Below are 57,671 nucleotides of genomic sequence, written 5' to 3'. Positions count from 1 at the left end.
CGGCGTCGCGCCGAGCGCCACCAGCGCTTCCGCCGCCGCCCAGTCGATTGCCGCGATGCGTCTGGGACGGCTGCTGGCCGCCGCCCGGAAGGGGGCGGCGACGGCAGCAAGCGCGAACGGTGTTGCGGCGAGAAGGCGACGACGGGTGAGCATATCGGTTCGCGTCCTAGAAGCCGATCTTCAACCGGCCGATGACGCTGCGCCGGTCGCCTTCGTAGCAGGAGTAGGCGGGGTTGCAGGTCGTGTAGTACTTCTTGTCGAAGACGTTGGTGGCGTTGAGGGAGAGGGTCGCGTTTTCGGTCACCTTGTAGCTTGCGCCAAGGTCGAAGACCGTACGTCCACCGACTTCAAGCGTGTTGGTGTTGTTGCCGAAGCTCGATCCGACGAAACGCGCACCGCCGCCGAGGGAAAGCCCCTCCAGCGTCCCGCCCGTGACCGTGTAGTTGAGCCAGGCGGATGCCTGATGCTCGGGCACAAGCGCCGGCCGGTTGCCGATATTGCCGCTGTTGTCCTTGGTGATTTCCGCATCGGTCCAGGTGTAGGAACCGGTGAAATCCCAGCCGCTGCCGAGGCTGAACTTGCCTTCGAGCTCAAGACCGCGCGACTGCACTTCGCCGGTCGCAACGCTGAACCCGGTGTTGCCGGGCCGTGTGTCCGGGGTCAGGACGTTGGATTTCACGATGTCGAAATAGGCGAGCGTGAATAGGCCGTCGAACGAGGTCGGCTCGTATTTGACGCCCGCTTCCCATTGCCGGCCTTCAGAGGGATCAAAGGTGTCGCCGTCAGCCGACACGCCCGAGTTCGGCACGAAGGATTGCGAGAAGCTGACATAGGGAGCCACGCCCCAATCGGTCAGATAGGTGAGGCCGGCCCGCCCCGAGAAATGCCCGACGTCGATTTCCGTCTTGGTCCCGCGCAGCCGGTTGGTGTTGTCGAGATCCAGCCAGTCGTAGCGCCCTCCGAGGGTGGCGATCAGGCTGTCGGTCAAGCTGATCTGGTCCTGCGCGTAGATGCCGATCTGCTGGTAGCGCTCCTTGTAGCTTTGAAGCGGCGTCCCAGGCGGGGTGACGGGCAGGCCATAAACCGGATTGAACGGGTTCAAGGACGGCGCAGGCCCGGTATAGTGCCGCACGTCGGATCGCGACCAGGCGTAGTCGAGACCGAGCAGCAGGTCATGGGCGATCGAACCCGTGTCGAATTCCGCCTGCGCCTGGTTGTCGATCGCCAGACCATCGAAGCTCTCGTCGAAACGGCGCGCCACCCGGCCGAGGCCGGCCGGGCCCGAGCCGGAGATCAGGAGGTTGTCGAGCAGGAAGTTGACGTGGCCGTAGCGCACGTTCTGCCGCACCGTCCAGGTCTCGTTCAGCCGGTGCTCGAATTCGTAGCCGATCGTCTTCTGGATCTGCTCGCTTCTGTTGAAGCTCGGATCGCCGATGAGCACGCCCGTCGGGGTAAAGCTGATCGCGCTGCCGCCGCTCTTGTCCTGGAGCAGATCGCCGCTGATCGTCAGCGACGTCTCGGCATCGGGCGCGAAGGTCAGCGAAGGCGCCAGCAACAGGCGATCGTCGCCGATATCGGCGCCGTTGCCATAGGTAAATTGCGTGTCGCTGTTGCGGGCCACGCCGATCACCCGGTAGAGCAGCGCCGGATCCTCGCCAATCGGCCCCGACAGGTCGAAGGCGCCCTGCATGCGGCTGAAGCTGCCGTATTCGACCTCAACCTCGTTGCGGCGGTCCGTGGTCGGCTTCTTCGAGACGCGGTTGACGATGCCGCCTGCGTCGCTCTGCCCATAGAGCGAAGAGGAAGGGCCGCGCAGGACCTCGACGGTTTCAAGCTGGTAGGGGTCCGTGCGGAAGAAGGTGTAGCCGCTCGAAAGCTGGCGCAGGCCGTCCCTGTAGGAACTGGTCGACTGGGCGTTGAAGCCGCGCATCATGATCCAGTCGTAACCCTTCGGATCCGGTCCGTAGGTCTCGATCGTCACGCCCGGAACGTAGCGGAGAATTTCAGTGACGGATTGTGCGTTCTGAGCTTCGATCTGCTTGCGGCCGACCACGGAGATCGACTGTGGGATCTCGATCAACGGCGCGTCGGTCTTGGTTCCCGTGCTGCTATCGGCAACGACATAGCTGTTTTCGCTGGCCTCGCCGGTTGCAACGATTGCCTGCAGCTTGGTTGCGCCATTGGCGTCGACTTCCGCGCTTGCGGGGGCTGCCGGATCGGAGATCGTTACCGATTTCGGGCCAGTGAAACGATAGGTGAGCCCGGTGCCGGCGAGAATCCGGGCGAGTGCCGCGTCCGCGGACAGGGCGCCATTTGCGCCACTCGACGTTCTGCCCTTGGTGATCGCTGCGCTGTAGAGAACCTGGACACCGCTGGTCGCGCCGAAGCGCGAAAGTGCAGTATCCAGGGACCCGCTGGCGATGGCGTAGGACTGGTTCGGTTGCTGCGCTGCTGCCGGCGTGCCGGCCACCACGCCTGCCAGCGCCAGGAATGCCGTCGTCGCCAGCATCCTCTTGATTGCAGCCTTCGCCGTGCGCTGCGGCCGATTTCCGTTCATCATGTCCCCGAACCCTGTCTCAGATCGGCATGCCAATCGCGTGCCTTCGATGACAAGAACGACTCCGCGTCGCGGGACCGAAATGATTTTCCGGATTTTTTTGAGCGCGGCTGCAGCGCTGAGGTTCAGTAGAGGAGCACGACCCCGCCGCCGACCCGGCTGGCGGAGAGCTGCAGTGACGCTTCCAGATGGGCGATGATCTCATCCGGCCGATCAAGGTGAAAGACGCCGGAGACCCGGCGTGCGCCGAGACGGTTGCTGGCAATGACGACACGCCCCTTGCGGTGGCGATTGATGTCGAGCACGACGTCGTCGAGCGACCGGTCGCGGAAGACGAGAAGCCCGCGCCTCCAGGCCGCCATCTCGTCGGGGCTGCCGGGGGAGATGGCGCCGAGGCCTTGCCCCGAGTAAAGAATGCTGTCGCCGGCCGAGAGCCGGGCCTCGCTGACACACTCCACCTGAACAGTGCCTTCAAGACATTCCACTTCGACGTCGCCGGCACCGTGGCGAACCGCGAAGGTGGTTCCGCGCCCAACCGTCCGCCCCTGCGCCGCCTCGACTGCGAAGGGGCGGGACGGGTCGTGTGCGACCGCAAAAAGGGCCGCGCCTTCGTGCAGGGTCACCGACCGGGCATTGGCTGAAAACGTGACGGAAAGGCTCGATCCTCCGTCTAGATCGACCGTGGACCCATCGTCGAGCGTGACCTGCCGCTGCTGCCCCCTTGCGGTGGCATAGTCGGCGAAGGCAGCGTTGAGCGATGGAAGCAGGCCAAGATAGGAGGCGAACGAGGCCCCTGCGGCCAGCGAAGCACCAGCGGCCGCGCCACCGAGAAAGCGGCGACGGGAAAGCATGGGGCGCGATCGGGCCGCGCCGGCCTTAAGCGCCGGGCCGGTGATCTTCCAAAGGCGCACGGCCTCGCGATAGGCGTCCTCATGGGCCGGCCCCTCGGCTCGCCATTCCGCCAGGCGCGCGGCATCGTCCTCGGTCGCGGTGCCGGACGTGATGCGAACGACCCACGCGATTGCCTCGCGCTTCAGTCTTTCCGCTTCTTGCGAATCCTCAATATACATGGATCAGGGTTCCGGTGACGCCGACGTATAGGACAATAAACGATTGGTGACGTCCGAGGCCGAAATTCACCGTCTATTTTTGTCGGTAGCCGGGCCGATTTCGCTCAACCTGCGGGAGCAGTATTCGATTGCCGCGCGAATTTCCAGTTCCACCGTGCGCGTGGAAACACCATGTGCTTCGGCGATTTCGCGATGCGGCTTTTCCTCGACGCGGGCAGCAATCAGAATTACCCGGCGGCGTTCCGGCAGTTCCGCAAGGATCTCGGTCAGGCGCAGAAGCTCGCTTCGGGCGTTGAGCGCCTGCTCGGGCCCCGGCTTCTCGTCGGGCAGCGCCAGCAGATCCTCGATTTCCAGCGAGGTCAGTCGCCGCCGTGTGGATGCGCGGCTGTGGTCGATGGCGAGATTGCGCACGATGCGGCGCAGATAGGGAACGGGTGCTTTCAACGCGGCGGCGCCGTTGCGCGAAAAGCGGATCCAGGCTTCCTGGGCCAGGTCTTCGCCGTCCTCCGCCGAACCGGCGCGCGACGACAGATAGCGTGAAAGGCCCGCACGCTCGCGCATGAAGATCAAAGCCAGCTTGTCGTCACGGCTTTTCATCGGATTGAAGTCGCCCCTGCCATCCCCGCACCGGTGCCGGCGCGGGGAATGGGATAGCCGGCCACAGACCGGAGTGCAATAGTGGAGTTTAAATCTCATGTTATAGACGTGTGCGGCGACAGGGATTGCGGCCCGCGGCTATCTGACGTAAATATTGCCCGTCGCGAAAAGCGACCGCTTCCCTTGATCCGCTCAGTGGCGGAGTAAACAGGTGGACGAATTGGCGTCCAGGCGGTCGAGTACATGCCATCCCCGCCTATTTCGGCGCGGATCGGCCAGCGTCTCCCAGAACCAGATATCTGACATTTCGTCAGCCCCTGCTCGCGAGCCATTGGCGCCTGGCGGTGCCGCACGCTCGCGTCTACCGGAGCGTGCCATGACCACACCCCTTACCATGAAGAAACCACTTATCGTCATTTTTGCTGCCATTGTCCTCGATGCCGTCGGCATCGGGCTGATCTTCCCCATTCTGCCGTCGCTGCTGAAGGAGGTCACGCAGACCGACGACGTCGCGCCTCTCATCGGCACCATGACAGCCCTCTATGCAGTGATGCAGTTCGTGTTTGCACCGGTGCTCGGTGCACTCAGCGACCGCATCGGCCGCCGGCCTGTCTTGCTACTTTCCCTTGGGGGAGCCGCCGTCAACTACCTGTTTCTGGCTTTCGCCTCCAACCTCTGGATGCTTTTCGCAGGTCGCGCGATCGCCGGCCTGACGAGCGCCAACCTGGCGGTGGCCACGGCCTATATCACCGACATCTCGCCGGAAGACAAACGCGCCCGCCGCTTCGGCCTGTTCAATGCCATGTTCGGAATCGGCTTTATCGTCGGCCCGGTGCTGGGCGGCATCCTCGGCGACCATGGCTTGCGGCTGCCCTTCATTGCAGCCGCCGTTCTCAACGCCTGCAATCTGGTGCTGGCGCTCTTCGTCCTGCCGGAATCGCGAATTCCCAGCCGGGAGAGGATCGATCTGGCCGCGCTCAATCCGCTGCGTCCGCTCGGCTGGGCTTTCTCCACAAAAGGCCTGATGCCGATCGTCGTTCTGTTCATCGCCTTGAGCGCGACAGGCGAGGCCTACAGCACCTGCTGGGCCCTGTGGGGCAGCGATGCCTTTCACTGGAACGGGTTGTGGATCGGCCTTTCGCTTGGCGCCTTCGGGGTCTGCCAGGCCCTCGCCCAGGCTTTCCTCCCCGGCCCGGCGGTGAAACGGCTCGGCGAACGCGCGACGATCCTGACAGGCGTTGCCGGCGCATGCGTCGGCTTGCTCGTCATGGCATTTGCGACGGAAGGCTGGATGATCTTCGCCGTCATGCCGATCTTCGTGCTCGGCGGCATCGGCGCGCCGGCCCTGCAGTCCCTTGCGACCCGCCAGGTCGATGAGACCCAGCAAGGCCAGTTTCAGGGCGTGCTGGCGTCGGCGGTGAGCCTGGCGTCGATCGCCAGCCCGCTCGCTTTCTCAAGCTTCTATTTCGTCTTCCGGCAGGAATGGCCAGGCGCCATCTGGCTGTCGGTCGTCGCCCTCTATCTGGTGGCCGTACCGCTCGTTCTGTCGCTACGATTTGGGCGACCCGCCGAGGGCTAGGCCGGCATCAGGCCGCTGGTCGCGCGCTACCGGCGGCCGCCTGCAGCCAGCCCGAAAGGTCCTGCTTCAGAAGCGCGCCGAGTCTTTCGGTTTCCGGCGCGTAGAATTCGACCAGCCGGTTGCGCAGGTCCGTCGGCAGCGGCACATAGTCGAGTTCGCGGGCGACCATCGAGCGCAGGCCCTTCACGATGGGATTGCTGCGGAACGGTGCCGCGATCGGCTTTAGCGGCTGAAGAAGTCGGCGCAGCTTCGGCGGCACGACAGGCACAGTTTTGTCCTTGACCTTGTTGACGACCGGGTGCAGCGGCGCGGACAGCCGCAGAAAGTCTCTCACCGCGTCGAGATGCGCCTGCGGGTTCTGGCGCATATGCTCGTAAAGCAGAACCTGCAGGTTTTCGGCCGGAAACAGATCGAGATAGGCTTCCAGCTGGCGGCAATAGAGACCGCCGACCAGGAAACGCCCGCCCTTTGCCTGGCGTGGATCGAGATACCGGGTGATGTCGGTGCCGACTTCCCCACGGCGATAGAGCATGCAGTAGTCGGAATAGGCGCGGTCGACGGGATTGCGCAGTTGCGCAATCAGCCGCGCCCGCGGCAGCGCCTTCTTGATGCGGGCCGCCGCTTCCGGTTCGTCGAGGTAGGAATTGGATTTCTCGCCGACGATGGTCTGCTCAGGCTTGGCCTCGAATTGCTCCAGATACCAGGCGTCGCCCTTGTCGAAGTTTCGGCTGAAGAAGTGCAGCTCGGGGTCCGGCATGTAGACGGAAGGGTTCTGCTGCAGCGACTGCTGTAGCCAGGTGGTCGCGCTCTTGGCAGCGCCGATGATCAGGAAATCGATATCCGAGAGCTGCATGTCGTTCTCTTTCTTTCCGCTGTCGGTGGGCTCAGTGGGCGGCGTGCGCCGAGATGTCGGAGGGCCGTTTTCCGAGAATTCGCTGATAAATGCTGACGATGCCGTCGACATGGGGCTTGATGCCATAGGCAGCGAGCGTCGAGGTGCGCGCCGTTTCGCTGATGCGTTGCCACTCGCCTCTGTCTTTCAGCAGGCGCTCCATCGGGGCGACGAAAGCCTCTGGGTTTTCCGGCTCGACGAGAAAACCGGTGACGTCGTTTTCGATCGCCTCCGGGTTCCCGCCGTGGTTGGTGGCGACGACCGGGGTGCCATACATCATGGCCTCGATGAGCGTTCTGCCGAACGGCTCGCTCATGGCAGGCACGAGGAGGATGTCGACGGCGCACATGTAGGGCGCGACCGGATGACGAAATCCCATGAGGTGGATCTTGTCGGCGATCCCGAGCGCGCGCGCGCGTTCCGCGGTCTCAAGGTCGAGCCGCGGCCCTGCCTGTTCGGGCGTGCCGAAAAGCAGGCCGGCAATCGGGAAATCCGGATTGCTGCGGTGAAAGGCGTGAACAGCTTCGACGAAGCGGAGAGGGCGCTTGCGCTCGTTGAGAAGCCCGAAATAGCCGACGAACCGCGTTTGCTCCGGCAGGCCGAGCTCGCGCACCAGCGCCAGCCTGCTTTCCTCCCGGTCGGGGATCTGGTCCGGATGCCGGAAGGGGCTGTGCAGCACCGAGATACGCCCTGCGAGCGGCAGCAACGGCTTGGCCGGCTGCGCAAATCGCGAGACCGTCACCACGTGCTTGGCAAGAAGCGGTGCAAGCATGTTGACGGCCCGGGCGCGGGGGTCGCCGCGGTGGTGCCACAGGAGTTTCGCGCCGGCCAGGTAGGTTGGAAGCGCCCAGGTCGTATGGATCGCGCCGTCGTTGGTGTGCACGATGTCGATGTTGTGTCGTCTGAGGAGCTTGATGATCTTCACCATCGAGACCGGATAGCGCAGTGCCGAGAAGGATTGCTGCGCGAGCGGCCGATCCCGTTGCGGCGAGAGGATGTCGATGTCCTCGATCGTGACGTAGTCGATCTTGTTCTCGTCCAGATATCTGGAGAGCGCCTTGCGCGGATGATGCACGAAGACGATGGGATTGATCCGTTCCCTGTCGAACGACGATATGAGGTTGAGCGCGGAAATATGGCTCCCCCCGATGTCATCACCCGAAAATGGAAATCCGACGGTAATTGCTTTTTGAGACACGAAACGAGGTCCCGAAAGTAAACTAAATATGGCGAAACTATAGCACCGTCTTATTGCTACTTCGAGAGGCCAAAAGCGAGAGTTATATACCCATTTCGGGTGATGCAAATAAATCGAATTGACGAACTATAACAAAAGTGGAAAGCTTCGCCCCGAATTGCGCGAAAAATATTCTTTTGATTGACGATATAGGGCGGGATGAATTGCCCGGCACAAGCGTTTTCAAGCTTCTGGAGCGGGGCCTCGCCAAAAGGCTTTGGGAGTAAATTATATGCCGATTGAGATTTTCATGCCGCGCACATCACCACGTGCGCCGCGGCCGGCCGGTCATTCCGGTTCTCGGCCTATCCATCAACAGACACGGCGCGCAAAGGCTTTTCAGCATGGCGCGTGCACGCTTGCCCTGCTTTCCGCCTTCTGTGGTGTCGCGGCTTCGGCCGCCGAGCCGCAGATGGTTGCGTTTCCCGGTGCCGAAGGGCACGGGAAGATGGCGCAGGGCGGTCGCGGCGGCCGCATCATCCAGGTAACGAGCCTTGAGGATTCCGGTCCCGGTACGCTGCGCGAATGCATCGAGGCGACCGGGGCCCGAAATTGCGTGTTTCGCGTTTCCGGGATCATCCGGCTCAAATCCTCGCTCGTGATCGGCGAGGATAACAACTCGGTCTCGATCCTCGGACAGACGGCGCCGGGCGGCGGCATTTTGTTGACCATCGACCAGACGAATGACGAGCTGAGGCATACCCCGTTGGTTGCCAAGCAGACGCACGACGTGATCGTCCGGCATCTGCGTATTCGGCCGCGGCTGCCGAACTCCGTCAAGAACGTTCATGCGGCGGTGATCGAAAACAGCCAGCGCGTCTATTTCGACCATACGTCGATGTCCTGGGCGACCGACGAGAACGTCAGCACCTATTCCAACACGACGGACATCACCATCGCGAACTCGATCTTTGCCGAGGGGCTGAACAAGCACAGCAAGTGCACCCTGCTCGGCGCCGACCCCAGAGTTCCGCAGAACATTACCTTCTGGCGAAACGCCTGCATTTCCAACAACGACCGGAACCCCGACAACAACCACTACGGAAAATCTTGCATCGAGATCATCAACAACGTGTTCTTCAATGCACGGTCCGAATGGGGCGAGGTGTTCTCGCAGTATCCGGGCGGCACGCCGATTTCCTATGTCGGCAACTACTTCAAGGCAGGTCCGAGCACGGTGGAGAAGACCTATGCCATCAAATGGCAGAATGTCGAAAGCGCCGCCCAGCCGCAGATCTACGAGAGCGGCAACGAGTTGTGGGCGCCGCCCTCCAAGTCGCTTCAGCTGCTTTCGCCCGGAACGGACCAATTCGTGGTGAACCGTCCGCCTTGCCCCTTGGCGGTTGATACGCTCCTTGCCGCCGGTGAGGCATATGAAGAGGTTCGCGGCCAGTCCGGCGCGTTTCCCCGTGATGATCTGGACGTCGCCTGGATCAAGGATATGGGCGCGAAAGGCGAGAGGGGAGCCGGGCGCATGGTGGTTGCGCCGGGCGAGATCCCGGCGATCGAGGAGGCGCACGCCTATGCGGACGAGGACGGTGATGGCATGGCCGACAGCGTGGAGGAAAAGTTTGGCGGCGTCGTCGGTGTGAACGACGCCTGGGAGCCTGCCTCGACCGGTGGGGGCACGCGCTTCGATCAATTCATGGAATGGCTGTCGCAGGAGCGGATTGCCGGTCGCTACCCGAACTAACGGGTGGCCTACGGTCTCTTTTCTGCGGCGGCCCGCAATTGTCGGAAGTGCCCGAGAATGTCCGTCGCAACCATGAGGTCAAATCGTTCCCTTGGTTCGGCGGCAAGCAACTATTGCTCTTCCGGATGCGGTATAATATAGTTTTCTAAATTTGAATGTTATTTCTGTGTCAGTATTTTACCTGCGTGGCATTGCCTCTTGCCGCGCGGAGTCTGTGCGAGCGTGCCTTTAGTTCTTTGACGTCAGGTATTTCTATCAAATTTATATGTTAGGGCTCTCATGCTGACCATCGATCGCAAAGTCGAAGCGCCTCCAGGGCGAGGCCAAATGCCTGCGGTTCAGTATCGGGAGGCGCGCCTTGCGCCGCGCGGATATGGCATCCGCGATCTGTTCGAGCTTTTCCGTCGGTATCGCGTGGTCTTCTTCTCGCTGCTGGGATTTGCGTTGCTCGCGACGTTGCTGACGGCCGCCTTGCTGCCGCGCTCCTATACGGCAGCTTCGGCCATCGTCTTTGACCGCAACGACGTTCGCCCCTATGAGGCGCAGGTCGAGTTGCGCAAGCTCGAACGCGACCGGTCGGTGATGGAAACCGAGCTGGACGTGATCCGCTCGCGCGTCTTCGTCGGCGTCGTCGTCGATGCTCTCAACCTGGTCAACGACCCCGATTTCAACACCTACCTGCCGGAGACCCGCAGCGAGCACGAGACGTTCCTGCAGTCGTTCTTCGCCAACATCTCCGAGTTCATTTTCGGCGCGCCGGAAGAGAGCACCCAGAAGGAGCGGCTGATCTCCGAAAACGTGCAGCGCAACCGCGCGATTTCGACGCTGCTGAACTCCTATGTCGTCACCCGTACCGGGGAAAGCCTCGCGCTGACGATACGCGTGGTGCAATCGAACCCCTTGAAGGCGGCCACCATCGCTGACGCGCTCGCCGAGCAATATCTCTCCTGGACGGCGAAAAAGACCGAAGAGGCCACGAACAACACGGTTGCGTATCTGCGCGGCGAGATGGCCAACAGCGCCACGAGAATTGCCGGCATGGAGCGCGATATCGCTGCCTTTGCCCGTGACAGCGACCTGACCTTCGATCCGCAGGACGACGTCCTGAGAGCCCGTATGCTGCAGCTCAACGAGCAATATGTCACCTTGCGCGTCGAAGAGGCGGGCGCGGTTGCGAAATACAACGAGGCCAAGCAGCTGGTGTCTGCCGACGGCAAGGAGCTGGCCGGCAGTGCGCTGACTTCGACGCAGCTTGACCAGTTGCGTGGTGAAGAGGCGCGGCTCGAGCGCACGCGCGCGCAACTCGGCGCCAAGTTCGGCAAGAACCATCCGCTCGTCCTCGACGCCACGAACGAGCTTGAGTCCGTACGCTCCATGATCGGCAACGAGGCCCAGCGCCTCGTGCAGGAGCTGGCCAACAACGCCAAGGTCGCAACTGTGCGCGCCGAAAAATTCCAGGCGGAACTGAGCGCGCTGCAGGACAAGGTCCAGGGCCGCAACCTCGCCGAAATCCGTCGGCGTGAACTTGCCCGTGACCTTCAGTCGGAACAGGCTGTCTACGATCAGATCGTGCTCAGGCTCGGTGCGCTCAATCCTGAAAGAGGCGAGTACAAGCCGACCGCCCGGATCGCGTCCTATGCGGAAGTGCCGACGAAGCCGACATTCCCGAACAATACGCTGGTGATCGTCGCCGGCAGCATCGGGGCCGTCCTGCTCGCAGTCGTCGGGGTCATCATTTCGGACTCGCTGGAAAGCAGGCTTTACCTGCCGCGCGACGCCGAGCAACTGCTCAACCGTCCGAACCTTGCAAGCGTCCCCGACATGCGCAAGCGCTTGCGGAATTCGTCGGCCTTTTATCACTACATGCTGAACAATCCGGAGTCGCCGGCGGCCACCGCCATGCGCACTTTGTGCATGGCCTGGCTCACGATCGACCATGAGGCGGGCGGCAAGGTGGTGATGTTGTGTTCGCCGGCACTTGGCGACGGCAAGACCACGGTCGCGCTCGGCATGGCGACAATGGCAAAGGTCGACGGGCTGCGCCCGATCGTCATCGACCTCGACATGTCGGCGCAGAGCGCGCCGAACATTGCCGGTGCCAACACCAAGGATACCGCGATCACGGCGCCGCTCGAAGGCAAGGTCGATATCAAGAGCCGGATCGCAACGTCGCCTGCCTATCCCCACCTTGAGTTCATTTCGGTGCGTCCGGGCCTGATGAACCTCGACGTGCTCTGCGCCGAACTGCGCGACAGCTACGATCTCATCATCGTCGACGCACCCGCCGTCGAGGAAAACGAGGGCGTGATCTGGCTCGCATCGCACGTCGATTCAGTCATTCTGGTCTGCCGCTCGGGCGGCACGACGGATCGCCAGCTCGCCAATGTTCAGCAACGGCTGTCGCTGAACCACGCGGTTATTCTCGGCAGCGTCATGAACTACTGCGACCGTTCGGAGTAGGCGCGCCGCGGTCAAAGCCGGTCGGGAATGGGCGCTCGCAACTGGCGGGCGCCGGTCGACAAAGTTGGCGCAGCCGGGCCGCTGATCCCCATCGTCAAATAGAGAAAGCGTTGATGCTCGACAGCCGCGTCAGTTGCGCGCCGTTCGAGCACGCGATCGGCCTGGCTTCATGCCGTAGCCGCATTCGATCTGCACTGACGGCGGCGCTACCGCCTGCGTCGGGGTGAGGCATCCACCTTGGCAAGGCTCATATTCCCTCGGCTCGGCACAATTCGTCTGCAGTCTGCTCGATACATACTCGCGTCGATAGACGGCCGGGCCGAAGCCGCGGCCGGCAACTGAAAGGCCGTGCCGAAGATCAGCGCTTGCTGTCCAGCTTGCGGCGATAGGCGATCGCCATCTGCACAAACCAGATGCCGGACATCACGATATGCGCAACGTTCGCGCCCACGGCGCCGACGCGCGGGATGAGGACGACTGCCGTGAAGAGGAAGAGGGCGCCCCCAAGAAGCGCGCTTTGCAGCAGGATCTTCTCGTGCCCCATGGCGAGCAGGGCCGAATAGAGCGTCCTGCCGCAAAGAAAGATGATGACGGCGACGAACTGCACCATGACGAGAGAGGCGGCTGCCTCGAAGCCCGGACCGGCCGTCACGCGCAGCACCCATTCGATGGTCAGGTGGGCGCCGATGAGGGCGCAGACGCCGAAGGCGAACAGCAGCCATCCGGTTTGGCTGACGGTCTTTCTGAACTCGTCGATCCCTTCGGTCGCCCAGACGCGCGAAAGATCCGGATAGAGCACGGCCTGGACCTGTTCTCCCGCCTGCTGTGCGATCTTCGCCACCCGCTTGGCGATATGGTAGAGGCCGGCCGATCCCGGGTCGGCGAGATAACCGACGAGAAGTGTATCGAATTCGAAGGCGCAGGCCTGGATGATCAGCGCCATGTTGGTCCACAGCGAGAAGCTCCAGAAACCGGGGAAGCGGGTTCGGATATCGCCGAGCGGCACCCACATGACGCCGGTCAGTCCCTGTTTGCGCAACTCGCGGAAAGCCCAGGCGGTCCTGTTCAGGCTGCTGCAGATCTGCGACGCCATCCACAGAAGCATGAACTCGAACAGCCCCCAGCCGAGATAGACGCCGGCAAGGCACAGGAGCGCCCTGAGGATGCTGGCGGCGACCTGGCCATAGGCGACAATCTTGAAGCGGCCATAAAGCCGCATCACCGCTGTCGGCATGCCGGTCACCTGGAAGGGCAGGACCGCGCAGTAGATCAGCACGAAGCGGCTCATCTCTTCGGAAATGCCGAAAAGCGGCCCGGCGAAAAGTACGATGAGGACAGCCAGCCCCCATCCCGCAAGCGCGGTGGCGAGATCGATCAGCAGCCCGAATTTGAACAATGCCTTCAGGTCGTCGGTCTCGCCGACCTGAAGGGCCTTCGCCCCGTACTTGATGAGCGGCTGCCAGGAGCGGAAGCTGACGAAGCGCTCGATGCCGCGCGTATAGGCAAAGGATAGGGCCAGGAGGCCATAGTCGGCAGGCCCGAGCGCACGCGCCGTCAGGGCAAAGCCGGCGAGGCCAATGAAGGCGCTGGCGAAGTTGCCGGTCAGCAGGTGTGCTATGTTCTTGAGCCGTCCGTGGAGGTCTGCCTCGGCTTGCCAGGCTAAACGATACTTTCTTGTCTTTTTTAGTAGTGATTCCAATAATATCACAAAATTACATCCTGCTTCGAGGTTGCAATTACGTCTGTTTCATGGAAGAATGCTAATATGTGTTCTAGTGTTCTCGCAGGGCGAGAAAAATTTGTTTCCCTGTTTCTGGGAAAATTTAATTACTTATCCATATGCAATTAAAAATTGTGCCGTGGAATCTATTTTTGAAGCATATCATAGTGACCTAAAGAAATTACAGAGGTCTCGTAAAATAAATTCATCCATTGTTGGAGTTTAATTTCCGCTTCTCTTGGTGCGGTTGAACCATCGTGAAGTTCGGATCTATTCATTAGAGGGAAGCATGAAGTTTCCGGCTCAAACAATCTTTCGCATCGTCAGCCATATCGCTTTCGTCGCGGCGGCGACGTTGTCGCTGACGGGTCCCCTCCACGCTGCCGGCGCATCGACCGCCAGTACGCCGAGCGCCACCGCATCGGGCGCTGCGACAACGACCGCCATGCCGACGATCCAGGCGGCGCCGGCCGCCTACCGGGTTTCGGTCGGGGACGTGCTGTCCTTCGACATTTTGGATGACGCCGAGCTGCCGACCTCCCTGACGATCGGCACCGATGGAGCGGCCGCCTTTCCGTTGATCGGCGCGTTCAAGATCGAGGGGCGAACCATTCCCGAGGCGGTCGACGCCTTGCGCAACGAATACCTTTCCCGCCAGTTGTTGACCGATCCGAAGCTGTCGCTTTCCATCGTAACGGTTCGCCCAGTGCTGATCCTTGGCGAGGTGCGGACGCCCGGCTCCTTCGCCTATTATCCGGGGCTGACGGTCGAGCAGGCGGTCGGCCTGGCCGGTGGACCGCAGACGGCGATGAGCAATCCGGCTGACCGCATCATCGCCCAGGCGAAGCTGCGCGGCACGATCGAGGAAACGGATGTAGAGATCGTGCGCGAGGCGGTCTACACCGCCCGGCTTTACGCACAATTGCGCGGTTCCGAGAAGGTCGACCTCAAGGATATTCCGGAAAGCGTCAAGATGTATGTCGATGAAGCTTCCGTCGGTCCCGTGGTCGCGATCGAGGAGAAGATCCTGAAGACGGACCTGCTGTCGACAAAGAACCAGATGGAGATCCTCAACCAGAGCATCATGCAGACGGAGGCGAGCCTGACGATCCTCGACAAGCTCAAGGAGCAGCAGGAGGAGGTCGTCGCGCTCAACGAACAGGTTGAGGCGAGGACGCTCGCGCTCAGGAAGCGGGAGCTGAATACGGAATCCGAGCTTTCACGGGTGAAGATGGCGACCTCGAGCGAAAAGTCGCGATTGCTGGAGCTCATCTCCGAGATCGGGCGCTCCAACCGCGAGCTCGCCAATCTCAAACTACAGCTCGAAACGTTGAAGGCAAACCGCGAGAAGGAGATTCTGACCTTGCTCCAGGAGCGCGAGGCCACCCTCAAGAAGCTCGAAACGCAGCGTCAGACAACCAAGGAGCAGATGGTCCTGATGGCTGCTGCGGAAGTCGACTCGAGCAAGCAGGAACAGGTATCGTTTCTCTACAAGATCGACCGGGAGACCGGTCGCGGCGAGACCAAGGGCAGGCAGAGTATCCAGGCGACAAGCCTTACTGCCGTGCTGCCGGGCGATGTCATTTTCGTATCGATCGCCGGCCTGTAGCGCCGGCATGTTCGCGGCTTCGGTCGTGCATAGAAGGAGAGTTGCGTGAGGGGTGAGTTCGCATGTGGGCTGACGTCGGGCTTGGGCGGCGGGGATGACCGCCCTTGTCGGGAAACGGTTCTGAGATCGGCGGCGACCGGCGTGTTGGGGGCGGCAAGATGAGCCTGATGGAAACGCTCGGACGCACTCTGGTCATCGCACCGCATCCCGACGACGAGGTTCTGGGCGCCGGCGGGACGATGGCGCGGCTGGCGGCGCAAGGAAACGACGTCTTCGTGGCGGTGGTGACGGAGGGAAAACCACCGGCCTATGACCGGGCCTCGGTCGAGGCCGTTCAGGCGGAAGCACATGAGGCGCACCGGATTCTCGGCGTCAAGGAAACGCGCTGGTTGGGTTTCCCCGCTGCAGCCCTCTCCGAAACCTCTCACTCGGCACTCAATGCCGCACTGTTCGAACTGGTGCGCTCCATCGCGCCGCAGACGCTGCTTGTCCCCTTCGTCGGCGACATGCATGTCGACCATCAATTGATCTTCCTGTCGTCGATGGTGGCGGCAAGGCCGCATCAGCCCGGTTATCCCAAGGTGATCCTGGCCTACGAGACGCTGTCGGAGACCAACTGGAACGCACCCTATCTGACGCCGGGCTTCGCGCCGAACGTGTTTGTCGACATCAGCGACCATATCGACCGAAAGCTTGCGGCGATGAAGGCGTTCAAGTCCCAGGTTCGGGCGGCGCCGCACGAGCGCAGCCTCGAGACCTTGAACGCGCTCGCCACATTGCGCGGCGCAACCGTACTCAAATCGGCCGCCGAGGCCTTCGTGATGGTGCGGCAGGTCATCTGAATTTCCGGAGTTTTCACTCGAGCGAGGGAGCAAGCTGTGGCGACGTGGCCGGTATATGACGAGGAACAGATTGCAGATGTTGCGGCGGTCTTGAGGTCGGGCAAGGTGAATGCCTGGACCGGGTCGCACGTCGCAGCCTTCGAGGAAGCCTACGCCCGCACCCTCGGGCGTAAACACGCCATCGCGCTTGCAAACGGCACGCTTGCGCTGGAGCTGGCGCTTTTCGCGCTCGGTCTGGAACCCGACGACGAGGTGATCGTGACTCCGCGCAGTTTCGTCGCCTCGGCGTCGTGCGTTTCGTTTTGCGGCGGCGTCCCGGTCTTTGCGGATGTCGACGAGAACAGCCAGAACATCAGCGCCGCAACGATTGCACCGAAGATCACCAGCCGGACAAAGGGCATCATCGCGGTCCACCTGGCCGGATTTCCCTGCGATATGCCGGAAATCATGGCCCTCGCCAGACAGAAGGGACTGTGGGTGATCGAGGATTGCGCCCAGGCCCATGGCGCGGAGATCGACGGCAAGCCGGTCGGAAGTTTCGGCGATATCGCTGCATTCTCCTTCTGCCAGGACAAGATCATCACCACCGGCGGCGAGGGTGGCCTGATCGCTCTTGACGACGAGGCGCTGTGGAAGAAGGCCTGGAGCCGCAAGGACCACGGCAAATCCTATGACGCGGCGTTCCTGCGAGAGCACCCGCCGGGTTTCCGTTGGCTGCATGAAACGATCGGCACGAACTGGCGAATGACGTCGCTTTCGGCGGTTCTCGGCTCGCGGCAGCTGGAGCGCCTTCCGGCATGGCACGCGACGAGGTCCCGCAACGCTGCGATCCTCGACGATGTCGCCCAAGAGCTTGCAGCGTTGCGCGTGCCGACATTGCCGAAGGGATATCGCCACGCTTACTACCGCTACTACGCTTTCGTTCGGCCGGAGGCGTTGAAGCCCGGACACGACCGCGACTGGATCGTGGCGGCGATGAACGCGGCGGGCGTGCCGTGCTTTACCGGAAGCTGCTCCGAGGTCTACCTCGAGAAGTGCTTCACCGATCTTGGGCTCTCGCCGGCCGAGCGGCTCCCGGTCGCACGACGGCTGGGTGAAACCAGCATCGCGCTTCTCGTCGATCCGGCGCAGAGCGAAGAGGCAATGACCAAGGCCGCCCGCTTTTTGCATGCCGTCGTCACCGAGGCGTCACTTCCCGCTCTGGGGCAGCACGCGCCGGTGCTTGAAATGGAAGCGCGGGCATAAAGCCGCCCTTTCGGATACGGCCGCGTCGCCGCGACGTGGCTGCCCGGCCGTATCCCGACCGGTGTATGGGAGTTGGAGATGAAGCGGTGCTTTGACATCGTCTTTGCGTTGATCGCAGGCCTCTTGAGCCTTCCCATCATGCTGGTGGTCGGGATTGCGGTCGCCATCTGGCTCGGCCGGCCGGTGTTGTTTTACCAGACCCGGGCGGGGCTCGACCGGCGCCCGTTTCGCATGATGAAGTTTCGATCGATGTCCGATGCGCGGGACGCTGACGGGCGCCTTCTCAGCGACGCCGAGCGCACGGGACGGTTCGGGCTTCTGCTTCGCCGAACGCGCCTCGACGAATTGCCCGAGTTCTGGAATATCCTGATCGGCGATATGAGCCTCATCGGCCCGCGGCCGATCCTCCCGGAGACGATCGACGCGCTGGGCGAGCGCGGGGTTCGTCGCTGCAGCGTCCGGCCGGGGCTCACCGGCTGGGCCCAGATCAGCGGCAATGCCATTCTTTCGAACGACGACAAGCTCGATCTCGATCTCTGGTACATAACCAACCGGTCAGCCTGGGTCGATCTGAAGATCATCGCTGAAACTGTTCTGGTGATGATCTTTGGGGATCGGATCAGCGAACGCCGGCTCAGCGCGGCACGCCAGAGCGTGCCTGAGCGATAAGATCTCTTTGCCGCAGTTCGGGTTGTGGCACCGGTTCGGGCTGGGCAAAAGTGTCCGGCGCCGGTTTTGCCGCGCGGGAGAACGCGATGTAGGCGCAGGCAAGGGCGACAGGCAGCACGAGCGGGAATGGCCAGAAGCGGCTATATGCGTGCGGCACTGCATTGGCGACCAGCAGCATCATCGAGACGTTGGCGAGGATGCAGCCCGCAAACGGTCGCCCGCCTGGAAGCCGCGCCACGGCCAGCGCCGGGCCGAAGGCCGAAAGCAGCATCACCAGAAGACCGAGCGCCGAGATCAGGCCGCCTTCCGTCCACAAAAGCAGGTAGAGATTGTGAACCGGCTGGTGAATGGCGCTCGCGATCCGGTACTGGTCCGCGCCGACGCCGAGCAGCAAGGTGCTGTCGGTCATGTTCATCGCCTCGTAGATCAGCTCGACGCGATGATCGAATGTCCCCGCCTGGCCGATGTCGCCGCTTTCGAGGGCGCCGAGCACGCGCTTCTGGAAGGCTGCCGGAAGATAGTCGCGGGCGGACGTAAAAACCGCGAGAACCATGCCGGCGAGCAGAACGACGTTGATCATCAGCCGCTTCCAGTTGACGCCGATGACGGCAAATGCGCTCATGCCGAAGACGAGGGCGATGAGGCCGGTGTTGGAGCCGGTCAGCAGGATTCCGTATATCAGGATCAGCAGGGCGAAAACCGCATAGATCCGGTTGATGCGCTTCGTCGTGATAAGCAGAAGCAGGATCGGGACGGCAAGCGCGATCACCGCCGCGCACTCGTTTTCGCGCTCCATCAGACCGCTGAAGCGGCCGTTGCCGCTGACGAAGTTCGTATTCGTGCGGCCGTCGATATGGATGAGATAGATGCCCTGGAAACACAGGACGAGGATCGAGAACACATAGGTCTTCGCGAGCAGCACGAGCTGATCGAGCGTACGACCGCTGAACAACAGCACTACGAAGAGATAGGCGTAGAGATACTGGGTAACGACCACGATGCCGCGCATCGGGTCCGGGCCTGCGATGCTGCTGACCAGCAGGCCGCAGACCAGCATCGTCAGCCCCAGCCACCACAAGCCGCTGCTGACGCGCCCGAACAGCTGAAAATCGATGTTGCGGTTGAGCAGCGCAAAGCAGAAGCAAAGCAAGGCAAGGAAATCGGCGACGGTGAAGTTGGTATCGCCGTAGCGAAAGTAGTTCATCGAGCAGAAGAAGACGGCGCCGACGAGCAGCAGGAACTCGATCTTTTTGGTGAGCACGATGCCTGGCGCATCGCGGCGCGCGGCTTCGCGACGAGGAGCCAGTCCGGCCGAAAGGGTATGGTTGAACATGTTCATGGCATGCCGTCACCTTCAACCGATACGAGGCTGCTCGCTTGAGCCTCGTTTTCAGGCACTCTAGCCTTTTTCCCTTTAGTCCGCTTCCTTTTCGCGAACCTCTGTTCCGCAATCACGCCCCCAGCCGATGAAGCCAGGATTGGCGAAGTCGCAATCATTTGCCTGGCGCCGCTTTCCGTAGCGGAACGGTTGCCCGTCAAGCGTCGTGACGCGTCCGCCGGCAGCGCGCAGCACGGCATCGCCGGCGGCCGTATCCCATTCCATGGTGCGCCCGAAACGGGGATAGACATCGGCCAGCCCCTCGGCGAGCAGGCAGAATTTGAGCGATGAGCCGATCGACGTGCAGTCGCGGATAGCATTGCGCTCCAGGAAGTCCGCGGTTTCGGCATCGCTGTGCGAACGGCTGGCAACCGCGGTCAGATTTTCCGGTCGTTCTCGACACCGTATTTCCGTGGTCTCCGTGACGGCAAAGTCGGCCGTCACCTGAAACTTCGTCGCCCGTCCGCCTTCGGCGACATAGCCGACCAGCCGGGCGGGCGCAAAGACGACGCCGGCGACCGGCTCTCCGTCGCTGATCAAGGCGATGTTGACGGTGAAATCGCTTCGTCGGTTGATGAATTCCTTCGTGCCGTCGAGCGGGTCAACGAGGAAGAAGCGCTGGCCCTCGATTTCGGGCACGGCGCCTGCCGCGACGGCTTCCTCGGCCACCACCGGGATATCGGGGAAGGTTCGAGCCAGAATGGCAAGGATGATCTCTTCGGCACACCGGTCCGCTTCGGTGACCGGCGAACAGTCGGCCTTCTCATCGACGGTGATATCACGCGCGTAGACGTCGAGAATGGCCTTGCCGGCCTCTATCGCTGCTGCCGTGAGCGTATCGATCATCATCACTCTCCGTGCTGCCGCAAGCGGCGTCGTCTTCACCGCGCCGGACTGGCGCCTATCGATTGTCGAGATAGGCCTCGATTTCGCCTGCAAGCGCCGTGACTTCGCGGCCCATGGTGTGCAGATGGATTTCCGGCGTCTCCGGGCGCTCGTAAGGCGAGCTGATGCCGGTGAAATTGCTGATCTCACCGGCGAGCGCCTTCTTGTAGAGCCCCTTGGGGTCGCGGCGTGCGCATTCCTCGATCGGGGTATCGACGAAAATCTCGATGAATTCGCCGGGGCCGAACAACTCGCGCGCCATGCGGCGCTCCGAGCGAAACGGCGAGATGAACGACACGAGCACGATCAGGCCCGCTTCGGTCATCAGTTTCGCGACTTCGGCCACGCGACGGATGTTCTCGACGCGGTCTTCTTCGGTGAAGCCGAGGTCGCGATTGAGGCCGTGGCGGACATTGTCGCCGTCGAGCAGGAACGTGTGCTTGCCCTGGGCGTGCAGCATTTTTTCGACGGTGTTGGCGATCGTCGATTTTCCCGAGCCGGAGAAGCCCGTGAACCACAGCACGCGCGGCGTCTGATGATTGAGGGCGGAACGGGCCTTCTTGTTGATGTCGAGGGCCTGCCAATGAACGTTGAGCGCGCGACGCAGCGGAAAGTCGATCATGCCGGCGCCGACGGTGGCGTTGGTGAAGCGGTCGATCAGCACGAAGTTTCCGGTGGTCCGGTTGTCCTTGTAGCTGTCGAAGACGATCGGCGCCTGGGTGGAGAGGTTGCAAACGCCGATCTCGTTCATGCGCAACGACTTTGCCGCTTCCTCGGCAAAGGTGTTCACGTCGATCTGGTGTTTGAGGCTGGTGATTGTCGCGCTGACGCTGTCGACTTCCGTGCGCAGGATGTAGCTGCGTCCGGGAAGCATCGCATCCGGGTGGAGCCAGATAACATGCGCCATGAACTGATCGGCGACATGCGGCCGATCTTCCGGCGGCACGAGCATGTTGCCGCGCGAGATATCAAGTTCGTCCTCCAGCACGAGCGTGACCGACTGGCCCTCGACCGCGCGCGCAAGCTTGCCGTCATAGGTGACGATTTCCTTGACCCTCGAGAGCTGGCCGGATTTTGCCACCGCGACCGGATCACCGACAGCAATGCTGCCCGATGCCACCTGGCCGGCAAAGCCGCGGAAGTCGAGATTTGGGCGAAGGACAAGCTGGACCGGGAAACGGAACTCCGCTTCGGCCGCCTCTTCCTCGATCGGCACCGTCTCGAGATGCTCCAGCAATGTCGGGCCGCCATACCAGGGCATGTTCGGCGAACGGCTCGTCATATTGTCGCCAAAGCGCGCCGAAATCGGGATCGGTGTGATCGTCGAGAAGCCGAGATTCTCCGCAAACGCCCTGTAGTCGGCGACGATCGTGTCGAAGACCCTGCGGTCAAAACCAACAAGGTCGATCTTGTTGACGGCAAGAACGACATGGCGCACCCCGAGCAGGGACGCGATGAAGGAGTGGCGCCGCGTCTGCCGAAGAATGCCCTTGCGGCTGTCGACGAGCACGACGGCAAGGGCCGCCGTCGACGCCGCCGTGACCATGTTGCGTGTGTATTCCTCGTGCCCCGGTGCGTCGGCCACGATGAACTTGCGGCGCGAGGTGGCAAAGAAGCGATAGGCAACGTCGATGGTGATGCCCTGTTCCCTTTCGGCCTCCAGGCCGTCGATCAGGAGTGCGAAATCGATGTCGCCGTGGTTTGCGCTGTTGCGTTTGGTCTCGCGCTTGAGTGCTGCGAGCTGGTCGTCGAAGAGCAGCTTGCTGTCATAAAGCAGGCGGCCGATCAGCGTCGACTTGCCGTCGTCGACCGAACCACAGGTCATGAAACGCAGAAGCGATTTCTTCTCCTGCTTGGCCAGATATTCGAGCACGCTGCCCGGTGTTGCGGGAATGCTGGCGGTCATCAGAAGTACCCCTCCCGCTTCTTCTTCTCCATAGATGCGGTTTCGTCCGCGTCGATCAGGCGGCCGTGCCTCTCCGACGTGCGGGCGGTCAGCATTTCGCGGACGATGTCCTGGAGTGTCGTGGCGTTGGATTCGATCGCGGCGGTGAGCGGGTAGCAGCCGAGCGTGCGAAACCGCACCACGCGCTGCTCGACCTTCTCGTCCGCATGGAGCGGCATGCGCTCGTCATCCACCATGATCAGCATGCCGTCCCGCTCGACGACCGGACGACGGGCGGCGAAGTAGAGCGGCACGATCGGGATGTTTTCCTTGAGGATGTATTGCCAGATGTCGAGTTCGGTCCAGTTGGACAGGGGAAAGACACGAATGGATTCCGATGGGCCGACACGTGTGTTGTAGCTCTTCCAGAGCTCGGGCCGTTGGTTCTTCGGATCCCAGGCGTGCTGAGCGTTGCGGAAGGAGAAGATGCGCTCCTTTGCCCGGCTCTTTTCCTCGTCCCGCCGTGCGCCCCCGAAGGCCGCATCGAAGCCGTATTTGTCGAGCGCCTGGCGCAGCGCGACCGTCTTCATCACATGCGTATGCACGTTGGAGCCGTGGGTGAAGGGGTTGATCTTCTGCTCGACGCCGTCGCGATTGATATGGACGAGGAGATCGATGCCGAGTTCGGCCGCAGTGCGGTCGCGAAACTCGATCATCTCGCGGAATTTCCAGGTGGTGTCGACATGCAGGAAGGGGAAGGGCGGCTTGCCGGGATAAAATGCTTTCATCGCCAGATGCAGCATGACGGAGGAGTCCTTGCCCACCGAATAGAGCATGACCGGCTTCGCGAAGGTCGCGGCGACCTCTCTGAAGATGTGGATCGCCTCGGCTTCCAGGCGCTGCAAATGAGTTAAGGACATCGGTGCGAATACTCCAAAACTTCAAAATAAAAATTCTAAAATCTCAAATTTATATCTTTTGTTTCAGTCGATGTGTTGTGTATTAAATAGACTCAAAACCGAACTGCACTTATTGTTTTAAGTGTTATTTCCAGTGGCTGTACTTGGCGCCTCTGAGCCGCGAAAGACCCAAAGTCGCGACGCCAGGTAGTTCCAGACAAAGACGATCGGGACGCTGATCACCTTGGCGACCGGTGCCGGGATTAGGAGGGCAAGGCCCGCGACGATCGCCGTCGATATCAAGAGACCCGTCAGGGTGGCGGCGACAAATTTCACCGCTTGCACGTGGCTATGGGCGGCGCGGAAGGTCCAGGCGCGATTGAGCATGTAGCTGACCGCGATGCCGCAGGAATAGGAAACGAGATTGGAGGGCGTTGGCGGAGCCCCCGCGAAATAGAACGTGTTGAACAACGCCATGTCGAGCAGGGTCGTCACGGCGCCGACCGCCGCGAACCGGGCAAGCGTTTCTCCGGCGCGCTGCCGGGACCTAGCGTCTTTTGTTGTCGGCAGCGACATCGCCGCGCCTCCAATCTGGCATCGCCGGCGTCGGTCGCCGGTGTTCGTCGTTGTTGATTGAAGCTTCGATGATCGGGGCGGGACGGTGCTTCGATTGCATGAAGATGCGGCCGACATACTCGCCCATGATGCCGAGGAAGATGGCGTTCAAGGTAATGGAGAGCAAAAGCAGCATTGTCGTCGTGGCAAAGCCGGCGGGCCAGTCCTGCCCGAACAGAAGCTTGCCGACGAGGTAGCCAAACAGAAGCAGCAGCGTGGCGGTGCCCATCACCAGGCTCGCCATCGAGGCGAGCCTCAGGGGCGTCAGCGAATGGTTGAGAATGCCATCGACGGCAAGCGACAGCATCGCCCTGAACGGAAACTTGCTTTCGCCGGCCACGCGCGCGTGACGGTCGTATTCGAAGCCGACCTGGGAAAACCCCATGGCGCTGATGAGGCCGCGCAGATAGGGAGACGTGTCGTCGACCTTGCGCAGTTCGTCGAGGATGCATCGGTCGACGAGCCTGAACTCGCCGGCGTTGAGCGGCAGATCATCCTCGCTGAGCGCATTGATGCACCAGTAGAAGGCGCGGCGAATATGGGTTGTCAGCCACCCGTCGGTGAGCGTTCGGCGAATGCCGTAGACCACCTGGTGTCCCTGTAGCCAGAGATCGATCATGCCGGGTATCAAGTGCGGCGGATCCTGCAGGTCACAGTCGATCTGCACCGAGCAATCGCCGGTCGCCGCCTTGTAGGCCACCAGCAGCGAGCGCTGGTAGCCGATGTTGCGGCTGAAGCGGATCACCCGAACGCTCGGATCCTCACTCGCAATCTCCGACAGGATCTCAAAGGTTCCGTCGGTGGAGTGATTGTCCGTGAAGATGATCTCGCGGTCGTATTCGGGCAGGCTGCGGAACATGTCGACGATCGCCTCATGGGCGCGCCGAACATTGGCCTCCTCGTTATAGGCCGGTACCAGGATCGAGATTTTCTGTCTCTTCTTCATCTCGTCGTCACCACCCTCAGACGGTCTTGCGCGATGCGTGGCCATCGGTCGAGGCCGGCGGCACGACGGCCCGGTGCCATGCGATGGTGCGGGCCAGCCCTTCCGCAAACGGTATGCGGGCGCTCCAGCCGAACAGATCCTTGGCGCGCCCCGGCGCTGCCCGGAAATCGCGGATGCCGCCTGTCGAGGTGGCCGAGCCGTATTCGATGAGGGCGGGGTCGGCGCCGGTTTGTTCGACGATCAGGCGTGCGACCTCGCGCATCGGCGGGGCGATGCCGGTTGCGACATTGACGAGCCGGGTGCTGACCGGCGCATCGGCAATCCGCAGCAGTGCTTCGACGACATCGTCGACATAGAGCAGGTCGCGCCGGTCGCTGGGATGGCGGACGAGGCAGCGCTGGCCGGCAAGGCAACGCTCGATGAAGGACGGGATCATGAATTCAGTCGATTGCCTCGGGCCAAAGACAAGCGCCAGCCGTGCGGTGATCACCGGAAAGGGCAGGCGTGTCTGCAGCCCGCCGATGAAATGGGTCGCGGCAGTCAGTTCGGCCCCATAGGCGTTTACCGGGATCTCGCGGCTGTCTTCTTCGTAAGGGGCGGGTGTCGCGCCATATTCGGCAAGCGATCCGGTTCGGATGATCTTTCGCGGTGGATGGCGCAGCGCGCTTGCCGCGCCGAGCAGGCCGAGCAATGCATTGAGGTGTTCGCGGATGCCGGCCTTGGCGTCGTTGAGTTCCGCCTCTTCCCGCCGGCGTGTACGGGCGGCAAGATGGAAGACGATCTCCGGCTCGACGTCCTGCAGGCAACGGCGCATGGCATCGTCGGACTGAAGGTCGAAATTGTGCCGGATGAACGCACCGTCGACGGCCTCGAGCCGGCTGTCTTCCGAGCCGGGCCGCACCACCACATGCACTTCATGGCGCGCGTCGAGGCAGGTTCGCGTCAGATGCGAACCAATGAAGCCAGCGGCACCGGTGATCAATATTCTCGACATGCGCCTCTTCTCATCTACGCGTGACCGCCGAGGACCGAAGATCCGTCTGACGCGCCTCCCCTTGGTCGGAGAGGCGCGTTTCGTGTTCGCTCAGAAGAACGAGGCCGGCTGATGATCCCGGCGCTTCGTGGCGCTGGAGCTCGCATACCGCTGGGCGAAATCACGGAAGGACTGGTGGATATGGTCCAGGTGCGCCTGCGTCAGGCCGTGGTGGCAGGCAAGCAGGATGCCGCCGCGCATCACGTCGTCGGCGACCGGATAGCCGCGCGGTTCGACCTTGCTGTGAACGCCACTCATCGCCGGCTGGCGCAGGATGTTTCCGGTAAATACCGGGCGGGTCTGGATGTCGCGCTGTTCCAGGAAGATCTGCATCTCCCGCCGGGTGAACGGCGCATCAGCGCGCACGGTCATCGGGTAGGCGAGCCATCCGGTTCGCGAAAGCGGCAATTGCTCCGGCAGGACGAACCAGTCCTCGTAGGTCTCGAAGAAGGCGCGCTGCTTGGCGAAGTTGCGCTCGCGTGCGTCGATGTTCTGCTGCAGCCGGTCGAGCTGGACCAGCCCGAACGCTGCGCCCATTTCGGACGGCTCGATATTGAAGCCCAGGACCTCGAACACGAACTTGGCGTCGTAGTCGAAGCCGTCGAGATCGATGTTGAACCGGTTCTCGATGGTCTCGGATTCGACAAAGAGCGAGGATGTGCGGCCCCAGGAACGATAGAGCATCGCCTTGCGCGCAAGTTCGTCGTCGTTGACGCAGACCATGCCGCCGTTGCCGGCCGCGGTGATGACATGCGAGCCGTAGAAGCTGGTCGTGCTGATATCGGACCGCGCGCCGGTGCTGGTGTCCCTGATCGTCGCGCCCAGCGTGTCGGCGCTGTCTTCGATCACCAGCAGTTTGTGCGCGTCGGCGATGGCGCGAATGCGATCCCAGTCAGGCAAATTCCCGATCAGCGATGGGATCATCACCGCTTTCGTTTTCCTGGTAATCATCCGCTCGATCGCGTCGACATCGATATTGTAGGTGCCTTCGACGACATCGACGAATGCCGGGATAAGACCGGCGCGCACGATCGGGGCGACCGTCGTCGCAAAGGTCAATGCGGGCGTGATGACCTCGGATCCCTTCGGAAGATCGGCGATTTCGATGGCGAGATGGTTCGCGGACGAACCGGAGTTCACCATGATGCCATGCCGTTTCGCAAAGAGCGTCGCGACACGTTCCTGCATCGACCTGACGGCCGCGCCCATCTGTGTCGATGAGCGCAGGACTGCCACAACGGCGTCGATCTCTTCCTGACCGTAAACGGACTGTCCGTAATTAACTCGCATCTTTCCAATCTCCGATGTCGCGCAATGGCAATGGTCTTGCTTCGTGTTCGACTTCCTGTTTCCAGGCGGCGGCGTATTGCTCGATCTGATGCTCCGAGAACGACCGGATGGTTCTCGGATCCTCCCGGTACCTGCGGTACCAGGCGACAGTCATGGCCACGGTGTCACGCAGGCGCAGCACCGGCTTCCAGCCGAGTTCCGTGCGGGCCTTGGTGCTGTCGAGGCGTAGGATGGTCGACTCCACCGGCGCGTTTACCTGCGGCTCGACGATGTATTTCGGTGGCGCGTCGCCCCATTGGCCGACGACCATGTCGGCAAGCGTTCCGACATTGACGGTCGCTTCCTGGTCGGGGCCGAAATTCCAGCCGCCGGCAAAGCGCGTTCTGCCGTGAAGCAGGTGCGCCGCCAGGATCATGTAACCGCGAAGCGGCTCGAAGACGTGCTGCCATGGCCGGATGCTCGCCGGATTGCGCAGCCGCGCGGGGCTGCCGCCTTCCACCGACCGGACCAGATCGGGCACGAGCCTGTCAGCGCCCCAGTCGCCGCCGCCGATGACGTTGCCGGCGCGCACGCTGACAAGTTGCGGCCCGTTGGGGTCATTGAAGAACGAGGATCGATAGGCGGCTGCGACGAGTTCGGCGCAGCCTTTCGACGAACTGTAGGGATCGCGCCCGCCCATCGGGTCGTTTTCCCGATAGCCCCAGACCCATTCGCGGTTCTCGTAGCACTTGTCGCTGGTGACGACGATCACGCCCTTCAGGGACTTCATGCGCCTTGCCGCATCGAGCACGATGGCGGTGCCGACGACATTGGTCGCATAGGTGTCGACCGGGCTCTCGAAAGAGGCCCGCACCACGGCCTGCGCGGCCATGTGAATGACGAGATCGAAATCCTGTCCGTCGATAGCCCGCGCCACGTCGGCGGCAGAGCGGATGTCGCCCTCGTGGCCGTCGATGACATCGCCGAGGCCGGTCGCCAGGAAGAAGGACGGTGTCGACGGTGGCAGCGACAGGCCGACCACCGATGCACCCAGTCGCCTCAGCCAGAGCGAGAGCCAGCCTCCCTTGAAACCGGTGTGTCCCGTGACCAGGATCTTTCGACCACGGAACGCCTCGGCAAGGTCGGCCTCGCTGGTGATCAAAGCCATGTCCTACATCCGTACGTGATGGGTGGACGGTGCGGCTGTCGCGGCGGCCAGGTGATCGCGTTCGAAGTGCAGCCACGGCGGATCTTCGCTTTCGCACAGGCCGTTCAGGTAATCGCGATCGCGCACCGTATCCATCGGATGCCAGAAGCCGTGATGCTTGTAGGCAAACAGTTGACCGTCCCTGGCGAGATTGGTCAGCGGCGACATTTCCAGCGGTTCGGAAAGGCTCGGGATGTAGTCGAGCACGCCAGGTTCAAAGACGAAGAAGCCGCCGTTGATCCAGGTTTCCTTCTTCTGCACCTTCTCGGTGAACTCGACGACCTGGTCGCCTTCGATCTCGAGGTTGCCGAAGCGGGCCGGAGGCTGAACGGCGGTAACCGTCGCAAGGCGCCCGTGCGAGCGGTGAAACGCCAGCAGCGCCTCGATGTCGATGTTTCCGACGCCGTCCGAATAGGTCACCATGAAGGGCTCGTTGTCGAGCCATTCGCGCAGGCGCAGGAGCCGGCCGCCGGTCATCGTCGACAGGCCGGTGTCCACGACAGAGACATTCCAGTCGAGCGGATGATTGGGGTGCAGCACCATCGAGCCGCTTCCGAGCGCGACGGTAAAGTCCGCGGTCGACAGATGGAAGTTATGGAAGAAGCTCTTGATCGACATGCATTTATAGCCGCCGGCCACGACGAAATCGCGGTGCCCCCAGTGGCTGTAAATATCCATGACGTGAAGAATGATGGGTTTGCCACCAATCTCAACCATCGGCTTAGGAATACGCGTGGTTTCCTCGGCCAGGCGCGAGCCAAGCCCTCCCGCAAAGAGAACGACTTTCATAGCGGTCTCCAAGAAGATATGTTTGGGATAGTGTTGACGTCTCAGGTTTTATTCATGAGCAATCGCGATCCAATGCGCGATTTGAGCGTTTTCAATAACTGATAAAAATGCACGTCAATAAAGGCAGGCGGTTACCTGCGTGCTACGGAATATGTCTGGATAAATCCCAGGGTTTCCGTTATGTTAAGTAACTAATATACAAGAAATACCTTATATTCTGCTGGGCCGCAAGCCTTTTTACGTGTCAGGTTTATCCCTGCACGCTTGTCGGGGTTGTCCCGCTAGGCCGTGCGCCACTGCGCATTACGATCCTGTGTGATCCATTTGAAGTCGTGTGCGACCGCATCGTTCCCGTCGCCAGCTTGTATTTTATACTTCGTCTATTTTTGTTCGGAGTTTTTACATGACCTATCCAGCAAGTGTTTCTTCGGAAAGACCGGGCTCCGTTGAAGGAAAGTCGGTCGGGATTTTCTATCAAGTTGCCGCAGCCCTGTTCTTCCTGTTCGTTTTTTATTTCCTGTTTCTTCGGATCATGAATTTCGAGATGCGCCGAGACGAGCAGCTGTACGTCCCGCCGGCCAGGCTCTTGAACGACCATGCGCTCTACGCCGATTTCTTCTACAATCATCCGCCCGCCTCCGCCTGGTACTTCTACGGCATCAGCAAGCTGACCGGGTCCAGCGACCTGCTCTTAAGCGGCCGCCTCGGGGTCTTCCTGGCCTGGATCCTTATGGCCGTCGCCGTCGGCGGCGTGGTGTATGTGTTGACGCGCTCGGCCTGGGCAACGGTCTGCGTCGGCATCCTGTCGCTAGTGAACGAGTTGTTCCTGACACAGACGGGTGTTGGCGCCACCAACAATTTCCTGCCGTGGCCGTTCGCCTTTCTCGGCCTCAGTCTCTTTCTTCTCGCCCTGCGTAACGAACAGCGCCGTTCGTTGATGGTGGCGTTCGCCGGATTTCTGCTGGCCTTGGCCGTGTGCTTCAAGCTGAGCGCCATCGCCTTCATCCCGGCCGTCGCCCTGGCCGCATTCCTTCTGCCGCGCTCGCTGGCGATGAAGGATCGTATCGTAAAGGTCGCGGCGCCGCTGCTCATCGGTGGACTTGTCGGCGGAGCGCCAATCCTTTTCTACCTCGTCAGGGATCCCCAACTCTTTCTGGCGCACGTGGTGCGCTACCATACCGGTCCGCATCCGCAATACTGGCGGCTGATGAGCGGCGACGGGGAGGGCGGGGCGATGTCGCTCGCCCAGAAACTGGTCATGGCGCAGGACATATGGCTTGCGCCGGCCGTGGCCGTTGCGCTTGCCGCGCTCATCGCCATCGCGTTCGTCGCCTTTGCCCGGCGCACGGACAATGCAGCAGCCGAACCAAGGCCGCGCATGGGGGAGGTGCTGGTCCTTGCCGGCGTGCTCTTCTGCAGCTTTGTGCTGAGCTTCGTTCCGACGCCCGGGTTCCCGCAATATTTTGCGCCGCCGCTCGTCTGCCTTCCTTTGGCGTTTGGGCTTTTGCTCGAGGCACTTGGGCCGCGCGCGCTGCCCATGGTGCGGCCGATCCTGCTGTCGGCCGTGCTTGTCGTCCTTGCGGTCAACGCGCCGCGCCTTGGCCAATACCTCGGCAAGGCGACCCATCCGCAGCAGTGGACGACGATGCGCGTGCATGAGGGAGGTGTGACGATTGCTGAGAGGATGCAGGCTGCCGGCATCACCGGCAAGGTTGCGACGCTCGCGCCCATCTATCCGCTGGAAGGCGGCCTCGATGTCTATGCCGAGCTGGCGACGGGGCCGTTTGCCTACCGCACCGCCGACATGACGAGCCCCGACCTGGCGAAGTACTACAAGATGACGTCACCATCGACGATCGGAGCGCTGTTCGAGAAAGACCCGCCGGCGGCGTTTCTGCTTGGTTTTGAAGACGAGCTGGAAAAGCCGATGCGCGCCTTTGCGGAAAGCCACGGCTACGTGCAGTCCGCCTCACTTGGCTTCAAGGACAGATATGGGATCCCGATCCTCTATCTGAAGCCAGCAACGTCGCCCGGATCGTGATCGGGCGAGGCGGCGTCGCCTTCCTGAGGCGGTGCCGCGTCAGGTCGATACGCGCGCTGCCGGGTAAAGCGCCTGGGCCTCATCAGGTGCCGCGATAACATCGTCCCATTGCTGAAGGACCGTCTGGATGGCGTAGCGCGCTGCAACCGCGCGCGCGCCCATGGCGCCGATCTGCTGCCGGAGCGTTGCGTCGGCCGCCAGGCGGGCTATGGCCTCTGCCAGCCGGCGCGTGTCCTCCTTGGGGACGAGCATGCCAACGGCCGGTGTGTCGATGATTTCCGACGGTCCCCAGGGGCAATCGAAGGCGATGCTGGCAAGGCCGGCGGACATCGCCTCAAGCAGCACGTTCGGGAACCCTTCGAAGCGCGAACTGAGGACGAAGATATCACCGGCGTTGATCCATTCGACCGGGGATTTCGTCGTGCCGGGCAGCCGAACGCGGTTCGAAAGGCCGAGGCGCCGGACCTGTTCCTCGAGCGCCGGCCGTTCCGGGCCCTCGCCGAAGATGGTCAGCGTCATGTTCGGCGCGCGCCCGGCGACATCGGCAAAGGCGTCTATCAGCAGATCGAAGCCCTTTTGCCTGTCCAGCCGGCCGACGGCCAGCACCCGGGTGCCGGTGCCTGATTGTCTGTCACGCACATGCTGAAGCGTGATCGGGTTGGGGATGATCACGGCCTTGGCTTTTAGGGCCGGCGGCAGCGAATTGGCCGCTTCCGTCGTCTGCATTACCAGCCGCTCCGCCAGGCGGGCCGCCAACGGCCGCGCCAATCGCCAAAGCCCGTTCATGTCTTGCGTGTTGAAGTTGTTTCGTTCGGAAAGGACGAGCCGCAGGCCGAGGCCGCGGCTGGCAAGCACGACCATGATGTTGACCTTCGTCAGAAAGGAGATGACGAGGTCGGGCGACAGGGCGCGCAGGCGCGCGCGCAATCGGGCGATACGCTCGGCCGTCCTGAACACAGGCACCGACGAGCCGCCGCCGAGCGCTTCGACGCGGACGGAGCGGTCGTAGGCGAAGTAGGTCTCAGGGGTTTCCGCATTGAGCGCGAGCACGTGCACGTCGTCACCGCGGGCCGAGCGATGGCGCGCGAGGATGTTGACGACCTTTTCTGCGCCGCCGGCACCAAGCCCCGAAAGCACAAACACAATTTGCAATGGCGGCTCCTGTCTCGATTGGGGCAAGCGGACAATCCCGCCTGCGCCCGACCCGACCGCGGCCTAGACGGCGCTCATCCAGCCGTGGGTCAAGGCGAAATGGACAATCTGCGCCCGCGTGTGGAGTTGCAGCTTCTCCGTCGCACGGGCCTTGTAAGTTTCGATCGATTTGACGCTCACATTGGCGCGCGCGCCGATTTCCTTATTGGAGTACCCAAGGGCGACGAGGCGCAGAACGTCCTGCTCGCGACGGGTCAGCCCCGGCACACCGGCCGTCTTCAACGCGCGCGATCCGGGACTTGGCGCCGCGCGGGTCAGTTCCTGGGCGGTCGGCGGGTCGAGGTAGAGGCCGCCATGCGTGACGGAGCGAACGGCAAGCAGCAGGTGCTCGGGCGCGGAGCATTTCTGGATGAAGCCTTTGACGCCGATCTGAAGCGCCTGCTGCGCGTAGGAACGTTCCGGATAAATCGTCATCACCACAACATAGGCCGAAAGCTGCTGCTTGAGGATTTGTTCGGCGAGCGTAAGGCCGCTCATGTCGGGAAGGGCGATATCGATGACCGAAACGTCCGGCCCGGTTTCCTTGATCAGCGCCAGCGCATCCGCACCTGTTCCCGCCGAGCCGACGCAGACGATATCGCTGGTCGTCTCGATCGTCGCGCGGGCGCCGACGATGACGAGCGGATGGTCGTCGATGATGACTGTGCGTATCGGCGTCGTCATGATGCCCGCCTGACTGTCGGCGCCAAGTCCGCCGGCATTCGCGTAGGTCGAGCCCCCTTGTCGTTGTCGTTCATGTGTCGGTCCCCTCTCCGAATTCTCTTTCCGCAGCTTGAGCCGTGCGGTGGCTTGCTAGAAGTTCCTCAGGAAATTGGAGTAACGCCGTTCGATGTTGTGCAGCGTGTATTCGCTTTCGATGCGATCGCGGGCGAGATGCGCGTAGCGGGCATATTCCTCCGGCGAAAGGTCGAGCACCTTGCGCATGGCGTCGGCAAAGGCCTCGGGATTGCGCGCAGGCACGACGATCCCGGCATTGCCGGCAACCTCTGCCGCGTCTCCGACGTCCGTTGCCACCACCATTTTCGCGTAGCTCATCGCCTCGGCAACAACATTCGGGAAGCCCTCGGTTCTGGAGGACAAAGCGAGAATGTCGATGCTGCGGTAGAAATCCTCCATGTCCGCGACCTCGCCTCTGAGGTCGATGGCCTCGCTTGGCAATCCGGCATCGGCAATCAGCCGCACGACTTCGGGATTGTCCCAGGCAAGCCCACGGCCGGCGGCGAGAAAGCGCGTGTCGGGATGGGTGCGCAACACCGAAGCGGCGGCGCGAAAGAAGGTGGCGTGGTCCTTCTGCGGGTGGAAGCGTGCGACGATGCCGATCCGCCGGGGCGGCGCCTCATGGCCGGCCGCCACCGCCGGGATTTCGAAGCCGTTCGGGATGACGACCGAATTCAGGTTACGGTAGCCGTAGGCACGGTGCATTTCGCGGGCGCGCGACGAATTGTAGATGATGCCGGAGGCCGAACCGGAGAGCACCCGGGCAGCGGCGATCGCCACGTGCGAGCTTCGCGACAGCGAGGCCACATCATCCAGCGACTGGCGAACATTCCAGATGACCGGCGTGGCGCGGCGCGCAAGTTTGGCAGCGACCGTGCCGACCACCATGGCGTGGTACATCCAGCAGAGCATGACGCTCGGCTTTTCCTGGCGGATGATGTTGGCAAGCCGCATCGTGCCCTGCAGAATGGCTGGGAGCGAGTGCGCGCCAAGCGCCACGTACTCGACGCGCGGATTGTCCGCGAGGTCACGGTTTCGCGCCGAGACATCGAGTAGCGACACGACCATGACGCGTTCGTCAGATGACGCCTTGAGCAGGCGCGCGAGCATCGTCTCAGCTCCGGCGCTTGCGCTGAAATTGGTGATCAAATGCAAAATCATACCGTGGATCCGAAGTTGCGCCGCCGTTAGGGCATTCCTCCGCATTCCCTGAGCCTGACGACGGGGCACACTGGCGTGTATCCCGGCGCTGGTCACAAGCATTAAATTCCTGGGCGCGCCATGCACGCCAGGACATCAACTTCCTATTGCCTCGAATTTGGAGGGCACATCGGATGCGATCATTTCTGAAATAGGTTCGTACTCTAAATTGGCCTTCCAGAGCGCACCCTAGAAAAGCAGTGGATTCAAGATACAACGGCAGACACTGTCATGCAATTATTCTCTTGCAGTATAGCCCGGCTCTGAAATAGCATCCCGTCATATCATACTTGAAATACATTTATATCGCCCGGATGGGTTATTTCTTCCCTTGGTTGTGATCCGAGTTGTATATTGCGCTCTGACACACTGTGCATTTGAGAACCAAAATGCGTTTTGCTCTGGTTGGTGCCGTCGAAGGATCCCGGATCGCGCTCGATGCCCTGTTGGCGAAGGGAATGCTGCCCTCCCTGGTGGTTACACTGCCGCCGGAGGCTGCGGACCGCCATTCCGATTTCGCGGACTTGACGACGCCGGCGCGCGCGGCGGGCAGCGCGGTCTGCCATACGACCAATGTGAACGGCGAAGATACGCTTGCAGCCATTCGCGCCAGCGACCCGGACCTCGTCCTGGTCCTCGGCTGGTCGCAGATCTGCCGCCACGCCTTCCGCGCCATCCCGCGGCTCGGCGTGATCGGTTTTCACCCGTCGGCGCTGCCACGCCTGCGGGGCAGGGGCGTTATCCCCTGGACCATCCTGCTTGATGAAAAGACGACGGGCTCGTCGCTGTTCTGGATCGACGAGGGCACGGATTCCGGCCCCATCATCCTGCAGCGTCTGTTTTCCGTCGCGCCGGAGGAGACGGCGCGCAGTCTTTACGGCAAGCATGTACGCAATCTCGCGGAGATGGTGCCGGAGGCTGTTGAATTGGCGGCAGCGGGCAGGGCGCCGCGGGTCGAGCAGGACCACAGCCTGGCGAACTATTGCGCAAAACGTGTCGCCGAGGATGGCCTGATCGACTGGCAGCGGCCGGCGGCTGAGGTGCTGCGCCTGATCAGGGCGGTCGGCGAACCCTATCCTGGCGCCTTTTCGCGTCAGGACGGAAAGGTCGTCCATTTCGACGCGGCGCGGGCCTTCGCGGACTCCTTTCGCTACATCGGCCTTTCCGCGCAAGTTCAGACCCATACGGCGGATGGTTTCACCGTCATGTGCGGAGACCGGCAGTGCATCGAGGTAACCGCGTGGCGCACCGCCGACGGCCGGCGCCCCCCGGTGCACAGCAAGTTGGGAGCGTGATCGCGCGGCCATTGGCATCGGTTTCAGTCAGGCGGGCCGCGGCGATTGCCTTGGCCAATCGTCCTAACAGTCAAGGAGAAGGCGTGTATGGCGTACCGGTCGTTCAAGATCCTTGTCTCTTCCGCGGGAAGGCGTGTTGGCCTGATCGAGTGCTTTCGTCGGGCAGCACGCGCGCTGGACATCGATATCCAGATTCTGGCCTGCGACCTTGATCCCGATCTGAGCGCCGCCTGCGCCGTCGCTGACCGGGCCTTCGCGGTCCCTGCCTATAATCACCCGGAGTTCACCGGCCGCCTGGCGGAGATCGCGCGGGCGCATGACGTGCGCCTGCTCGTGCCTACGATCGATCCCGAACTGGTGCCGCTTGCGGCAGCGGCCGGGGATTTCGCCCGCTTCGATTGCCGCGTGCATGTGAGCACTCCGCCTGTCATCGACGTCGTCCGCGACAAGCTCGAAACCATGCGCGTGCTCGACGCGGCCGGAGTGCCGGTCCCGCGAACCGGTATGCTGGAGGAGGTTCGCGGCGAGCTTTCCCGTTGGAACTGGCCACTGTTCCTCAAGCCCAATGCCGGGAGCGCGAGCCGCTCGATCAGCATGGTGCGCTCAATGGCCGATCTGCCGGAAACGACCGCAGAGCCGATGATCCTGCAGCAATATCTCGACGGCCCGGAGCATACGGTCAATGCGTTCGTCGATGACGGCGGCACCTTGCAGTCGGTCATTTCGCACCGGCGCCTGCGCATAAGGGCAGGCGAAGTCGAAAAGGGCGTCACCGAGCGTCATCTGGTGCATCGGGCGATGGCCGAGGGCATCTTGCGGGCGTTGCCGGACTTGCGCGGCGCGTTCTGTTTTCAGGTCATGGACGATCGGCTCACCGGCCCGCGGGTGATCGAAATCAATGCCCGTTTCGGCGGTGGCTATCCGCTCGTGGACCACGCCGGCGCGACCTTTGCCCAATGGCTGCTGGAGGAGGTGGCGGGCTTGCCGAGAACGGTTCACGACGATTGGCGCGAAGGCGTGCTGATGCTGCGATACGATGCAGCGGTCTTCAGGGGATAGGCAGATGGGCGAGCAGGTGCTTGTCTTCGATCTTGACGATACGCTCTATCTGGAGCGGGATTTCGCCCTAAGCGGCTTCAGGGCGGTCGATGCCTGGCTGGCGCACCATCTGGGCGTAGAAGGCTTCGCCGGGCATTGCGAGGCCGCTGCTGCGCGTGGACACAGCGGGCGCGTTTTCGACACGGCCCTGGCGGCGATGGGCATTACCGCCGACGAGGCGCTGGTAAGCCAGTTGGTTGGCGTCTATCGCGGACACCAGCCCGAAATCACTCTGGCCAACGATGCTCGCCGCTATCTGGAACGTGCGCGCGTCGGCCGAAGGGCGATCATCACCGACGGGCCTGCGGCCACGCAACAGGCCAAGGTCAAGGCGCTGGGGCTCGAAGCCCTGGTCGACCGGGTGATCTTCACTGACCTTTGGGGGAGAGAATTCTGGAAGCCGCACGCACGGGCCTATGAGGCGATTGAGGCCTGGGCCAACGTCAAGCCGGACACTCTCGTCTACATCGCCGACAATCCGATCAAGGATTTCGTCACGCCGCGCCGACGCGGATGGCAAACTGTGATGGTGGCGCGCGAAGCGCGGGTCCACCGCACGGCGGCACCGGACGAGGCGCACCAGGCCGACAGGCGGATCAGCGATCTCGATGAACTGGACGACGCCTTGCGATCACTTGCCGCGGGCGAAGCGGTCTCGCGCTGAGCTTTTCACGAACTGGACTGCCAACACGGGCAGGAACGGGTAGTAATGGCGGCCGCGGAGCGCGTATTCAAACCCGCGGCCGCCGGTATTTTATGCGAAGGTGAAGTCCGCGGCGCTGAAGTTGGCCGCAGACAGAGTACCGTTCGGATCGTCGACAACGATCTGGAAGGCGTGACCAGCCGAATCCTGCGCCTTGAGGATCACGTCGCCGCTCGGGTCGTCATAGGCATAGACCGTGCCGGGGCCACCGGTGTTGGCGTAGCGGGTGATGCCGAGCTTTTCGAGAACGATGCGATCGAGACCATCCTGATAGTCCATGATGGTATCCTGGCCGACGAGCGCGCCGGCGCCCTTGAGCACGAAGCGGTCGGCGTCGGCGCCGCCCCAGAGGAAGTCTGAGCCGCTCTCGCCGATAAGCGTGTCTTTGCCGGCATCGCCACGGATCGTGTCGTTGCCGTTGCCGCCATAGAACAGGTCATCGCCATCGCCGCCGTTCAGCGTGTCGTTGCCGTCTTCGCCGCTGATGCTGTCGTTGCCGCCATCACCATAGACGAGGTCGTCGCCTGCGCCGACGCTGATCCTGTCGACGCCGGCACCGCCATGGGCCTCGTCACGACCGCTCTCGGAATCGAGAATGTCGTTGCCGTCGCCGCCGTCGAGATAGTTGTCGCCGTCGCCGCCGTCGACCCGGTCATCGCCGATGCCGCCATAGACGTGGTCATTGCCGGACTGGCCCTTGAGCGCGTCGTTGCCGCCTTCGCCATAGATGTAGTCGTCGCCGGCGCCGCCGCCGACGGCCTGCGTCGTCAATTTGCCGGTCGCCGGGTTGATGCGGTTGACGAAGCCGTCGTTGCCGTCGCCGGCATAGATGATGTCATTGCCGGCGCCACCATCGATGTATTCTTCGCCGGCGCCGCCGTAGAAGGTATCGTTGCCGGCACCGCCGAGCATGGTGTCGTGGCCATCGCCGCCGTCGAGGATGTCGTCGCCGTCCTCGCCGTCGAAGATGTCGTTGCCCAGGCCACCGACGAAGTGGTCGTTGCCAAGGCCGCCATCGAAGGAGTCGTTGCCGACGCCGCCTTCAGCATAATCGTCGCCTGGACCGGCCTTGAAGAAGTCGTTGCCGTCGCCACCGTACATGCGGTCGTTGCCGTCGCCACCGGCGAGATAGTCGTCTCCGGCATAGCCCCAAAGGCTGTCGTCGCCGCCATATCCATAAATTGTGTCAGCTACGTTCGTGCCATAAAGCGTGTCAGCTACGGGTCTTCCCTTAACGATCATGTTTCCATCCTTTATTAGTGGGGCAGAATACGCGCCGTTGCTTTTACCGACCGCCGCGCAAAGACAGCAAGCGACCGGAGCGTGTGAAAACTGTGATCTGTCGCGTTGAATGGTGGGGGCTTAAAATAGCATCTATAAGCAACCGCTACAACAGATGTATAGTATCTACTCAACCCCCGGCACGTTGACATCGGGGAACACTTCCATCGATACGGCCCCACTCAAATTCCTGGAAACGGTGTCGTTGCAGCATGGTAGACAACAGAATCACAAGCGGCAGTTTACGCTCTGCGTTCCGGCGCAGCGTTATCGATCTCGGCTTGTTCTCGACGATCGTCAACGTGCTGGCGCTGACGTCGCCTCTGTTTCTGATCCAGGTTTATGACCGGGTTTTGCCTTCTTCGAGCATCGAAACGCTCGTCTATCTGACGATAATCGCATTCCTTGCCTTCGCATTCCTCGGCCTGCTCGATGTGATTCGGGCGATCTATGCGGTGCGCATGGCGGCCAAGCTCGACAGCGAGCTCGGGGCGGCAGCCTTTGCGAACGTGGTCGCAGCAACGGGCAGGGAGCCGGGCGACATCCAGCCCTTGCGCGATCTTGCGACCGTCAGAGGCTTCATCGCTTCACGCGGCACGCCGGTCCTCTTCGATTTGCCGTTCTCGCCGGTGTTCGCGGCACTGCTTTATCTCCTGCATCCAATGCTCTTCCTGATGACGACGATCGGCGCGATCGTGATCCTGCTCCTGGTTTTCCTCAATCAGTACATGAACAAGAAGGCGTCGCAGTTCGCGCAGGAGCGGATTACCAGCGCCAATCTGACGGCGCAGATGTTCAGCCGCAGTGCCGAAACGGTGCGCGCGATGGGCATGACGAACAATGTCGGCGAGGTCTGGGGCCGCCAGTTTGCCGCCGCGACTGCGGCCGCCGACGAAAATCTCGTCGTCAATGCCATCTTCGGCGGCATATCGCGATCGATCAGAATGATCCTGCAGATGGCGATCCTCGCCGTCGGCGCGACCCTTGTCCTGAAGGGGCAGATGACCGCCGGCATGATCTTCGCGTCCTCGATCCTGTCGGGCCGCGCGCTGCAGCCGCTCGATCAGCTGGTCGGGATCTGGAAGCAGGCAATGGAAGCGCGTAGCGCCTGGTCGCGGTTCGAAAAGGTGATCGAGGCCGGCAATGCCGATGGACGCAAGCTTCTGCTGCCGAACCCCGCCGGTGATATCGCCGTGCGTGATCTGCTCTATGTTTCGCCGGACGGGGGAGCCGACCCCGAGCCGATCCTCAAACGGCTGAATTTCACGATCGCTGCCGGCGAAAGCGTTGCGGTTGTCGGCCCGAGCCGGGCGGGCAAGTCGACGCTTGCGCGGCTTTTGACCGGCGCCGTTGCCCCGACCGCGGGCTCGATCACCATCGACGGTGCGGACCTGAGAACCTGGGACGCAACGCAGCTTGGCAGCCTCATCGGCTATCTTGCACAGGACGTGCAGCTTCTGCCCGGCACGATCGCTGCCAATATCTCGCGCTTCGAGCCGGACGCAGCCGACGAGGCGGTCGTTGCGGCCGCGCGCGCGGCGCATGCCAATGATCTCATCCTGGCGCAAACGAAGGGCTATCAGACGCCGATCGGGCCCGGCTCCAACAATCTCTCCGGCGGCGAACGGCAGCGCATCGGGCTTGCGCGCGCCTTCTACGGCTCTCCGCGTCTTCTTGTTCTCGACGAGCCGAACGCCAACCTCGACAGTGAAGGGGAAGCGGCACTCGGACGGGCGCTCAGAGACGCGAAGGAGCGCGGCGTCACGGTCGTCATCGTCACGCACCGCATTTCGATCGCAACGACATGTGACCGGATCTTGGTGATGAAAAATGGCAGGATCGATGACTTCGGCCCAACGGACGAGGTGGCGCGGCGCGCGCAGTCCGAGCGGGCGGATCGGGCCGCGAAGGCAGCCGCTGCCAAGCGGCCGTCGAACCTCCCGCCGGCAAACATCTCTGCCTTCCTGCCTGGCAGAACCGGGGACCGGCTATGACGGCGGCGGGCGCTCGGCGCTCCTGGCGGGAGACGATCGTGACCGATACCGGGTTTGTCGCCCGGCTCGGCTATGGGACGCTTGCCCTTATCCTTGTCGGCTTCGGCTATTGGGCGGCAACGGCGCCGCTCTCCGGCGCTGCCGTCGCTTCCGGTACGATCACGGCCACGGGCCGCAATGTTCTCGTGCAGCATCTGGAAGGCGGGATCGTCAGCGAAATCGCGGTACGTGAAGGGGATGCCGTCGCCAGGGGGCAGACGCTCGTGGTCCTCGACGACACCGTGGCCCGTACCCAGCTCAACCGCCTTGCCAAGCAATGGGTGGCACTGAAGGCGCGGGAGGCGCGTCTTGCCGCCGAGCGGGACGGGAAGCGGGATCTGACGATCGCGATCGGCAATGCACCGGCCACGATGTCGGCCGCAAGCCGCGACCTGACGGAAGAGCAGGTCAAGGAGTTTCAGACCCGGCTTGCCCGCTTCACCTCCGAAACCGTCATCCTGCAGCAGCGCGTCGAAAGCCTGAACGATGGGCTTGATGGTTTGGCCGCGCAGAAGGCGGCGGTCGAGAAACAGACGCAGATCGTGCGCAGCGAAGCCGAGCGCAAGTTCAAACTCCTGGAAAAGGGGCTGACGAACCGCACGGAGTACACGCAGCTTCTCCGCGTCGAAGCGGACCTGCTCGGCCAGGTCGGCATGCTGCAGGCGGAAGCCTCGTCGAGCCGCACCCAGGTGGCGGAAGCGCGTGAGCAGATCGAACGGCTGAAGACCCAGCGCGTCGAGCAGGCGGTGACCGCGATGAACGAGGTGAAGACCGGGCTCGCCGACGTCGAAGAACAGGTCGAGGCCGCACGCCGGGTGCTCGAGCGCACCGTCGTCAAGGCGCCGGTGGATGGCGTTGTCGTCGCCTCGGTCTACAATGCCGTCGGCAGTGTCGTCGGTCCCGGCGAAAAGATCATGGAGATCCTGCCGACAGGGGACCTGGTCGTCGATGCGCGTATTCATCCGCAGGACATCGACGTCGTCCATGTCGGTCAGCCGGCGAGGGTCCGCCTCTCGGCGCTCAACACCAGCCTGACGCCGGAGGTTTCAGCAACGGTTGCCCATGTCTCGGCCGACCGCCTGACCGATCCGGCGACGCGCGAGCCCTATTACCGGGCCGTGCTGCGCCTGGATACGCCGCTGCCGGCCGGCGTTCGCATGGAGCAACTGCATCCAGGGATGCCGATCGACGCCTTCATCGAACTCGGCGACCGCACCTTCCTTGAGTATTTGATCCGGCCGATCTCCGACTCCTATCGCCGTGCCTTTGCCGGGGAATGAGCCCACAAGGTCTTTCCCGCGCAAGATTGTGCTGAACCGGCGTGTCTGCTGATACGCAGGGCGCCACCTTGGCATGGGCCGCCTCCGGTTGTCTGGGGGCTGTCGGCGTCGCTCGCCCGTCACCCGAGAGCGGTTCCGGGGTGCGTGCTGGGGAGTGTGAAAGCGCCTTCTCCAATCGTGCTAAGATTTGTCAATTGTATATCTTTGGATGTACTGCAAGATTTTCTTTATCTAATTTTGGAAATGAAAATCATATCTCTTTTTATACGTAAGAAGTGGTGAGTTTGTTTTCGGAATTTGGATTTTATTTCTATATTTCGAGCGGTACGTTCTGTTCCCGGAGGAGCGGAATGGTCGCTAGTTAATCCTAAAGGGCTATGGATTAATTTGAAGTAATACTATTGAGTTCTAAGATAATTAGGTAAATTGCTTCTGATAAAACGAAAAGATAATTTACACGCAGTTTTTGGCGTGCGAGAGTTTGGGCGAAGTTGACGTATTGTATTGCAAAGACCAAAGCTTGTATCCGTGCATAGATAAAATAGATTTCAGGTAACTTTGTATGATCTGATCGGTATCAGAAGTTTATTCCAAACAAATTCAACGAGACATGACGTCTCAAGGCGCATCATTCGTCCGTCCGTTCTCGGCGCGGCGGTTGAATGGCGTTTTATGGATCGAAGGGTGTCGCATGCATCGCAACGAGGCCGCTGCCCAGCCCACGCAAGCCGTCGCCCCGTCTCCGCCGCCCATGGCGAGATACTGGGCAAGGTTCCTCACCATATTCACCTGGTTTGCCGCTGTCGGACGCGCACTTTTGCGCCTGGCGGCAAGAACGGCCGTATCCTCGGTCAAGCAGGTTCGTCGATCGCGTGTGCTCTATGCGATGGACATAGCGTCTGCAGCTTTGGCGCTCGTGGCCGCCTTTTTCCTGCGCTACGGTTTCGACGCGATGTCGACCCGTCCGGAGTTGATCTGGGCGCTGGTATCGACCGGGCCGCTATATCTTCTGGCCTGTGCGCTCGCCTTTCCGGTCGCCGGATTGTACGCCCGCGATTGGCGCTACTGCTCCGTTTCGGATCTGCGCTCGATCCTACAGGCCGTCTTGATCAGTTCGGCGGCGCTGGTTTTGATGTCGTTCTTTGCGAACCGCCTCCAGGATATGCCGCGAAGCGTCGTGCCGCTCGAGGCGCTGCTTTTGACGGCATTCCTTTCGGCTTCGCGGCTGAGCTTCCGGCTTGACGAACTGGCGTTGCGCCCGAGCCGGCGCCAGCCGGTCGCCGAGGACAATGCCGAGCAGATCCCGACCTTGCTCGTCGGCAGCGGCCATGCGGCAGACCTCTATCTGAGAGCGCTCCGCCGCGATCCGCATTGCAGCCATAAGCCGGTCGGCTGCCTGGAAGTGACGCCGGAGCATACGGATATGACCTTGCGCGGCATTCCAATCCTCGGCGCGCTCAGCGATTTCGATAGTGTGGTCTGTGCGCTCGCAGAGAGTGGGCAGCTGCCGCGCCATGTCGTCTTTACCGAAGCGCTTTCGGCGTTTGGCGATGGTGCGGAGGATGTGATGCGGCGCGCCGAAGCGCGTGGCATGACCGTATCGCGCCTGACGCAGATCACGGAACTCAAGAGCGCCAAGCAGGAAAGCCGTTTCGAACTGCGCTCGATCGAGCTGACGGATCTTCTGGAGCGCCCGCAGGCAGCCCTCGACAACGAGGCAATTCTGCGCCTCATCCGCGGCCGTCGCGTTCTGATCACCGGCGCCGGTGGTTCGATCGGCAGTGAGCTTACCTTGCAGGTGGCAGCGCGCGAACCGGCCGAGCTCATTCTGGTCGAGAACTGCGAGTACAATCTCTATGCGATCGATATGGAGCTCGGAGAGCGCTATCCGGCCGTCAAGCGGACCGCAAACCTTTGCAACGTCCGCCGGGCCAATCGCGTCAACGACGTCTTTGCCAAGTATCGGCCGGAACTCGTCTTCCATGCTGCCGCACTCAAGCATGTGCCGATGGTGGAGCTTAACCCTTGCGAGGGCGTGCTGACCAATGTGATCGGCACGATGAACGTGGCGAATGCCGCCCGCCGCTTCAAGGTGCAGGCGATGGTGCAGGTGTCGACCGATAAGGTCGTCAACCCGACCAGCGTGATGGGCGGGACCAAGCGGCTGGCTGAACTCTATTGCCAGGCGCTCGACCTTCATTGCCTGAAGAAGGGCTCCGGCCCGCGCTTCATGACCGTTCGCTTCGGCAACGTGCTGGGTTCGAGCGGCTCGCTGATCCCGTTGTTCAAGCGGCAGATCGCCAAGGGTGGCCCGCTGACGGTGACGGATCCGCGCATGACACGCTTCTTCATGACCATTCGCGAAGCCGTCGAACTGACGCTGCAGGCTTCCGCCTACGGTCTCGAAGGCGAAATCGGCAAGGGCGAGATTTTCGTTCTCGATATGAATGAGCCGATCAAGATCATCGACATCGCCAAGCGGATGATCCGGCTTGCCGGTCTCACGCCGGGCAAGGACATCGACATCGAGATCATCGGCCTGAGGCCCGGCGAAAAGCTCTATGAGGAGCTGTTCGATAGCGGCGAGCAACGCATCAGCTCTCCCATTCCGGGCGTGCTCGGCGCGATCCCGAATGCCGTGCCCTTGACGACACTCAAGGAGATGTTCGCGCGCCTGAAGCTTTTTGCCGAACTCGGCGACCAGACGATGGTTTTTGCGATCATGAACAGCCTCATTCCGGGCTTCGACAAGCATCCGGCCGAAGGTACGGCCGGGGCGCTCTCGTCGGATGACGGGGAGGAAGGGGCCGCCGACGCCGATGTCACGCATCTGACTGACGATGTCCTGCAAGCAGCGCTGTCGAGCCTTAGGCGGGGGCCGCCGTCGACGCCGATGCCGATGTGATCTGTGCGATCTTTCGAACGCTTGTATGGAGCGCGGCCTGATGTTGATTGACGCGAGCGACTATTCTCCGGTCAGGCAGCCGCCACAGCGGGTGGCCGTTGCCGCGGGATCGGCGGTTGCCGGCGTGGTGCTGAAACAGCGGATCGCGGTGCTTTCGAGCTACAGCCGTTCGCTCACCAATTTTCGGCTGGAGCTGCTGCGGCGCCTGGTCGAGGCCGGCCATTCGGTTCTGGCCGTCGGGCCGGAAGAAGACGAGGACGTCGTCCGTCAGCTTGCCGCGATCGGTGTGGAGTTCGTCCGCTCGCCGATGGCACGCACGGGGCTCAATCCCCTGACGGATCTGACGACGCTCTGGTCCTACTGGCGGCTCTTTCGTTCACGGCAGATCGATGTCGTGATCCCCTATACGATGAAGCCGATCGTTTACGGCGGCATTGCCGCCCGGCTGGCCGGCGTCAAGCGACGGTATTTTCTCGTGACCGGCCTTGGCCATGTCTACTCGGATGCCGCAAGCAAGCGGTGGGTCGGGCGCCGCATCAAGCAGCTGAGCGTGCTGCTCTACCGGCTGGCGCTCAAGGGGGCTGGCGGGGTCTTTGCCTATAACCGTGCGGATTCCGCCGACATCGAGAGCTGCAGGCTGATCTCCGATCAGCGCGAACTGACGCTGGTCCCGGGCTCTGGGGTCGATCTCGACCACTATGCTTTTTCGAGCCCGCCCAGCGGGCGCCCGGTCTTTCTGCTTGTCGCCCGCCTGCTGAAGGACAAGGGGATCAGCGAATATGTCGAGGCCGCGCGCATCGTCCGCCAACAATTTCCGGAGGCCGAATTTCGCCTTCTGGGGCAGTTCGATCCCAGTCCGGCGGCGATCTCGGCTGAGACCATCGACGGATGGGTCAAGGACGGCAGCCTGAACTATCTCGGCGAAACCACGGATGTGCGTCCGCATCTCACCAATTGCAGCGTTTTCGTCCTACCGTCCTATTATCGCGAGGGCATACCGCGCAGCATTCTCGAGGCGATGTCGACGGGGCGCGCGGTGGTCACCACCGATCTGCCGGGCTGCGACGAGACGGTGGTCGACGGGCTCAATGGTTACCTGGTGGAGCCGCGCAACGCCAAGCAACTGGCCGAAGCCATGTGCCGCTTCCTGAGAGCGCCTTCGCTGATTGCGGACATGGGGCTCAGGTCACGCGAACTCGCCCAATCAAAGTTCGACGTGCATGCCGTGAACAAGCTGCTTCTTGAGCGCATGGCATTGATCTGACGGGCACATTTCACCTTTTTCAGAATAGTCGCGAGTGTTCTCCAAGAAAAGAACAACCGCGACGATGCTTTTCTAGAACCTTTCGGTTGCACGTGCTTCTAGCGCTTCAATGAGAAACTCATAATTTTCGATGTATACATTACTAATAGTTGTTGAATTGACGGTTGCTATGCATAATCGCCTTCGAGGGATATTTGAGGCGATTGTCTTACGATGGCAGGCAGCGTCGTTCACATCATCAACGACCTTAACGGAAACGGCGGCGCCGAGCGCCTGGTCGTGGAAATGGCGCAGCGACAGACGCGGTTTTCGGCAACGGTAATCGTGTGGAAGGGAGCTAATAACGAGCTCCTGGAAGACACGGCCTTCGCTGCCGTGACGATCATCGCGGCCAAGCTGTCGAGCCCCCGTTCGATTGCCAAAGCATGGCGGGCGATGCGCGCAGCGGACGTCGTGCACGTCCACCTGTTTCCGTCCCTCTATTTTTGCGCGCTCCTGCCCTTTCGGAAAATCTACACCGAGCACAACACCTGGAACCGCCGAAGGGCGAGGCGTTGGTTGCGCGGTATCGAACGCTGGGTCTATGGCCGTTACGACTGTGTTGCGGCGATCAGCACACCTGTCCGCGACCACCTGTCCGAATGGCTGGCGCCCATGGCCGCGAAAATCCACATCGTCGAAAACGGCGTCAGCCTGGACCGGTTTGCGTCGGCGCGCGACCGCAAGCCGAGACAGGATGGCCTCTTCTACATCGGCATGGTCGGAAGCTTCACCGAGAAGAAGGACCAGGAAACCATCGTGCGCGCCCTCCAGCGGCTTCCGGGCAATGTCCATGCGGTCTTTGCCGGTGTGGGGGACCGCCGTCCGATCGTCGAAGAACTCGCCGGCGCTCTCGGCGTGCGCGAGCGCGTCCACTTTTCCGGCTTGGTCCGGGATATCCCGGCGTTCCTCGGCCGCCTTGATCTCTATGTGCAATCGTCCCACTGGGAAGGCTTCGGGGTGGCGGTGGTCGAGGCGATGGCGTCGGACCTGCCGGTGCTGGTCAGCGATGTCGGAGGGCTGGCCGTCGTCGTTGACAACGACGACTACCGCTTCTCGGCGAAAAACCACGGGCAGCTTGCCGACCGCATTCGAGAACTTGCCAGCGATGACGAGAAGTATCGCAATGCGACAGCCTATGCGCGCCGCCGTGCGCAGGGCTTTTCGATCGACCGGACCGTCTCGTGCTACGAGGATCTTTACGATCTGATCAAGCCCGGTCCGCCGACATTGACGACGGCCGGCGCAGATACCGGCGCCTCTCGGTTCCGCCGTTCCTCGCACCCGTCACAGGATCTGCCCTGAGCAGTCGCGGCGTTCTGCCGGGGGATGTGGAGAAAGCACGAGGCGACACGATCGGGCCATCGGGATCGTGTCATCACGCAGCGGCTCATTCGAAAGCAACTGCTGAAATGTAACTTGGAATCTCCTGGGGAGTTGGTATTATCCCTGCATTGTTTTCGAATATACTGAAATTAACTGTTGTCGTTTTCATGTTTTGGGAGCCGATGTCGGCCAGTTTACCCTCAGGATCGTTTTAGCGGGCGCTGAGCCCCTGTCTGGAAAGGCAGGCGGCAGAGCAATCGGCCGCTGCCAGACGCCCCCCGGGGTTCGAGAGCCGCAGGCAATTTTTACAGGTTGTCCGACCATGGTGATGAGCGCCCGGCAATTTTATTCGGGAAACGACGGCTCGACGGACTGGGTCCGGGAGTCTGAGTTCTTCGCAAGACTGAAGATGCGAAACGGCACCTTCAAGCTCACACAGCCGTCGCGCTTTCGCGAGCTGGAAACGGCATTCAGGCCCTTGCTTTCGCAGAGGGCAGGGCAGTTGCGGGAGGTGCTCGATGTCGGCGTTTCCACCGGCGTGACGACGGTCGAGCTCTTGCGATACCTGGAGGCCTGCGGGGCGAAACCGAAGATCACCGCCACTGATCTCTTCATCGACGCGCACATCGTCGACGTGGCGCCAGGGGTCCGCGTTCTTGCCGATCCGGAAGGTTGGCCGCTGCAATATGATGTCGCCGGTCTTGCGATCCGACCCTGGATCCGACGGCTCGACTATGTGTCCCTTGCCTTCATTCCGCGCCAGCTGGCGAAATCCATGCTGCAGCCGCGCCTTCGCGCGCTGATCCGCAGTGGAAGGAGCGAGCCGGTCCAGATGATCACGCGGTCGTTGTCGCGCGACGATTCCATCGCATTCGTCGAGGATGACATCATGCGGCGCTCGCCGGACTTCGCCGGCCGCTTCGATCTCGTCAGAGCCGCGAACATTCTCAACAGGAGTTACTTCTCCAACGCGCAGATCCGCTTGGCCGTGTCCAACATTCGATCTTATCTGAGGGGTGCTGGAAGCTTGCTGATCGTGACCCGGACGAACGAGAAGGGCGAAAACGGGGGTACGCTTTTCGAGGTCGGCGCCGACGGCCGGTTCAAGGTCCTGATGCGCGTCGGCTCAGGATCCGAAGTGGAAGACCTGATCCTTGGTTGCCCCGCGCCCTAAGGCACTGGGCGGTTCAACCGGTCTCACCTGGGACACGCGTCGGCTTTGTCGCTTTCCCAAGCGACGACATCTCAGCGAAACGGTAAACCTGATGGCCAGAGCCTTGACGCCGCCCGGGCGACAAGGAAGATTGCAACCCAGACGGAAGGTCCGGTTACGGACGCACTGGCCGAGGGCCGGTCGCGCTCCGGGCCGGCTCGGCGGCTCAGGAAACCACCTGCACTTAAGATCCAGGCGCCTCCGATCGCGATGAGGTGTCGCGAGGGAAATCGACTTGAAAAGGATATTGGTTACCGGTGGAGCCGGGTTTATTGGCGCCCACCTTGCCCGGCGGCTGGTGAAGGCCGGCCACGACGTCACCATCCTCGACGATCTGAGTTCGGGAAAGCGAGAAAACGTTCCGCAGGCTGCGACCTTCATCGAGGGGTCGGTGCTCGACCGCGACGCCTTGCGCCGCGCGCTCGCCAGTGTGGACGCCTGCATCCATTTGGCGGCGATCTCCTCGGTGGAACGGTGCAAGCGGCAACTGACGTCATCGCACGCAATCAACATAACCGGTTTCCTCACGATCATCGAGGAGCTTGCCCATTCCCAGGCGCATCTACCGCTTGTCTACGCCTCATCGGCCGCGGTTTACGGGGCGAGCCAGGAACTGCCGCTTTCCGAAACCGGACGTTGCACTCCGCTTTCGCCTTACGGTGCGGACAAGCTTTCCTGCGAGCTTCACGCCCGGTCTGCCTACGAGGTCTACGGTATCGCGAGCCTGGGCTTGCGTTTCTTCAATGTGTACGGGCCGGGGCAGGATCCATCGTCTCCCTATTCCGGCGTGATCGCGAAGTTTGCCGAACGGCTGGAGCGCGGTGAAAACATCACCATCCATGGCGATGGTCGCCAGACCCGTGATTTTGTCCATGTCGATGACGTCGTGGAGGCATTGCTGCACGCGCTTGGCCGCTGGGACACGGGCGCGCGCATCGTCAATGTTTGCAGCGGTGTTGAGACATCGATCAGCGACCTTGCGCGGATCATGATCGAGGAAACCGGCAGCCGCTCGGATCTCACCTATATCGACGGCCTGTTGGGTGAAGTCAGGCGATCGCGTGGGTGCGTTGAAGCGCTCCAGGCAAAACTCGACTATCGCTGCGCAACCGACCTTCGAACCGGGCTCGCGCGACTGCTGCAGTGATCGCGATGGCAGAGCGGGCTGCGTGTTCGCGGCTTGGAATGCGGCGCTCGCGCAGCTGCCTGCTTTTGCCGTTCTCAGATCGCTACCTGCCGATCCTCACCGGCTGAGGCTTTTGTGTTCAACTTCCATGGTGTAGAAATGTCGGGAACGACCCAGACGGGAATCATCAAGGGGATCCGCGCATGGAATTGCTGACGCTTCAACATTTCGCGGGTTGCGTTGGTCAGGCGTTCGATCTGTCTTTGGGAGAGAGCACGATGCCCTTGACCCTGGCAGAAGCCACGCCCGGCACGACGCACATCATGCCCGGCATGCTTCGCGCCCCCTTTTCCCTCGTCTTCCGCAGCGGTTCGGCGATCGTGCTGCCGCAGCAGATCTATCGGCTGAAAAATGCGTCGCTCGGGGCGCTCGATATTTTTCTCGTGCCGGTCGCCCGTGACAAGCAGGGCATCGTCTATCAGGCTGTTTTCAATTAAGCCACGACGGCGGTCAGAGGTCACCTGCTTCGGCGTGGTTGCGGCAAGGCCATTCCATCCGGACGTGTGACGGGCCGTTTTCAACCGCTCGGAACCCAAGGCGGTAATAGAGCGCTTGAGCCCGGAAATTGTGCTGTTCGACGTGCAGGCTTATGGCTGTGGCCGCCGCGAGGGCAGCCTGTTGCTGGATGGCTGCGATAAGCCTCGTCCCCAGGCCCTGGCGGCGCCATTGCGGAAGAAACCCAATGTCGACGATCAGCCATCGGTCCTTGTTCCAATCCAGATACACGCGCCCAATCGGCTGGGATTCGGCCTCGGCGACCAGATAATCCGCATCGGCAAAGGTCGCCATGTAGTGGCGATGCTGGAACAGGAACTGCTGATCGAGAAACGCGAGTTTCCGTTCAGGCGGCCAGGGTACCGGCGCCAGTTCGTCCGCCCGAAACGATCGGTAGAGTTCCAGCAGGAACGGAACGTCTTCCGACGTGGCATGGCGCAAAGACAGGCCTGCGACAGTGATGCGAGCGGGGACAGTCCGCACTGGAAATTCCACCAGGGGCATGGTGTCGGATGTCGTCACGAGAATTGCGGAAACACGCCTTGAAGGGCGATACTGAAGTTCACCGCGAGAAAGGGTTGACGGTTTTCATGCGACGAACCGCCTCCCGTGGGGCCGATCATACCCGCGGCGAACTTTGCATCCGCCGTGGCGTCCTTGGCCATGACCGGGCTGTCGAGAGGCAAGGTCAGTGAGTTTCCGGCTGATGGGGCACTTGCCCTTTTCGTCGAGTCCGGCTGCAGATAGGCGGTAAATGAATGGGTGTGTCCCGGCATTTCCGGAGTGTGCAGGGTGACATTGTCCGCGCCGAAAGCCAGTCCGGCCGATCGCGGCGAAAGACCCGGTCCGGTTCCCGAACCGCAGCTGGCTCGGCCGGAGAAATTCGGCAGTTGGAAGGTGTTTCGACCGTCTCCTCCGTACGTGACGCCAATGAGCGAGTAGAGCGTGGTATTCTGGCGGATCAGAATTGTGGTGCCGTTGCAGAAAGCCCAATCTCTTGGCGCAAAATCGAAACCGAACAATTGGATTTCACCAACGAAAGGCTCTGTCATTCTTTCCCCCTAATTGTGAAATGGCCGCTCGTATCAGCTTTGCGTCGGGTAGATGCCGACGACTGCTATGCAGAACTGCACCGGCAACGTCGGCATTGTGTTGTCATGAGGGAGGTTGCCACCGGCCGGCTCGGTTGAACTCGGGTTGGTTTTCTGCGCGTCAAGACCGGAGACGTCCGTGGCATACATCGTATTGCTGCTAAGCGCCCCGAGTTCGACGCCCGCGCCGATGGTCGTGGCATTTGCAGCGGCGTTCGTTGCGTACATCGGGTGGCTGTGCGCCGGCAAATGCGTGCTCAAAAGCGTGACGCTTTCGGTGCCGCCGACTGCGCCGATCGCGTACGGTGAGCGGTTTGGTGCGCTGCCGAAGTGAAGCGGCACACGGCCGCGCAGGTCGGGAACACGGAAATATGACTGGCCATCGCCGCCGTAGGTGGTTCCGATCAGATTGAACAGCAGTTCGTTGTCGGCGATCGGCAGCAGCGTACCATCACAGGCTTGCCACCCGATCGGCACACGGGGAAAGCCGAACATTCGTATTTCTCCAACATAGGGAGCGCTCATGTTAAACCTCCGGCGACTGGCTCAGTTGCGTGATGGATAGATGCCCGTCAGTGCGATGCTAAAATTGATGGCGGAGTAGGGTTGCATGTTGGAATGAGCCTGTCCGTCACCTGCCGGCGCCACGCTTGGCTGAGAGAGTTGCACCTGGGTTTCTCCCGTCGGTGCGTAGATCGGCAAAGTTGTGGTGGCATAGAGCATGTTTGCGGGCACGCGCAACTTGCCGGGGGCGGTCGTCCCCTTGCCCTGATGCGTGTGCGGTGGGATTTCGGCAGAGGTGAGCGCCACCGCTTCTTCGCCGTCGTGATTGCCGATCCCATAAGGTGTCGTCGGTTGCCAACCCGCGTCGGCGGATGGTCCGAAAGCAACGGGCGTTCGGCCGCGCAGGTCGGGAAGCGCGAAATTGTTCGTACCGTTGCCGCCATATTTGGTCATCAGCAGAGAGAACAGTGCCTGGTACTGGGCGATCGGCATAATCTGACCGTTGCAGAGCGCGAACCCTCGCGGCGCAAAATTGAATCCGCCCATCATTATCTGCCCGATGAAGACTTCGGTCATGCGTGCCGCGCTCCCTATTCCCGACGACTCTGGATATCCCCTGTGGCGCACTCTCTCTCATAACGAGCATCTTGGGAAGTGACGGTACGCGATCTTTTTATTCGTATTCGCGCACAGGTAGTGCGATTCTGGGTTGTGAGACTCGATTTTACATGTCAATCAGTGGACGAGGCGGTGAACGGACTGATCGTGACGATGGACGAGCGTCCATGCGGCGCACGGTGCGCGCGGGGGCGGCGACATGTTTCAACGATTTCGGGGACGAGTCTGGGGCGCGCGCGCGCTGTGGGCGCAGGGGGCTTCGTTCCTCGTATTTACAGTTCTTGTCTGTATGGCCAGCCTTTTGCCCGCGACCGTCGCGAGGGCAGCTTGCTCGCCGACCCAGTCGGCCACGATCGCCTCCGGCGGCACCGTGATGTTCACCTGCGCGGCCGGTGGCTTTGGCGGTACGATTACGGCTCCGTCGCACGGAAGCCTGACATTTGGCACACCACAGAACGTTTATGCGTTGGTCTATACCAACAATGGAGACGGGGCGACGTCGGACACCTTTATCGTGGAGGACGATCTCGCCGAGCCCGTCACATTCAACATCACGATCACGCCTTCAAGTTCGCCACTGACGGTAACGCCAGCAAGCCTGCCGGCGCCGGTTGTCGGAACCGCCTACAGCCAAGCTCTCAGCACCACCGGTGGCGTCGCGCCCTACAATTATGTGCAGGTGGGCGGGACAATGCCGCCGGGGCTGACGGTCAATGCGGGCGCGATCACGGGAACGCCGACCGGATCCGGAAATTATGGCTTCACGCTTCGTGTGACCGATTCCACCGCCCCGACGGCGCTGTTTGTCGACAAGAGTTACAGCGTCAACATTGCCGCGCCGGTAATCAACGTGACGCCGGCGACGGTGCCTGACGGGAACGTCGGAGCGGCCTACAGCGTGCAGTTCAACGCAAGCGGCGGCACGGCTCCCTATACATTCACGCGCGATAGCGGCAATGCGCTGCCAAGCGGTCTGACACTGTCGCCGGGCGGGCTTCTGTCCGGCACACCGACGGCTGCGGGGAGCGCGACCTTCGTGCTGAAGGTGCAGGACAGCACCACGATCGCGACCGGCGGCAGCCATTCGAAAACGCAATCGGTGACGATTACTATCAACAATTTTCCGCCGGTAACCTTTGTTCCGCCGAGCGGTTCCACGCTCGCTGCCGGCACGGTCGGCAGCCCCTATTCGCAGACGGTTTCGGCTTCTGGCGGTTCGGGCGCAATCAGTTACTCGGTTCCGCCCGGCGCGCTTCCGGTCGGCCTAAGCCTGAACACGACGACCGGAGCGATCACGGGCACACCGACGGACGCGGCGATCGGTGCAAGGACGTTCACCGTGACGGCGACGGCGGCGACATCCGGCACTGCCTCGGCAACCTACACGATCAACGTTTCGGCGCCGCCAGTTGTGCTGACGCCGGCGGCCGGCGCGCTTTCGGGTGGAACGGTGGGTGTTGCCTACTCAAACAGCTCGATTTCGGCGACAGGGGGTGTCGGTGCGATCACCTATTCGGTGTCGGCGGGCGCCCTGCCGGCGGGTCTGAGCATCAATCCCTCGACGGGCGCGATCACCGGAACGCCGCTTCCTGGCGCCTATGGTTCCGCCACCTTCACGGTGAAGGCGACGGCTGCGACCGTCGGAACCGATTCCAAAGTCTATTCGATCGCCATTGCAGCGCCACCGGTAGTGCTGACGCCAGCGGCCGGCGCGCTTGCGAATGGTGAAGTGAACGTGGCCTATCCGGGCGCATCGATCTCTGCGAGCGGCGGCGTGGGGACGTTTACCTATGTGGTAACGGCCGGCACGCTTCCAGACGGCCTCAGCCTGAGTTCCACAGGTGCGATTTCCGGCACGCCGACGGCGGCAGGTTACGGCACCAAAAATTTCACGATCACCGCGACAGGCTCGATCGCAGGGTCCGCGTCGGCTGGCTACAGCATCGCGATTTCGGCGCCGCCCATGACCCTGACGCCCGCAGGCGGCGCGTTGACGGCCGCGACTGCCGGGACGGCCTATTCCGACACGTCGATCGCAGCCGTGAACGGGCTTGGGACGGTCAGTTATGCCGCAGCGCCGGGAACGCTGCCCCCCGGCCTTAGCCTGGCCTCGTCAAGCGGCGCGATCACAGGCACGCCAACGGTTGCAGGCGCCTTCAACGTCACCGTTACGGCGACCGACATGCATAGCCGGACGGCGAGCGAAAACTACAGCATCAATGTCGCTGCAGTGGCTCCGGGCGCGCCGACGGCAGTTATGGCCACGGCAGATGACACCCGCGCCGCTGTGAGCTTCACGCCGCCCGCCTTCGACGGCGGCACCGCGATTACAGGCTATGTCGTCACATCAAGCCCAGGCAACTTCACCGGGAGCGGATCAACGAGCCCGATCACTGTGAGCGGCCTTGCCAACGGCACCAGCTACACCTTTACTGTGACCGCGAGCAACAGCGTCGGCGTCGGCCCTGCGTCAGCGCCCTCCGGCGCCGTGATCCCTCAGGGCAACCAGACGATCTCGTTTGCCAATCCCGGCGCACAGAACTTCGGCACCAACCCGACGCTGAGCGCGACCGCGAGTTCCGGTCTGCCTGTTGCATTTACGTCGTCGACGACGGCCGTTTGTACGACCGATAGCGGCGGGACACTGACATTCCATTCGGCCGGAAACTGCACCATCATCGCCGAGCAGGTCGGCAATGCCAGTTTTCGACCGGCGCCGCTTGTGACCCAGCACTTCACCGTCAATGCGGTTTCGCCCGGCGCACCGACGATCGGCGCGGCGACGGCCGGCGATACGTGGGCGGACGTCGCCTTCACTGCGCCGGCGAGCACCGGCGGTGCGGCGATCGTCAGCTACACCGTCACATCAAGCCCGGGCGGTTTGACCATGAGCGGCTCATCGAGCCCCATTAGGGTGAGCGGGCTCACAAACGGCACGTCCTATACGTTTACGGTGACGGCGACCAACAGCAGCGCTGCTCCCGGCCCGGCGTCGGTCCCTTCCAATGCGGTGACGCCGCGCTCGCCGCAGACGATCAACTTTGTCAATCCGGGCGCGCAGAACTTCGGCACCACGCCGACACTGACGGCATCGTCGAGCGCAAGTTTGCCGATTGCCTTTACATCCTCGACCGCGGCCGTGTGTACGATCACCCCCGGCGGCGATCTGACCTTCCACAGCGCAGGGAACTGCACGATTGCTGCGGACCAGGAGGGTGACGGCACCTATCTGCCGGCGCCAACGGTGAGCCAGAGCTTCACCGTCGATGCGGTTGCTCCGGGCGCGCCGACCGCGGTGACGGCGACGCCAGGCGATGGTGAAGCGATCGTCCAGTTCACGGCGCCGTCGAACACAGGTGGTTCGGGCATCAACCTCTACACCGTCACGTCGAGCCCCGGCGGCCACGTCGCGACGAACAATGTGAGCCCAGTCACGGTTACGGGTCTTTCCAACGGCACACCCTATACGTTCACGGTGACAGCGACCGGCAACGGAGGACTGGGGCCGGCGTCCGGCGTCTCCAATGCGGTCACCCCGATGGGGTCGCAGACGATCACCTTCGCCAATCCCGGCCCGCAGAACTATGCGACGCCGGTGAACCTGACGGCGAGCGCCAGTTCCGGGCTTCCCGTAGCCTGGCAATCCATGACGCCCGGCGTCTGCGTCGTCACCTCAAGCGGTGCGGTAACCTTCCGTAATGGTGGCGATTGCGAGATCGAGGTCTCGCAAGCTGGCAACGGCGCTTTTCTCGCTGCCCCTTCCGTCCGTCAACTGTTCCAGGTCTCCGCGCCGAACTTCGTTTTCACTCCGGCTTCCGGCGCGCTTCCGACGGCAACGGCAGCGACGGCCTACAGCCAAACCTTCAGCGTCAGCGGCGGAACGGGGCCACATAGCTATACGGTCGCGGTCGGTGCCTTGCCGAGCGGCCTGGTCCTTTCCTCCGGAGGTGCCCTGTCCGGCACACCGACGGCGGATGGAACCTTCAACTTCACAGTGAGCGCCAGGGATACCTACGGCGCGTCCAGCACCAGCAGCTACAGCCTGATTGTTCGGGTGCAGGCGCCGGTTGCCGGCGCTACGACAAAGACGGTTGCCGCCAACTCGTCGGCGAATGTGATTGCGCCCAATCTTTCCGGTGGCGCCGCCGCTTCCGTAACCATCACCGCCGCGCCATCGCACGGCACAGCCACGGTGGCCGGGACGTCGTTCAACTATACGCCGACCGCGGGTTTCTCCGGTACTGATAGCTTCAGTTACACCGCAACGAACGCGACCGGGACATCAGCGCCGGCGACGGTTACGGTGACGGTGTCTGCGCCGATCTTCGCCTTTACGCCCGTTCCTGGATCGCTTTCCGGGGCGACCGTTGCCCAGCCCTACGATCAGACGATTTCGGCGGCCAACGGAACCGGGCCTTACAGCTACGCGATCACCGGTTCGCAGCCGCCGGGCCTGACGCTTGCAGCCGACGGCCGCCTGTCGGGCACGCCGACGACGGACGGCAACTACAGCTTCACGATCGAGGCGACCGACGCGAACGGCGCAACCGGCTCTGCCACCTATAGCCTGGCAGTCGCGGTCGAGGCGCCGTCGGCCGGCGCCGTCGCTGCCACAGTTGCCGCCAATTCGACGGCAAACACCATTTCGCCCAGCCTCTCGGGCGGCGCGTCCGCATCGGTGGCGATCGCAAGTCCGCCGTCGCGCGGTGCGGCGTCGATCTCCGGCTTGCAGATCCTCTATACACCTGAGCCAGGCTATTCGGGCACCGACAGCTTCACCTACACCGCATCGAATGCGACCGGCACATCCACGCCGGCAACCGTCACGGTGACGGTCTCGCCGCCGCTGCTTGTCTTTTCTCCGGCCGGTGGCACGCTTGCGGCCGCCGTCCCCGGGGTTTCCTATAGCCAGAGCCTGACGGCCAGCGCCGGAACGGCCCCCTATTTCTATCAGGTCACATCCGGAGCATTGCCGGGCGGGCTGACGCTCGATCCAGCCAGCGGCGCGATCTCCGGGCAGCCGGCAGCCGACGGCGATTTCAGCTTCACCGTGACGGCGACCGATGCCAATGGTGCGACAGGGCAGGCGAGCTA

45 protein-coding genes (1 of these 45 running past the window's edge) are annotated in these 57,671 nt (G+C 62.2%); 20 read left to right on the top strand and 25 right to left on the bottom strand.

Translation table 11 applies throughout. The features are described 5' to 3' along the window. The 4 genes from L981_RS00835 to L981_RS00820 form a co-directional block, all read right to left on the bottom strand. Positions 1 to 153 carry the start of an ABC transporter substrate-binding protein gene (locus tag L981_RS00835; protein WP_043610830.1) on the bottom strand. It extends 735 nt beyond the left edge of the window, so the window shows 153 of its 888 coding nt (coding positions 1-153); its start codon is at positions 151 to 153; the stop codon falls past the left edge of the window. Between the two features lie 13 nt (positions 154 to 166). After that, a complete protein-coding gene (locus L981_RS00830) occupies positions 167 to 2,560 on the bottom strand; it encodes a TonB-dependent siderophore receptor (RefSeq protein WP_052201507.1) in 2,394 nt (797 codons plus the stop codon). 122 nt (positions 2,561 to 2,682) lie between these two features. Then, positions 2,683 to 3,627 carry a FecR family protein gene (locus L981_RS00825; RefSeq protein ID WP_043610829.1) on the bottom strand — a complete coding sequence of 315 codons (945 nt, stop codon included), beginning with the start codon at positions 3,625 to 3,627 and terminating at the stop codon, positions 2,683 to 2,685. 66 nt (positions 3,628 to 3,693) lie between these two features. Continuing rightward, complete coding sequence (locus tag L981_RS00820; RefSeq protein WP_043610828.1) at positions 3,694 to 4,224, bottom strand: RNA polymerase sigma factor; 531 nt, start codon at positions 4,222 to 4,224, stop codon at positions 3,694 to 3,696. A 394-nt stretch (positions 4,225 to 4,618) separates the two neighbouring features. On the opposite strand from L981_RS00820, the gene L981_RS00815 reads away from it, so the two are divergent. Then, positions 4,619 to 5,803 (top strand): TCR/Tet family MFS transporter, encoded by a 1,185-nt coding sequence (locus L981_RS00815; RefSeq protein WP_043610827.1) that lies wholly within the window; start codon positions 4,619 to 4,621, stop codon positions 5,801 to 5,803. A 7-nt stretch (positions 5,804 to 5,810) separates the two neighbouring features. Here the strand turns inward: L981_RS00815 and L981_RS00810 are convergent, their stop codons facing one another. Both L981_RS00810 and L981_RS00805 read right to left on the bottom strand, forming a co-directional pair. Next, positions 5,811 to 6,656: a sulfotransferase gene (locus L981_RS00810; RefSeq protein ID WP_043610826.1), complete on the bottom strand. Its 846-nt coding sequence runs from the start codon at positions 6,654 to 6,656 to the stop codon at positions 5,811 to 5,813. A gap of 31 nt (positions 6,657 to 6,687) precedes the next feature. Beyond that, a complete protein-coding gene (locus L981_RS00805; RefSeq protein WP_043610824.1) occupies positions 6,688 to 7,893 on the bottom strand; it encodes a glycosyltransferase family 4 protein in 1,206 nt (401 codons plus the stop codon). Between the two features lie 451 nt (positions 7,894 to 8,344). Between L981_RS00805 and L981_RS00800 the strand changes: the two genes are divergently transcribed. Both L981_RS00800 and L981_RS00795 read left to right on the top strand, forming a co-directional pair. Next, a complete protein-coding gene (locus L981_RS00800) occupies positions 8,345 to 9,625 on the top strand; it encodes a pectate lyase (RefSeq protein ID WP_156133933.1) in 1,281 nt (426 codons plus the stop codon). 327 nt (positions 9,626 to 9,952) lie between these two features. Then, positions 9,953 to 12,085, top strand: coding sequence for an exopolysaccharide transport family protein (locus L981_RS00795; protein ID WP_043610823.1), 2,133 nt, complete (start codon positions 9,953 to 9,955; stop codon positions 12,083 to 12,085). Positions 12,086 to 12,443: 358 nt separating this feature from the next. Here the strand turns inward: L981_RS00795 and L981_RS00790 are convergent, their stop codons facing one another. Beyond that, positions 12,444 to 13,793 carry a lipopolysaccharide biosynthesis protein gene (locus L981_RS00790; RefSeq protein ID WP_371258810.1) on the bottom strand — a complete coding sequence of 450 codons (1,350 nt, stop codon included), beginning with the start codon at positions 13,791 to 13,793 and terminating at the stop codon, positions 12,444 to 12,446. A 301-nt stretch (positions 13,794 to 14,094) separates the two neighbouring features. On the opposite strand from L981_RS00790, the gene L981_RS00785 reads away from it, so the two are divergent. From L981_RS00785 to L981_RS00770, 4 genes are all read left to right on the top strand, one after another. Beyond that, complete coding sequence (locus L981_RS00785) at positions 14,095 to 15,414, top strand: polysaccharide biosynthesis/export family protein (RefSeq protein WP_245281549.1); 1,320 nt, start codon at positions 14,095 to 14,097, stop codon at positions 15,412 to 15,414. Between the two features lie 158 nt (positions 15,415 to 15,572). Next, positions 15,573 to 16,256, top strand: a complete 684-nt coding sequence (locus L981_RS00780; protein WP_082005843.1) for a PIG-L deacetylase family protein — start codon at positions 15,573 to 15,575, stop codon at positions 16,254 to 16,256. Positions 16,257 to 16,292: 36 nt separating this feature from the next. Next, positions 16,293 to 17,501, top strand: a complete 1,209-nt coding sequence (locus L981_RS00775; protein ID WP_052201504.1) for a DegT/DnrJ/EryC1/StrS aminotransferase family protein — start codon at positions 16,293 to 16,295, stop codon at positions 17,499 to 17,501. A gap of 78 nt (positions 17,502 to 17,579) precedes the next feature. After that, on the top strand, positions 17,580 to 18,170 hold the full coding sequence (locus L981_RS00770) for a sugar transferase (RefSeq protein WP_043610820.1): 591 nt from the start codon (positions 17,580 to 17,582) through the stop codon (positions 18,168 to 18,170). On the opposite strand, the gene L981_RS00765 is transcribed toward L981_RS00770, so the two are convergent. The 10 genes from L981_RS00765 to rfbF all read right to left on the bottom strand — a co-directional run bounded on the left by L981_RS00765 (position 18,136) and on the right by rfbF (position 29,076). Further along, a complete protein-coding gene (locus L981_RS00765) occupies positions 18,136 to 19,509 on the bottom strand; it encodes an O-antigen ligase (protein WP_043610818.1) in 1,374 nt (457 codons plus the stop codon). The two genes, L981_RS00770 and L981_RS00765, sit on opposite strands and share 35 nt — an antisense overlap. A 75-nt stretch (positions 19,510 to 19,584) precedes the next feature. Next, positions 19,585 to 20,394: a 3'(2'),5'-bisphosphate nucleotidase CysQ gene (gene cysQ / locus L981_RS00760; RefSeq protein ID WP_043610863.1), complete on the bottom strand. Its 810-nt coding sequence runs from the start codon at positions 20,392 to 20,394 to the stop codon at positions 19,585 to 19,587. A gap of 55 nt (positions 20,395 to 20,449) precedes the next feature. After that, positions 20,450 to 22,339: a sulfate adenylyltransferase subunit CysN gene (gene cysN, locus L981_RS00755; RefSeq protein WP_043610816.1), complete on the bottom strand. Its 1,890-nt coding sequence runs from the start codon at positions 22,337 to 22,339 to the stop codon at positions 20,450 to 20,452. Beyond that, complete coding sequence (cysD, locus tag L981_RS00750; RefSeq protein WP_043610815.1) at positions 22,339 to 23,238, bottom strand: sulfate adenylyltransferase subunit CysD; 900 nt, start codon at positions 23,236 to 23,238, stop codon at positions 22,339 to 22,341. The genes cysN and cysD overlap by 1 nt, the downstream gene beginning before the upstream one ends. Before the next feature lie 117 nt (positions 23,239 to 23,355). Further along, on the bottom strand, positions 23,356 to 23,793 hold the full coding sequence (locus L981_RS00745) for a GtrA family protein (RefSeq protein WP_043610813.1): 438 nt from the start codon (positions 23,791 to 23,793) through the stop codon (positions 23,356 to 23,358). Continuing rightward, positions 23,765 to 24,778: a glycosyltransferase family 2 protein gene (locus L981_RS00740; protein ID WP_043610811.1), complete on the bottom strand. Its 1,014-nt coding sequence runs from the start codon at positions 24,776 to 24,778 to the stop codon at positions 23,765 to 23,767. Before L981_RS00740 ends, L981_RS00745 begins: the two co-directional genes overlap by 29 nt. Positions 24,779 to 24,794: 16 nt before the next feature. After that, positions 24,795 to 25,772: an NAD(P)-dependent oxidoreductase gene (locus L981_RS00735; protein ID WP_043610809.1), complete on the bottom strand. Its 978-nt coding sequence runs from the start codon at positions 25,770 to 25,772 to the stop codon at positions 24,795 to 24,797. A gap of 90 nt (positions 25,773 to 25,862) precedes the next feature. Continuing rightward, positions 25,863 to 27,101 (bottom strand): DegT/DnrJ/EryC1/StrS aminotransferase family protein, encoded by a 1,239-nt coding sequence (locus L981_RS00730; protein ID WP_043610807.1) that lies wholly within the window; start codon positions 27,099 to 27,101, stop codon positions 25,863 to 25,865. Next, positions 27,091 to 28,248 carry a CDP-glucose 4,6-dehydratase gene (gene rfbG, locus L981_RS00725; protein ID WP_082005836.1) on the bottom strand — a complete coding sequence of 386 codons (1,158 nt, stop codon included), beginning with the start codon at positions 28,246 to 28,248 and terminating at the stop codon, positions 27,091 to 27,093. The genes L981_RS00730 and rfbG overlap by 11 nt, the downstream gene beginning before the upstream one ends. Positions 28,249 to 28,251: 3 nt before the next feature. Further along, a complete protein-coding gene (rfbF, locus tag L981_RS00720) occupies positions 28,252 to 29,076 on the bottom strand; it encodes a glucose-1-phosphate cytidylyltransferase (protein WP_052201503.1) in 825 nt (274 codons plus the stop codon). A 403-nt stretch (positions 29,077 to 29,479) separates the two neighbouring features. On the opposite strand from rfbF, the gene L981_RS00715 reads away from it, so the two are divergent. Further along, positions 29,480 to 31,117, top strand: coding sequence for a glycosyltransferase family 39 protein (locus L981_RS00715; RefSeq protein ID WP_043610806.1), 1,638 nt, complete (start codon positions 29,480 to 29,482; stop codon positions 31,115 to 31,117). A 39-nt stretch (positions 31,118 to 31,156) separates the two neighbouring features. Here the strand turns inward: L981_RS00715 and L981_RS00710 are convergent, their stop codons facing one another. The 3 genes from L981_RS00710 to L981_RS00700 all read right to left on the bottom strand — a co-directional run bounded on the left by L981_RS00710 (position 31,157) and on the right by L981_RS00700 (position 34,207). Beyond that, entirely contained in the window at positions 31,157 to 32,260 is a 1,104-nt protein-coding gene (locus L981_RS00710; RefSeq protein ID WP_245281551.1) for a glycosyltransferase family 4 protein, read from the bottom strand. Between the two features lie 72 nt (positions 32,261 to 32,332). Then, positions 32,333 to 32,992 (bottom strand): response regulator transcription factor, encoded by a 660-nt coding sequence (locus tag L981_RS00705; RefSeq protein ID WP_043610804.1) that lies wholly within the window; start codon positions 32,990 to 32,992, stop codon positions 32,333 to 32,335. A 129-nt stretch (positions 32,993 to 33,121) separates the two neighbouring features. Next, on the bottom strand, positions 33,122 to 34,207 hold the full coding sequence (locus L981_RS00700; protein WP_043610801.1) for a glycosyltransferase: 1,086 nt from the start codon (positions 34,205 to 34,207) through the stop codon (positions 33,122 to 33,124). Positions 34,208 to 34,635: 428 nt separating this feature from the next. Here L981_RS00700 and L981_RS00695 point away from each other — a divergent pair, with 428 nt between their 5' ends. The 3 genes from L981_RS00695 to L981_RS00685 all read left to right on the top strand — a co-directional run bounded on the left by L981_RS00695 (position 34,636) and on the right by L981_RS00685 (position 37,303). Then, on the top strand, positions 34,636 to 35,541 hold the full coding sequence (locus L981_RS00695; RefSeq protein WP_043610800.1) for a methionyl-tRNA formyltransferase: 906 nt from the start codon (positions 34,636 to 34,638) through the stop codon (positions 35,539 to 35,541). A gap of 87 nt (positions 35,542 to 35,628) precedes the next feature. After that, a complete protein-coding gene (locus L981_RS00690) occupies positions 35,629 to 36,600 on the top strand; it encodes an ATP-grasp domain-containing protein (RefSeq protein ID WP_043610799.1) in 972 nt (323 codons plus the stop codon). 4 nt (positions 36,601 to 36,604) lie between these two features. Continuing rightward, complete coding sequence (locus L981_RS00685) at positions 36,605 to 37,303, top strand: HAD family hydrolase (RefSeq protein WP_052201501.1); 699 nt, start codon at positions 36,605 to 36,607, stop codon at positions 37,301 to 37,303. Positions 37,304 to 37,393: 90 nt separating this feature from the next. Here the strand turns inward: L981_RS00685 and L981_RS00680 are convergent, their stop codons facing one another. Then, complete coding sequence (locus tag L981_RS00680; protein ID WP_043610797.1) at positions 37,394 to 38,584, bottom strand: calcium-binding protein; 1,191 nt, start codon at positions 38,582 to 38,584, stop codon at positions 37,394 to 37,396. A 251-nt stretch (positions 38,585 to 38,835) separates the two neighbouring features. On the opposite strand from L981_RS00680, the gene L981_RS00675 reads away from it, so the two are divergent. The 8 genes from L981_RS00675 (at position 38,836) to L981_RS00640 (ending at position 50,306) form a co-directional block, all read left to right on the top strand. Next, positions 38,836 to 40,617: a type I secretion system permease/ATPase gene (locus L981_RS00675; RefSeq protein WP_156133932.1), complete on the top strand. Its 1,782-nt coding sequence runs from the start codon at positions 38,836 to 38,838 to the stop codon at positions 40,615 to 40,617. A 38-nt stretch (positions 40,618 to 40,655) separates the two neighbouring features. Further along, on the top strand, positions 40,656 to 41,936 hold the full coding sequence (locus L981_RS00670; protein ID WP_245281548.1) for an HlyD family type I secretion periplasmic adaptor subunit: 1,281 nt from the start codon (positions 40,656 to 40,658) through the stop codon (positions 41,934 to 41,936). A gap of 751 nt (positions 41,937 to 42,687) precedes the next feature. Next, a complete protein-coding gene (locus L981_RS00665; RefSeq protein ID WP_082005841.1) occupies positions 42,688 to 44,841 on the top strand; it encodes a nucleoside-diphosphate sugar epimerase/dehydratase in 2,154 nt (717 codons plus the stop codon). A 40-nt stretch (positions 44,842 to 44,881) separates the two neighbouring features. Then, the gene (locus L981_RS00660; protein ID WP_043610852.1) at positions 44,882 to 46,105 is read left to right on the top strand and encodes a glycosyltransferase family 4 protein; all 1,224 of its coding nucleotides are present in this window, start codon (positions 44,882 to 44,884) and stop codon (positions 46,103 to 46,105) included. 213 nt (positions 46,106 to 46,318) lie between these two features. Then, positions 46,319 to 47,449: a glycosyltransferase gene (locus L981_RS00655; protein ID WP_052201499.1), complete on the top strand. Its 1,131-nt coding sequence runs from the start codon at positions 46,319 to 46,321 to the stop codon at positions 47,447 to 47,449. 343 nt (positions 47,450 to 47,792) lie between these two features. Then, positions 47,793 to 48,644 carry an ATP-binding protein gene (locus L981_RS00650; RefSeq protein ID WP_043610792.1) on the top strand — a complete coding sequence of 284 codons (852 nt, stop codon included), beginning with the start codon at positions 47,793 to 47,795 and terminating at the stop codon, positions 48,642 to 48,644. 274 nt (positions 48,645 to 48,918) lie between these two features. After that, positions 48,919 to 49,830, top strand: coding sequence for an NAD-dependent epimerase/dehydratase family protein (locus L981_RS00645; protein WP_043610791.1), 912 nt, complete (start codon positions 48,919 to 48,921; stop codon positions 49,828 to 49,830). Between the two features lie 182 nt (positions 49,831 to 50,012). After that, entirely contained in the window at positions 50,013 to 50,306 is a 294-nt protein-coding gene (locus L981_RS00640) for a hypothetical protein (RefSeq protein WP_043610790.1), read from the top strand. Between the two features lie 13 nt (positions 50,307 to 50,319). Here L981_RS00640 and L981_RS00635 read toward each other — a convergent pair whose 3' ends face one another. From L981_RS00635 to L981_RS00620, 4 genes are read right to left on the bottom strand one after another with little or no spacing between them, the layout of a single operon-like run. After that, the gene (locus tag L981_RS00635) at positions 50,320 to 50,868 is read right to left on the bottom strand and encodes a GNAT family N-acetyltransferase (RefSeq protein ID WP_052201498.1); all 549 of its coding nucleotides are present in this window, start codon (positions 50,866 to 50,868) and stop codon (positions 50,320 to 50,322) included. 14 nt (positions 50,869 to 50,882) lie between these two features. Then, positions 50,883 to 51,416, bottom strand: a complete 534-nt coding sequence (locus L981_RS00630) for a phage tail protein (protein ID WP_043610789.1) — start codon at positions 51,414 to 51,416, stop codon at positions 50,883 to 50,885. A gap of 33 nt (positions 51,417 to 51,449) precedes the next feature. After that, positions 51,450 to 51,980 (bottom strand): phage tail protein, encoded by a 531-nt coding sequence (locus tag L981_RS00625; RefSeq protein WP_043610788.1) that lies wholly within the window; start codon positions 51,978 to 51,980, stop codon positions 51,450 to 51,452. A 21-nt stretch (positions 51,981 to 52,001) separates the two neighbouring features. After that, positions 52,002 to 52,535 carry a phage tail protein gene (locus L981_RS00620; RefSeq protein WP_043610786.1) on the bottom strand — a complete coding sequence of 178 codons (534 nt, stop codon included), beginning with the start codon at positions 52,533 to 52,535 and terminating at the stop codon, positions 52,002 to 52,004. Positions 52,536 to 52,878: 343 nt separating this feature from the next. On the opposite strand from L981_RS00620, the gene L981_RS33145 reads away from it, so the two are divergent. Then, positions 52,879 to 57,671 (top strand): S-layer family protein (locus L981_RS33145; protein WP_197067082.1); only part of this gene is annotated, 4,793 nt, incomplete at its 3' end.

This window comes from Ensifer sp. ZNC0028 (genome assembly GCF_000799055.1).
GTDB lineage: Bacteria > Pseudomonadota > Alphaproteobacteria > Rhizobiales > Rhizobiaceae > Ensifer.
The sequence above is the reverse complement of the archived record's forward strand: the minus strand, read 5'-3'. Positions and strand labels throughout refer to the sequence as shown.

Bases quoted from the DNA above. Each gene is read 5' to 3' on its own strand.
- cysN (WP_043610816.1), bottom strand. From the start codon at position 22,339: ATGACCGCCAGCATTCCCGCAACACCGGGCAGCGTGCTCGAATATCTG.
- L981_RS00715 (WP_043610806.1), top strand. From the start codon at position 29,480: ATGACCTATCCAGCAAGTGTTTCTTCGGAAAGACCGGGCTCCGTTGAA.
- L981_RS00630 (WP_043610789.1), bottom strand. From the start codon at position 51,416: ATGACAGAGCCTTTCGTTGGTGAAATCCAATTGTTCGGTTTCGATTTT.
- L981_RS00650 (WP_043610792.1), top strand. From the start codon at position 47,793: ATGGTGATGAGCGCCCGGCAATTTTATTCGGGAAACGACGGCTCGACG.
- L981_RS00830 (WP_052201507.1), bottom strand. From the start codon at position 2,560: ATGATGAACGGAAATCGGCCGCAGCGCACGGCGAAGGCTGCAATCAAG.
- L981_RS00685 (WP_052201501.1), top strand. From the start codon at position 36,605: ATGGGCGAGCAGGTGCTTGTCTTCGATCTTGACGATACGCTCTATCTG.
- L981_RS00660 (WP_043610852.1), top strand. From the start codon at position 44,882: ATGTTGATTGACGCGAGCGACTATTCTCCGGTCAGGCAGCCGCCACAG.
- L981_RS00655 (WP_052201499.1), top strand. From the start codon at position 46,319: ATGGCAGGCAGCGTCGTTCACATCATCAACGACCTTAACGGAAACGGC.
- L981_RS00795 (WP_043610823.1), top strand. From the start codon at position 9,953: ATGCCTGCGGTTCAGTATCGGGAGGCGCGCCTTGCGCCGCGCGGATAT.
- L981_RS00690 (WP_043610799.1), top strand. From the start codon at position 35,629: ATGGCGTACCGGTCGTTCAAGATCCTTGTCTCTTCCGCGGGAAGGCGT.
- L981_RS00800 (WP_156133933.1), top strand. From the start codon at position 8,345: ATGGTTGCGTTTCCCGGTGCCGAAGGGCACGGGAAGATGGCGCAGGGC.
- cysD (WP_043610815.1), bottom strand. From the start codon at position 23,238: ATGTCCTTAACTCATTTGCAGCGCCTGGAAGCCGAGGCGATCCACATC.
- L981_RS00780 (WP_082005843.1), top strand. From the start codon at position 15,573: ATGAGCCTGATGGAAACGCTCGGACGCACTCTGGTCATCGCACCGCAT.
- L981_RS00635 (WP_052201498.1), bottom strand. From the start codon at position 50,868: ATGCCCCTGGTGGAATTTCCAGTGCGGACTGTCCCCGCTCGCATCACT.
- L981_RS00815 (WP_043610827.1), top strand. From the start codon at position 4,619: ATGAAGAAACCACTTATCGTCATTTTTGCTGCCATTGTCCTCGATGCC.
- L981_RS00735 (WP_043610809.1), bottom strand. From the start codon at position 25,772: ATGTCGAGAATATTGATCACCGGTGCCGCTGGCTTCATTGGTTCGCAT.
- L981_RS00695 (WP_043610800.1), top strand. From the start codon at position 34,636: ATGCGTTTTGCTCTGGTTGGTGCCGTCGAAGGATCCCGGATCGCGCTC.
- L981_RS00745 (WP_043610813.1), bottom strand. From the start codon at position 23,793: ATGTCGCTGCCGACAACAAAAGACGCTAGGTCCCGGCAGCGCGCCGGA.
- L981_RS00765 (WP_043610818.1), bottom strand. From the start codon at position 19,509: ATGAACATGTTCAACCATACCCTTTCGGCCGGACTGGCTCCTCGTCGC.
- L981_RS00740 (WP_043610811.1), bottom strand. From the start codon at position 24,778: ATGAAGAAGAGACAGAAAATCTCGATCCTGGTACCGGCCTATAACGAG.
- L981_RS00705 (WP_043610804.1), bottom strand. From the start codon at position 32,992: ATGACGACGCCGATACGCACAGTCATCATCGACGACCATCCGCTCGTC.
- L981_RS00625 (WP_043610788.1), bottom strand. From the start codon at position 51,980: ATGAGCGCTCCCTATGTTGGAGAAATACGAATGTTCGGCTTTCCCCGT.
- L981_RS00820 (WP_043610828.1), bottom strand. From the start codon at position 4,224: ATGAAAAGCCGTGACGACAAGCTGGCTTTGATCTTCATGCGCGAGCGT.
- L981_RS00770 (WP_043610820.1), top strand. From the start codon at position 17,580: ATGAAGCGGTGCTTTGACATCGTCTTTGCGTTGATCGCAGGCCTCTTG.
- L981_RS00825 (WP_043610829.1), bottom strand. From the start codon at position 3,627: ATGTATATTGAGGATTCGCAAGAAGCGGAAAGACTGAAGCGCGAGGCA.
- L981_RS00675 (WP_156133932.1), top strand. From the start codon at position 38,836: ATGGTAGACAACAGAATCACAAGCGGCAGTTTACGCTCTGCGTTCCGG.
- L981_RS00700 (WP_043610801.1), bottom strand. From the start codon at position 34,207: ATGATTTTGCATTTGATCACCAATTTCAGCGCAAGCGCCGGAGCTGAG.
- L981_RS00640 (WP_043610790.1), top strand. From the start codon at position 50,013: ATGGAATTGCTGACGCTTCAACATTTCGCGGGTTGCGTTGGTCAGGCG.
- cysQ (WP_043610863.1), bottom strand. From the start codon at position 20,394: ATGATCGATACGCTCACGGCAGCAGCGATAGAGGCCGGCAAGGCCATT.
- L981_RS00785 (WP_245281549.1), top strand. From the start codon at position 14,095: ATGAAGTTTCCGGCTCAAACAATCTTTCGCATCGTCAGCCATATCGCT.
- L981_RS00620 (WP_043610786.1), bottom strand. From the start codon at position 52,535: ATGACCGAAGTCTTCATCGGGCAGATAATGATGGGCGGATTCAATTTT.
- L981_RS00730 (WP_043610807.1), bottom strand. From the start codon at position 27,101: ATGCGAGTTAATTACGGACAGTCCGTTTACGGTCAGGAAGAGATCGAC.
- rfbG (WP_082005836.1), bottom strand. From the start codon at position 28,248: ATGGCTTTGATCACCAGCGAGGCCGACCTTGCCGAGGCGTTCCGTGGT.
- rfbF (WP_052201503.1), bottom strand. From the start codon at position 29,076: ATGAAAGTCGTTCTCTTTGCGGGAGGGCTTGGCTCGCGCCTGGCCGAG.
- L981_RS00810 (WP_043610826.1), bottom strand. From the start codon at position 6,656: ATGCAGCTCTCGGATATCGATTTCCTGATCATCGGCGCTGCCAAGAGC.
- L981_RS00665 (WP_082005841.1), top strand. From the start codon at position 42,688: ATGGCGAGATACTGGGCAAGGTTCCTCACCATATTCACCTGGTTTGCC.
- L981_RS00680 (WP_043610797.1), bottom strand. From the start codon at position 38,584: ATGATCGTTAAGGGAAGACCCGTAGCTGACACGCTTTATGGCACGAAC.